The organism is Pseudoxanthobacter sp. M-2 (assembly GCF_046156265.1).
GTDB lineage: Bacteria > Pseudomonadota > Alphaproteobacteria > Rhizobiales > Segnochrobactraceae > CAMDHY01.
This window is the reverse complement of sequence record NZ_JAWDIR010000022.1, coordinates 454,339-510,952: the sequence shown is the minus strand read 5'-3', so window position 1 is coordinate 510,952 and position 56,614 is coordinate 454,339. Positions and strand designations below refer to the sequence as shown.

General features: G+C 71.6%; 47 protein-coding genes, 1 tRNA gene and 1 riboswitch (1 of these 49 cut by a window edge). Of the genes, 27 read left to right on the top strand and 21 right to left on the bottom strand.

Annotated elements, in window-relative coordinates:
* Positions 1-143: the 3' end of a dimethyl sulfoxide reductase anchor subunit family protein gene (locus RUR49_RS14010; RefSeq protein ID WP_409146994.1), read on the top strand. It extends 793 nt beyond the left edge of the window; the window shows 143 of its 936 coding nt (coding positions 794-936); its start codon lies off the left edge, out of view; the stop codon is at positions 141-143.
* 366 nt (positions 144-509) lie between these two features.
* Here RUR49_RS14010 and RUR49_RS14005 read toward each other — a convergent pair whose 3' ends face one another.
* On the bottom strand, positions 510-1,259 hold the full coding sequence (locus tag RUR49_RS14005) for a GntR family transcriptional regulator (protein WP_409146993.1): 750 nt from the start codon (positions 1,257-1,259) through the stop codon (positions 510-512).
* A 149-nt stretch (positions 1,260-1,408) separates the two neighbouring features.
* On the opposite strand from RUR49_RS14005, the gene RUR49_RS14000 reads away from it, so the two are divergent.
* The 9 genes from RUR49_RS14000 to zigA all read left to right on the top strand — a co-directional run bounded on the left by RUR49_RS14000 (position 1,409) and on the right by zigA (position 9,220).
* Positions 1,409-1,696, top strand: coding sequence for a UxaA family hydrolase (locus tag RUR49_RS14000; RefSeq protein WP_409146992.1), 288 nt, complete (start codon positions 1,409-1,411; stop codon positions 1,694-1,696).
* A gap of 11 nt (positions 1,697-1,707) precedes the next feature.
* On the top strand, positions 1,708-2,886 hold the full coding sequence (locus RUR49_RS13995; RefSeq protein WP_409146991.1) for a UxaA family hydrolase: 1,179 nt from the start codon (positions 1,708-1,710) through the stop codon (positions 2,884-2,886).
* Between the two features lie 165 nt (positions 2,887-3,051).
* A riboswitch (cobalamin riboswitch) is annotated at positions 3,052-3,238 on the top strand.
* A gap of 35 nt (positions 3,239-3,273) precedes the next feature.
* Positions 3,274-3,777: a copper chaperone PCu(A)C gene (locus RUR49_RS13990; protein ID WP_409146990.1), complete on the top strand. Its 504-nt coding sequence runs from the start codon at positions 3,274-3,276 to the stop codon at positions 3,775-3,777.
* A gap of 420 nt (positions 3,778-4,197) precedes the next feature.
* Positions 4,198-5,082, top strand: a complete 885-nt coding sequence (locus RUR49_RS13985) for a hypothetical protein (RefSeq protein WP_409146989.1) — start codon at positions 4,198-4,200, stop codon at positions 5,080-5,082.
* A gap of 65 nt (positions 5,083-5,147) precedes the next feature.
* Positions 5,148-5,273 carry a hypothetical protein gene (locus RUR49_RS13980; protein WP_409146988.1) on the top strand — a complete coding sequence of 42 codons (126 nt, stop codon included), beginning with the start codon at positions 5,148-5,150 and terminating at the stop codon, positions 5,271-5,273.
* On the top strand, positions 5,267-6,019 hold the full coding sequence (locus tag RUR49_RS13975; RefSeq protein ID WP_409146987.1) for a metal ABC transporter ATP-binding protein: 753 nt from the start codon (positions 5,267-5,269) through the stop codon (positions 6,017-6,019). Before RUR49_RS13980 ends, RUR49_RS13975 begins: the two co-directional genes overlap by 7 nt.
* Complete coding sequence (locus tag RUR49_RS13970) at positions 6,016-6,894, top strand: metal ABC transporter permease (protein WP_409146986.1); 879 nt, start codon at positions 6,016-6,018, stop codon at positions 6,892-6,894. The genes RUR49_RS13975 and RUR49_RS13970 overlap by 4 nt, the downstream gene beginning before the upstream one ends.
* Positions 6,895-6,907: 13 nt before the next feature.
* Complete coding sequence (locus RUR49_RS13965; RefSeq protein ID WP_409146985.1) at positions 6,908-7,900, top strand: metal ABC transporter substrate-binding protein; 993 nt, start codon at positions 6,908-6,910, stop codon at positions 7,898-7,900.
* A gap of 105 nt (positions 7,901-8,005) precedes the next feature.
* A complete protein-coding gene (gene zigA, locus RUR49_RS13960; RefSeq protein ID WP_409146984.1) occupies positions 8,006-9,220 on the top strand; it encodes a zinc metallochaperone GTPase ZigA in 1,215 nt (404 codons plus the stop codon).
* 57 nt (positions 9,221-9,277) lie between these two features.
* Here the strand turns inward: zigA and RUR49_RS13955 are convergent, their stop codons facing one another.
* From RUR49_RS13955 to RUR49_RS13930, 6 genes are all read right to left on the bottom strand, one after another.
* Entirely contained in the window at positions 9,278-10,909 is a 1,632-nt protein-coding gene (locus tag RUR49_RS13955) for a CopD family protein (RefSeq protein WP_409146983.1), read from the bottom strand.
* 161 nt (positions 10,910-11,070) lie between these two features.
* Positions 11,071-11,583, bottom strand: a complete 513-nt coding sequence (locus tag RUR49_RS13950) for a YcnI family protein (RefSeq protein WP_409146982.1) — start codon at positions 11,581-11,583, stop codon at positions 11,071-11,073.
* Between the two features lie 190 nt (positions 11,584-11,773).
* A complete protein-coding gene (locus RUR49_RS13945; RefSeq protein ID WP_409146981.1) occupies positions 11,774-12,334 on the bottom strand; it encodes a copper chaperone PCu(A)C in 561 nt (186 codons plus the stop codon).
* A gap of 116 nt (positions 12,335-12,450) precedes the next feature.
* The gene (locus RUR49_RS13940) at positions 12,451-12,834 is read right to left on the bottom strand and encodes a DUF2946 family protein (RefSeq protein WP_409146980.1); all 384 of its coding nucleotides are present in this window, start codon (positions 12,832-12,834) and stop codon (positions 12,451-12,453) included.
* A 121-nt stretch (positions 12,835-12,955) separates the two neighbouring features.
* Positions 12,956-13,891 carry a pyridoxamine 5'-phosphate oxidase family protein gene (locus RUR49_RS13935; RefSeq protein WP_409146979.1) on the bottom strand — a complete coding sequence of 312 codons (936 nt, stop codon included), beginning with the start codon at positions 13,889-13,891 and terminating at the stop codon, positions 12,956-12,958.
* A 7-nt stretch (positions 13,892-13,898) separates the two neighbouring features.
* On the bottom strand, positions 13,899-14,585 hold the full coding sequence (locus RUR49_RS13930) for a glutathione S-transferase family protein (RefSeq protein ID WP_409146978.1): 687 nt from the start codon (positions 14,583-14,585) through the stop codon (positions 13,899-13,901).
* A 109-nt stretch (positions 14,586-14,694) separates the two neighbouring features.
* Between RUR49_RS13930 and RUR49_RS13925 the strand changes: the two genes are divergently transcribed.
* Both RUR49_RS13925 and RUR49_RS13920 read left to right on the top strand, forming a co-directional pair.
* The gene (locus RUR49_RS13925) at positions 14,695-15,588 is read left to right on the top strand and encodes a LysR family transcriptional regulator (protein ID WP_409146977.1); all 894 of its coding nucleotides are present in this window, start codon (positions 14,695-14,697) and stop codon (positions 15,586-15,588) included.
* 125 nt (positions 15,589-15,713) lie between these two features.
* A complete protein-coding gene (locus RUR49_RS13920; RefSeq protein ID WP_409146976.1) occupies positions 15,714-17,381 on the top strand; it encodes a peroxidase family protein in 1,668 nt (555 codons plus the stop codon).
* 37 nt (positions 17,382-17,418) lie between these two features.
* Here RUR49_RS13920 and RUR49_RS13915 read toward each other — a convergent pair whose 3' ends face one another.
* From RUR49_RS13915 to RUR49_RS13900, 4 genes are all read right to left on the bottom strand, one after another.
* On the bottom strand, positions 17,419-19,098 hold the full coding sequence (locus tag RUR49_RS13915; RefSeq protein WP_409146975.1) for an ABC transporter substrate-binding protein: 1,680 nt from the start codon (positions 19,096-19,098) through the stop codon (positions 17,419-17,421).
* Positions 19,099-19,178: 80 nt separating this feature from the next.
* A complete protein-coding gene (msrP, locus tag RUR49_RS13910) occupies positions 19,179-20,189 on the bottom strand; it encodes a protein-methionine-sulfoxide reductase catalytic subunit MsrP (RefSeq protein ID WP_409146974.1) in 1,011 nt (336 codons plus the stop codon).
* 158 nt (positions 20,190-20,347) lie between these two features.
* Positions 20,348-22,462, bottom strand: a complete 2,115-nt coding sequence (locus RUR49_RS13905; protein WP_409146973.1) for an elongation factor G — start codon at positions 22,460-22,462, stop codon at positions 20,348-20,350.
* Positions 22,463-22,777: 315 nt separating this feature from the next.
* On the bottom strand, positions 22,778-27,436 hold the full coding sequence (locus tag RUR49_RS13900; protein ID WP_409146972.1) for a glycosyltransferase: 4,659 nt from the start codon (positions 27,434-27,436) through the stop codon (positions 22,778-22,780).
* Positions 27,437-27,634: 198 nt separating this feature from the next.
* On the opposite strand from RUR49_RS13900, the gene otsB reads away from it, so the two are divergent.
* The 3 genes from otsB (at position 27,635) to otsA (ending at position 31,803) form a co-directional block, all read left to right on the top strand.
* Positions 27,635-28,360, top strand: a complete 726-nt coding sequence (otsB, locus tag RUR49_RS13895; RefSeq protein WP_409146971.1) for a trehalose-phosphatase — start codon at positions 27,635-27,637, stop codon at positions 28,358-28,360.
* Between the two features lie 42 nt (positions 28,361-28,402).
* On the top strand, positions 28,403-30,250 hold the full coding sequence (locus tag RUR49_RS13890) for a glycoside hydrolase family 15 protein (protein WP_409146970.1): 1,848 nt from the start codon (positions 28,403-28,405) through the stop codon (positions 30,248-30,250).
* Positions 30,251-30,402: 152 nt separating this feature from the next.
* Positions 30,403-31,803: an alpha,alpha-trehalose-phosphate synthase (UDP-forming) gene (gene otsA, locus RUR49_RS13885; protein ID WP_409146969.1), complete on the top strand. Its 1,401-nt coding sequence runs from the start codon at positions 30,403-30,405 to the stop codon at positions 31,801-31,803.
* A gap of 39 nt (positions 31,804-31,842) precedes the next feature.
* Here the strand turns inward: otsA and RUR49_RS13880 are convergent, their stop codons facing one another.
* On the bottom strand, positions 31,843-32,574 hold the full coding sequence (locus tag RUR49_RS13880; RefSeq protein WP_409146968.1) for a carbonic anhydrase: 732 nt from the start codon (positions 32,572-32,574) through the stop codon (positions 31,843-31,845).
* Positions 32,575-32,825: 251 nt separating this feature from the next.
* Here RUR49_RS13880 and RUR49_RS13875 point away from each other — a divergent pair, with 251 nt between their 5' ends.
* Complete coding sequence (locus tag RUR49_RS13875) at positions 32,826-35,756, top strand: calcium-binding protein (protein WP_409146967.1); 2,931 nt, start codon at positions 32,826-32,828, stop codon at positions 35,754-35,756.
* Between the two features lie 399 nt (positions 35,757-36,155).
* The gene (locus RUR49_RS13870; protein WP_409146966.1) at positions 36,156-36,812 is read left to right on the top strand and encodes a hypothetical protein; all 657 of its coding nucleotides are present in this window, start codon (positions 36,156-36,158) and stop codon (positions 36,810-36,812) included.
* Between the two features lie 85 nt (positions 36,813-36,897).
* Here the strand turns inward: RUR49_RS13870 and RUR49_RS13865 are convergent, their stop codons facing one another.
* The gene (locus RUR49_RS13865; RefSeq protein ID WP_409146965.1) at positions 36,898-37,389 is read right to left on the bottom strand and encodes a TspO/MBR family protein; all 492 of its coding nucleotides are present in this window, start codon (positions 37,387-37,389) and stop codon (positions 36,898-36,900) included.
* Between the two features lie 176 nt (positions 37,390-37,565).
* Here RUR49_RS13865 and RUR49_RS13860 point away from each other — a divergent pair, with 176 nt between their 5' ends.
* Entirely contained in the window at positions 37,566-38,333 is a 768-nt protein-coding gene (locus tag RUR49_RS13860; RefSeq protein ID WP_409146964.1) for a DUF3750 domain-containing protein, read from the top strand.
* A gap of 24 nt (positions 38,334-38,357) precedes the next feature.
* On the opposite strand, the gene RUR49_RS13855 is transcribed toward RUR49_RS13860, so the two are convergent.
* The 3 genes from RUR49_RS13855 to RUR49_RS13845 all read right to left on the bottom strand — a co-directional run bounded on the left by RUR49_RS13855 (position 38,358) and on the right by RUR49_RS13845 (position 41,519).
* Entirely contained in the window at positions 38,358-39,710 is a 1,353-nt protein-coding gene (locus tag RUR49_RS13855) for an amidase (protein ID WP_409146963.1), read from the bottom strand.
* Positions 39,711-39,848: 138 nt separating this feature from the next.
* Entirely contained in the window at positions 39,849-40,634 is a 786-nt protein-coding gene (locus tag RUR49_RS13850) for a PRC-barrel domain-containing protein (protein ID WP_409146962.1), read from the bottom strand.
* A 435-nt stretch (positions 40,635-41,069) separates the two neighbouring features.
* A complete protein-coding gene (locus tag RUR49_RS13845; protein ID WP_409146961.1) occupies positions 41,070-41,519 on the bottom strand; it encodes a MarR family winged helix-turn-helix transcriptional regulator in 450 nt (149 codons plus the stop codon).
* A gap of 266 nt (positions 41,520-41,785) precedes the next feature.
* Between RUR49_RS13845 and RUR49_RS13840 the strand changes: the two genes are divergently transcribed.
* Positions 41,786-42,571, top strand: coding sequence for an alpha/beta fold hydrolase (locus tag RUR49_RS13840; RefSeq protein ID WP_409146960.1), 786 nt, complete (start codon positions 41,786-41,788; stop codon positions 42,569-42,571).
* A 256-nt stretch (positions 42,572-42,827) separates the two neighbouring features.
* On the top strand, positions 42,828-44,447 hold the full coding sequence (locus RUR49_RS13835; RefSeq protein ID WP_409146959.1) for a GMC family oxidoreductase: 1,620 nt from the start codon (positions 42,828-42,830) through the stop codon (positions 44,445-44,447).
* A gap of 98 nt (positions 44,448-44,545) precedes the next feature.
* On the opposite strand, the gene RUR49_RS13830 is transcribed toward RUR49_RS13835, so the two are convergent.
* The gene (locus RUR49_RS13830) at positions 44,546-45,451 is read right to left on the bottom strand and encodes a LysR substrate-binding domain-containing protein (RefSeq protein ID WP_409146958.1); all 906 of its coding nucleotides are present in this window, start codon (positions 45,449-45,451) and stop codon (positions 44,546-44,548) included.
* 109 nt (positions 45,452-45,560) lie between these two features.
* Here RUR49_RS13830 and RUR49_RS13825 point away from each other — a divergent pair, with 109 nt between their 5' ends.
* The 3 genes from RUR49_RS13825 to RUR49_RS13815 all read left to right on the top strand — a co-directional run bounded on the left by RUR49_RS13825 (position 45,561) and on the right by RUR49_RS13815 (position 48,508).
* A complete protein-coding gene (locus RUR49_RS13825) occupies positions 45,561-45,884 on the top strand; it encodes a nuclear transport factor 2 family protein (RefSeq protein ID WP_409146957.1) in 324 nt (107 codons plus the stop codon).
* The gene (locus RUR49_RS13820; RefSeq protein WP_409146956.1) at positions 45,881-46,660 is read left to right on the top strand and encodes an SDR family oxidoreductase; all 780 of its coding nucleotides are present in this window, start codon (positions 45,881-45,883) and stop codon (positions 46,658-46,660) included. Before RUR49_RS13825 ends, RUR49_RS13820 begins: the two co-directional genes overlap by 4 nt.
* A 249-nt stretch (positions 46,661-46,909) precedes the next feature.
* Positions 46,910-48,508 (top strand): putative bifunctional diguanylate cyclase/phosphodiesterase, encoded by a 1,599-nt coding sequence (locus RUR49_RS13815; protein WP_409146955.1) that lies wholly within the window; start codon positions 46,910-46,912, stop codon positions 48,506-48,508.
* Between the two features lie 339 nt (positions 48,509-48,847).
* Here RUR49_RS13815 and RUR49_RS13810 read toward each other — a convergent pair.
* Positions 48,848-48,932, bottom strand: a tRNA-Leu gene (locus RUR49_RS13810).
* A 201-nt stretch (positions 48,933-49,133) separates the two neighbouring features.
* On the opposite strand from RUR49_RS13810, the gene RUR49_RS13805 reads away from it, so the two are divergent.
* On the top strand, positions 49,134-50,597 hold the full coding sequence (locus RUR49_RS13805) for an ATP-binding protein (protein ID WP_409146954.1): 1,464 nt from the start codon (positions 49,134-49,136) through the stop codon (positions 50,595-50,597).
* Positions 50,598-50,710: 113 nt separating this feature from the next.
* Positions 50,711-52,354, top strand: coding sequence for a lysine--tRNA ligase (locus RUR49_RS13800; RefSeq protein WP_409146953.1), 1,644 nt, complete (start codon positions 50,711-50,713; stop codon positions 52,352-52,354).
* 25 nt (positions 52,355-52,379) lie between these two features.
* Here RUR49_RS13800 and RUR49_RS13795 read toward each other — a convergent pair whose 3' ends face one another.
* Positions 52,380-53,378, bottom strand: a complete 999-nt coding sequence (locus RUR49_RS13795) for a hypothetical protein (RefSeq protein ID WP_409146952.1) — start codon at positions 53,376-53,378, stop codon at positions 52,380-52,382.
* A 25-nt stretch (positions 53,379-53,403) separates the two neighbouring features.
* On the bottom strand, positions 53,404-54,042 hold the full coding sequence (locus RUR49_RS13790) for a S24 family peptidase (protein WP_409147148.1): 639 nt from the start codon (positions 54,040-54,042) through the stop codon (positions 53,404-53,406).
* A gap of 221 nt (positions 54,043-54,263) precedes the next feature.
* On the opposite strand from RUR49_RS13790, the gene RUR49_RS13785 reads away from it, so the two are divergent.
* Together RUR49_RS13785 and RUR49_RS13780 are read left to right on the top strand one after the other, a co-directional pair.
* A complete protein-coding gene (locus tag RUR49_RS13785; RefSeq protein WP_409146951.1) occupies positions 54,264-54,644 on the top strand; it encodes a DUF952 domain-containing protein in 381 nt (126 codons plus the stop codon).
* Positions 54,641-55,738: a quinone-dependent dihydroorotate dehydrogenase gene (locus RUR49_RS13780; protein ID WP_409146950.1), complete on the top strand. Its 1,098-nt coding sequence runs from the start codon at positions 54,641-54,643 to the stop codon at positions 55,736-55,738. The genes RUR49_RS13785 and RUR49_RS13780 overlap by 4 nt, the downstream gene beginning before the upstream one ends.
* Positions 55,739-55,741: 3 nt before the next feature.
* Here RUR49_RS13780 and RUR49_RS13775 read toward each other — a convergent pair whose 3' ends face one another.
* The gene (locus tag RUR49_RS13775; RefSeq protein WP_409146949.1) at positions 55,742-56,443 is read right to left on the bottom strand and encodes an HAD family hydrolase; all 702 of its coding nucleotides are present in this window, start codon (positions 56,441-56,443) and stop codon (positions 55,742-55,744) included.
* Positions 56,444-56,614 lie beyond the last annotated feature (171 nt).

The window sequence follows — 56,614 nt, the reverse complement described above, 5'->3', positions numbered from 1 at the left end:
CGCTGGCGGCGCTTGTCGGGGGTCCCGCGGCGATGGTGGCGGCGTTGGTGGCGGCCGTCGTGCAACTCGCCGGCATGCTCGTCGAGCGCTGGCTGTTCTTCGCCGAGGCGAAGCACACGGTGACGCTCTACTACGGGCGGTGAGGGGCGGAGCAATCCCTCTCGGTTTGGCACTACCAACCACCTGCCCCTTGAGGGGGCGGGTCGGCGACCGCAGGTCGCCGGGGCGGGGTGACGCCGCCGGCAGGCGGCGGCGAGAACACGCCCTCCAACCTTTCACTCCGTCATCGCCCGGCTTGACCGGGCGATCCATCGCGAGCGCAGACCTCCGCCGTCTCCGGGTGGATGGATGGCCCGGTCAAGCCGGGCCATGACGAGGTTGGGGGTTGGCTTGTGGTTTTGGCCGCTTCCGCGACGAGCATGGGGCTGGCTTGTGGGGTCGGGCAGCCTCCCCAACGCCTCTCACCGCCGTCGCTTTCCCCAAGGGCCCTCACCCCCGCAGACCAACCCTCACCGCAGATCGCTCAGATAGTGCACGTGCTCCGTCAGGCAGCGCGACAGGCGCCATTCGGCGCGGCGGTCGTCGAGGGCGATGGCGAGGCGGTCGATCTCCAGCGCCGGCGTGCCCGTCGCCACGCCGAGCAGCGCGGCATCCTCCGCCGTCAGCGCCACCGCCTTCAGCCGCTCCTGGGCGCGGCCGATGGTGACGCCGAAGCGGCCGGCATAGAGGCCGTAGAGGTTGTTAGGCGGCTCCATCGCCGCGAGGCCCTCGACCATCGCCTCCGGCACGACCACGTCCTCGACGATCACCGGCACCCCGGCGAGCCGGCGCAGGCGGCGGATGCGCACCACCGTCGCGCTCTCTTCGAGCGCCAGGCGCTCGCGCTCCGCGGGCTCGGCCATGGCGGACACCACCGACAGCACCTCGCTGTCGGGGAAGGAGCGGGCGCCGTCGTCCGGCACCAGCTTGAAGAACTGGAAGAGGATGCGCGTCTCGTCGTGCTCGGCGACGAAGGTGCCGCGGCCCTGGCGGCGCACCAGGAGGCGCTCCGCCGTCATCGCGTCGAGCGCCTTGCGGACGGTGCCCTGGCTGACGCCGAGCTCGGAGGCGAGCTGCATCTCGCTCGGCAGCATCTCGCCCGGCTGCAGGCGGCCGTCGGCGATGCGCTGCACCAGCACGTCGCGGATCTGCTGGTAGAGCGGGCGGAAGCCGATGCTCCCCGCCGTCCCCGCGCCGCCGCCGTCCCGCCCGTCCGCCATGCCCGACCTCGACCTCCGTGTCGCCCCGCGACGAAGCGGAGCACGCCCCACCGTTAGCAGTGGACACGCGTCATGTATCTTATATAAGACCTTTACGTCGAGCCCGTCGTTACGACCGGCCGGCCCGCACATCCGGGAGCGAACGGACCATGAGCATTCCCCAACTTCTCGTCCACGGCCCGCACGACAATGTCGGCGTGGTGGTGGTCGAGGGCCTGAAGGCCGGCACGGAAGCCTTCTGCGTCATCACCGAGAACGACACCTCCTTCACGATGACCGTCAACGCCGACATCCCGATCGGCCACAAGGTGGCGCTGAAGGACCTCGTCGCCGGCGATACGGCGGTGAAGTACGGCGAGGACGTCGGCAAGATCGTCGCGGATGTCGCCAAGGGCGGTCACGTCCACACCCACAATCTCAAGACCAAGCGCTGGTGAGGAGAACGGCCATGGCCGACTACGGCAATCTGACGTTCCAGGGCTGGCGCCGCGAGAACGGGCGCGTCGGCGTCCGCAACCACGTGATCCTGCTCCCCCTCGACGACCTGTCGAACGCCGCCTGCGAGGCGGTGGCCAACAACATCAAGGGGACGATGGCCCTGCCGCACGCCTACGGGCGTCTGCAGTTCGGCGCCGACCTCGATCTGCACTTCCGCACCCTCATCGGCACCGGCTCGAACCCGAACGTCGCCGCCGTCATCGTCATCGGCATCGAGCCGAACTGGACGAACCGCGTCGTCGAGGGCATCGCCAAGACCGGCAAGCCGGTGTCGGGCTTCTGGATCGAGCAGCACGGCGACATCGCCACCATCGCCTCGGCCTCCTACCGCGCGAAGGAATACGTGCAGTGGGCGTCCGAGCTGCAGCGCGAGGAGTGCCCGATCGCCGACCTGTGGGTGTCGACGAAGTGCGGCGAGTCCGACACGACGACCGGCCTCGCCTCGTGCCCGACGGTCGGCAACATGTACGACAAGCTGATCCCGCACGGCATCTACGGCGTCTTCGGCGAGACCTCCGAGATCACCGGTGCCGAGCATCTCTGCAAGAAGCGGGCGGCGTCGCCCGAGATCGCGGAGAAGTGGTACAAGATGTGGAAGTCCTACCAGGACGACGTCATCGAGGCCCATAAGACCGATGACCTGTCGGACTCGCAGCCGACCAAGGGCAACATCGAGGGTGGCCTGACCACCATCGAGGAGAAGGCGCTCGGCAACCTCGAGAAGATCGGCCGCACCTGCACCTATCTCGACGCCCTCGGCCCGGCGGAAGAGCCGGCGAAGGGCCCGGGCCTCTATTTCATGGACACGTCGTCGGCGGCTGCCGAATGCGTGACCCTGATGGGCGCCGCGGGCTACGTCGTCCACACCTTCCCGACCGGCCAGGGCAACGTCATCGGCAACCCGATCGTGCCGGTGGTGAAGATCACCGGCAACCCGCGCACGATCCGCACGATGCCCGAGCACATGGACGTCGACGTCTCCGGCATCCTGCGCCGGGAACTGACGATCGAGGCGGCCGGCGACAAGCTGATCGACATGGTCATCCGCACGGCGAATGGCCGCCTCACCGCCGCGGAGGCCCTCGGCCACCGCGAGTTCGTGATGACCAAGCTCTATCGCAGCGCCTGATCTGCGCAGCGCCTGATTTGCGGGGGCGGGGAGGGGACCGGCGGGAGCCGCCCCTCCCTTTCTCACGAGCTTCGAGACCGACGGCCGGCGGGGCGACCCGCCGGCCGTTTTTATGTCAGAGCAGGCAAAAGTGCCTGGCATTGTCGCCACCAGGCGAGCGGTTGTAGGCTCTGGGGGCGTGGCGGTCCCCGGATTCGGGGCCAAGAGGGAAGCCGGTGAGAGTCCGGCGCTGTTCCCGCAACTGTCAGCGGTGAGCCCGTCCAGAGCCACTGGGCCGCAAGGCCCGGGAAGGCTGGACACCGAGGGCGATGACCCGCGAGCCAGGAGACCTGCCGTCACGCACGTGCAACCCGAAAGGGGGCGGGAGTGCCCCCGCAAGGAGTGACCATGCGTGTCCTGAAGTCGGCGGCGCTCGCCGCTTTGCTGTTTGCCGTGCCCGCCCTCGCCCACCACGACGGCGAGATCTTCTCCGCCGGGGCGCTGCAGGTGAGCCACCTGTGGACCGAGGAAGTGGGCAAGACCGCCGACGCGGTGCCGGTCTACCTGACCATCCGCAACACCGGCACCGAAGCCGACCGCCTCGTCGGCGTGAAGACGACGTTCTCCGACGCCGGCAAGTTCGAGGCGCCGGTGCTTGGCGCCGATGGCGCGCTGTCGGTGCGCGAGATCCCGGCGGTGGAGATCGCCGCCGGCCAGACGCTGACCTTCCAGCGCGGCGGCATCACCCTCGTGCTCGACAACGTTCAGCGTCCTCTCGAGGGAGGCCAGCACTTCGACATGGTGCTGGAGTTCGCCAAGGCCGGGACGGTCGAAGTCGAGGTCGAGATCGAGGAGCCGCACGGCCACGAGGGCGACCACGATCATGCCGAAGAGGCCAAGCCGGCAACCTGACGACCCGCGGGCGACGCCCCGCGCCTGAAGGTCCGCGCCGTCGGCTCAGATCGGCGGGGCGCTCTCTCGCCGTGGCGGGAGCGCCCCGCCCGTCGTGATCATCGACTCGCCCCACCCAGCACGATGCGCCGGCCGCAGAACGGCGCATCGTCGCACTGCGACCAGGGCGGGAGCGGGACGACTGATCGCCCACCCGTGAGATGCCGCCGGAATCCCCGCCCGTCGGCGCGCGGAGTGGCCCCGGTCCCTGCCAGAAAACACCGGCACGCAGGGCCGCAGTCATCCCCCGGAACCGCGTCCGCCAATCTTGCGCCCCGCTCCTCCGCCTGCTACGCGATGTTATGTTATAACGTTGCAATCAGTGAGGCGGTGGTGGTCAGTTCGGTGTCGGTTCGGTGGTTCGCAGGCCTGGGGCCTTGCGTGCGGATGATGGCGGCGGCGGTCGCTCTGGCGGCGGTCGGGGGTCCCGCGGCGGCGGACGACCTTTCCGGCACCCTCGCCTTCGTCTCCGACCGCAGCGGCCAGGACGAGATCTACATCCGCGATCTCGCCAGCGGTGTCGAGCGCCGCGTCACCGAGAACGCAGGGCCGGACCGGGCGCCGTCATGGTCGCCGGACGGGCGCTGGATCGCCTTCAACAGCCGCCGGCCGCCGCACGAGGACCCGGAAATCTACATCATCCGGCCGGACAAGCTGAAGGTGCGCCGGCTGACCCGCAACCCGGCCGAGGACCAGCGGCCGGCCTTCACGGCCGACGGCAAGACCATCGTCTTCCAGCGCGGCGACTTCACCGCCGGCTTCGGCCTCTGGAGCGTCCGCGTCGACGACCGCACCGAGACGCAGCTGACCAAGCCGGACCGCGCCGGCTCCTTCGATGTGGCGCCTGATCCGTCGCCCATCAACGGCACCATCGTGCTGCAGACCAATCGCCGCGTCGGGTCGCTGTTCCCGTTCCGCCTCGCCCGCCTCGCCGAGGGCCGCAGGCAGCCCCACGACTTCGGCCCGGCGGCGCCGGCGAGCATCGACGGGCCGCGCTGGTCGCCGGACGGCCGGCAGATCGCCTTCGCCGCGGGCGGTGACCTCTACGTCTTCACGCCGTCCTCGAACCGCCTGAAGCGGGCGACGCGCGGCAAGGCCTCGGACCTGTCGCCCGACTGGTCGCCGGACGGCGCCATGCTGGTCTTCCAGTCCGACCGCCGCGTCGCCACCGGTGGCATCCACGTCGTCGATCTCGACAGCGGCGCAGTGCGCTTCGTCGGCGAGGGCCGCACCCCGGTGTGGACCGGGCGGATCCACGCCGAATGAGCAGCCGAGCAAGCGGCGCTTCCCGCCGCCGGGCGCCGGCCGGCCCCGTCGACCGGATCCTCGCCATGAGCACCTCCGCCCTGATCGCCTCCTCCGTCTGGAGCCGGCTCCTCCTCGCCGTCGGTCTCAATGCCGTCGTCTGGCTCGCCGTCGCCTGGGCGCTCGACTGGTTCGGAGTGGTGGCATGGTGACCCCCGCTTCCGTCCTCCTCGACGACGTCGGGGTCGCCTATCGCCAGGGCTTCGCCGTCGAGGGCGTCACCGGGCGCTTCGAGGCCGGCAGCTTCACCGCCCTCGTCGGCCCGAACGGCGGCGGCAAGTCGAGCCTCGTCAAGGCGATCGTCGGCGCCGTGCCGCTGGCCGCCGGCCGGATCACGGTCGAGGGGGCGGTTCGCCGCGACATCGCCTACCTGCCGCAGCGCGCCGACATCGACGTCGGTTTCCCGATCACCGTCGCCGACGTCGTCGCCCTCGGGCTGTGGCGGCGGAAGGGGCCGTTCCGGCGCATGGGCCACGAGAGCCAGGCGGCGATCGGCGCGGCAATCGCCGCCGTCGGGCTCACCGGTCTCGAGCAGCGACCGGTCGGTGCGCTCTCGGGGGGCCAGCTGCAGCGGGCGCTGTTCGCCCGGCTGATCCTGCAGGACGCGCCGATCCTGCTGCTCGACGAGCCGTTCACCGGCGTCGATGCCCGCACCATCGAGGACCTGCTCGCCCTGATGCGGACCTGGCACGCCGAAGGCCGCACCCTCGTCGTCGCCCTGCACGACCTCGCGCTGGTGCGGGCGGTGGCGCCACGCACGCTGGTGCTGTCCGGCCGGCCCATCGTCTGGGACGACACCGATACGGCGTTGCGGATCGCTGCCGAGCGCCCGCGGGCGGTGGCGGCGGCGCGACCGGCCGCGGCCCGCTGGCCACGATGGCGAGGCCGCGCGGCATGACCGTGATGGACGCCCTCGTCGGTCCGTTCGCGAGCTACGGCTTCATGCGCCGGGCCCTCGTCGGCTGCTTCGCGCTGTCGCTCGGCTCGGCACCGCTCGGCGTCTTCCTGATCCAGCGGCGGATGAGCCTGATGGGCGACGCGATGGCCCACGCCATCCTGCCCGGCGCCGCCGTCGGCTACCTCGTCGCCGGTCTTTCCCTCTTTGCGATGACGGTCGGCGGCCTCGTCGCCGGGCTGGCGGTGGCGCTGCTCGCCGGCCTCGTCTCCCGCACGACACCCTTGCGCGAGGACGCGAGCTTCGCTGCCTTCTATCTCGTCTCGCTCGGCCTCGGCGTGCTCCTCATCTCGCTGAAGGGCTCGAACATCGACCTCCTGCGCGTCCTCTTCGGCTCGGTGCTCGCCCTCGATGACGCGGCGATCCTGCTCGTCGCCGGCGTCGCCTCGACGACCCTGTTCGCCCTGGCGCTCGGCTACCGGATGCTCGTCGGCGAATGCTTCGACCGCGGCTTCATGGCCTCGGTCGGCGGCCGCGGCGGCCTCGCCCACATCGTCTTCCTCGCCCTCGTCGTCCTGAACCTCGTCGCCGGCTTCCAGGCGCTCGGCACCCTCATGGTGGTCGGGCTGATGATGCTGCCGGCGGCGGCCGCGAGCTTCTGGTCGCCGACCCTCGCCGGCCAGATCGGCGTGGCGGTGCTCATCGGCGCAATCTCGTCGGCGGCGGGGCTGCTCGCCTCCTACCACGCGCATCTCGCAGCCTCCCCGGCGATCGTGCTGTCGGCGGGGCTCCTCTACGTCGCCTCCCTCATCGTCGGCCCGCACGGCGGGCTCCTGCGTCGCCCGGCGCTGCGCCCGCGCCCGGCGCTCCTCCCCTAGAAGGACCTTTCCCATGCTGACCCGCAGGCATTTCCTCGCGGCCGCCGCCACCCTCGGTCTCCTCGCCGGCGCCGCGATGCCGAACGGTGCCTTCGCCCACGAGGATCTGAAGGTCGTCGCGAGCTTCTCGATCCTCGGCGACATGGTCCGCGAGGTCGCCGGCAACGACGTGGCGCTGACCACCCTCGTCGGCCCCGACGGTGACGCCCACGTCTACGAGCCGACGCCCGCCGACGTGAAGGCGGTCGCCGGCGCCGACATCGTCTTCGTCAACGGCCTCGCCTTCGAGGGCTGGATGCCGCGCCTGCTCGAGGCCTCAGGCTTCAAGGGCAAGATGGTCGTCGTCTCCGACGGCATCACCCCGCGCGAGTGGGACGGCGAGGACGAGGATCACGACCACGCTCACGGCACCGCCGAGCCCGCCGAGGCCGGGCACGATCACGCCCACGAGCACGCCGATGCCCACGACCATGGCGAGTTCGACCCGCACGCCTGGCAGAACCTCGGCAACGGCATCGTCTATGTCGGCAACATCGCCCGCGCCCTCGGCGAGGCAGATCCCGACCACGCCGCCGAGTACCAGGCCGCCGGCGAGGCCTATGCGGCGACGCTGAAGAGCCTCGACGAGCGCATCCGCGCCGAGATCGCCGCCATCCCCGAGGCGCGCCGCAAGGTCGTCACCTCGCACGATGCCTTCGGCTATTTCGGCGCCGCCTACGGCATCGAATTCATCGCGCCGCAGGGCGTCAGCACCGAGGCCGAGGCCTCGGCCGGCGACGTCGCCGCGATCATCGAGCAGATCCGCGCGGAGAAGATCCCGGCGGTGTTCGTCGAGAACATCACCGACCCGCGCCTCGTCGAGCAGATCGCGCGCGAGACCGGCGCGGTGGTGGGCGGCGAGCTCTATTCCGACGCGTTGTCCGGACCCGACGGCCCGGCGCCGACCTACGTCAAGATGTTCGAGTTCAACGCCGCCGCCCTGACGAAGGCGCTCGCCGGCAGCTGAGCGCAGACCCCCGCCGCTGCGCCGCATCCCCCTGCCGCAGCGGCAGCCCGCGACCGGTCCCCTCCCGGTCGCGGGCACCCCCTTTCCACTCCGGGACCAGCCGCCATGACCGATGCCCGATTGCCCGTGACCGTCCTCTCCGGCTTCCTCGGGGCCGGCAAGACGACGCTGCTCAACCACATCCTCGCCAACCGCGAGGGGCGGCGGATCGCCGTCATCGTCAACGACATGTCGGAGGTCAACATCGACGCGGAACTGGTGCGCAACGGCTCCGGCGACCTGTCGCGGACCGACGAGCGCCTCGTCGAGATGACCAACGGCTGCATCTGCTGCACGCTGCGCGAGGACCTCCTCACCGAGGTGCGCCGGCTGGCCGCCGAAGGGCGCTTCGACGCCCTCGTCATCGAGGGCACCGGCGTCGCCGAGCCGCTGCCGATCGCCGCAACCTTCGAGTTCCGCGACGAGGAGGGCCGCTCTCTCTCCGACGTCGCCCGCCTCGACGCGATGGTGACGGTGGTCGACGCGGCGAACCTGCTGAAGGACTATTCCAGCCAGGATTTCCTGCGCGATCGTGGCGAGACGGCCGGCGAGGGCGACGCGCGCACGCTCGTCGACCTCCTCGTCGAGCAGATCGAGTTCGCCGACGTCGTCGTCCTGAACAAGGTCTCGCTGGTCGGCGCGAGCGAGCGCGACATGGTGCGCGGCGTCGTGCGCGCCCTGAATCGCGACGCCAAGATCCTCGAGGCCGACTTCGCCCGCGTGCCGCTGTCCGCGGTAGTCGAAACCGGGCTGTTCGACTTCGAGCGCGCCCACGAGCACCCGATGTGGTTCAAGGAGCTCTACGAGCCCGGCGCCCACACGCCGGAAACCGAGGAGTACGGCATCGCGAGCTTCGTCTACCGCGCCCGCCGGCCGTTTCATCCCGCCCGCTTCCAGCAGTTCCTGGCGCGGACGTGGCCGGGCCTCGTGCGCGCCAAGGGCTTGTTCTGGCTGGCGACGCGGCCGTCGTGGGTCGGCGACATGAGCATCGCCGGCGCCATCGGCCGCACCAATGGCATGGGCTACTGGTGGGTGGCGGTGCCGCAGGAGCGCTGGCCGGACGACGCCGAGTGGCGGGCCCTCCTCGATCGCCGCTGGCAGCCCGGCTGGGGCGACCGCCGGCAGGAACTCGTCTTCATCGGCCGCGGCATGGACGAAAGGGCGATCCGCGCCGCCCTCGACGAGTGCCTGGTCGGGCCGGCAGACGGCGAGGCGTTCGATTCCACCCGCTGGCGCGAACTGCCCGACCCGTTTCCGCTCTGGAGCCGTTCGGCGGCGTGATCCATCGAGACGCTCGCCCTTCGAGGCAGGCGTTGGCCCAGGAACGCCACGCCCGCCTCACGGGGCGAGCGTCACCGCGCCGTCGAGGCGGAGCGTCTCGAAGTCGCTGACGAGCACGTCGAGCCGCACCGTCCAGACGCCCGCCACCGGCAGCGTCAGGCCATCGATCCGCCAGACGCCGTCCGCCTCGGTGGCCGGCCGCCGGATCGGCTCGATGCCGGCGGCCTCGTTGGCGAACGTCGCCCGCACCTCCTTCGCCGGCAGCGCGCCGAAATCGGCGGTGGCGAGCGCGATCTCGACGGCGAGCGGCCCGGCCCGGCCCGGCGTCAGCGTCAGCGTCGCCATGCCGGCGTCGGTGTGGATGTGCACCTCGACCGGCGCTGCGGCAGCGGCGGCGAGGGCCCGCGGTGGCGGCGTGAAGCGCCAGAGCGACAGCGTGCCGACGACGGCGACGGCGAGCACGGCCTCGACCGCGATCACCCGCACCAGCCGGCGGCGCGCGGCCACGTCGCCGGCGAGCGCCGGCTTCGTCAGCCGCCAGCGGTTGACGGCGGCGAGCGCCAGCATCGCCGCCACCAGCGCGAGCTTGGCGAGGAGCACGCGGCCGTAGGCGGTCTCCCACAGGGCGGCGGGGGTGCGCACCTGCACCGCAGCGAGGAAGCCGCCCGTCAGCGCCAGGGCCACCACCGCCCAGGGGACGATGCGGGAGAAGCTCGCGAGCGCCCGCGTCGCCGTCTCGCTCGCGCCGGCGGCGAGCAGCAGCGCCAGCGGCACCAGCGCGCCGATCCAGACGGCGGCCGCGGCGACGTGCACCGACACCGCCCGGTGGGTGATCGCCTCCGGTGGTGCCGTCGAGGCGTGGCCGCTGAGCGACACCGCGAAGGCGAGCACGGCGAGCGCGATCAGCCCGGTGAGCCGTCGCATCACCAGCGACGGTGCCGCCAGTGACACCGCGGCGAGGCCTGCCGCGAGCACCGCGCCGGCGACGGTGAGCGTGTAGGGCGAGGCGAGGCCGGCGGCGAGCGTCGCACCCTGCGGGAGCGCCGACAGGGGCAGGCCGAGCGCATCGAGCCCTTGCAGGGCGATCGCGAACGGCGCGGCGACGGCGGCGAGGCCAAGGGCGCCGCCGACGACACGGCGGGCGGGCGGCAGTGGCGGCCCGCCGGCGAAGGCGAGGAACAGCGCGCCGCCGACGCCGAACAGGATTCCCGCCGTCAGCGCCGCGCGGCTCGCCCACACGGCGGCCTCGCGGGCCGGGTCGGCGGCGGGCCGCAGCTGGGCGGCGGTAGGATCGGGCGGTGCGTCGCCGACGGCGTAGACCAGCGAGCCGCCGACGGGATGGCCGTCCTGCGAGACGACACGGTAGCTCAGCACATAGGTGCCCTCGGCAGCCATCGGCGGCAGCGGCACGACGAGGGTGTCGCCTTCGAGGCTCGCGCCGGAGAGCTCCTGCGTCGCCCCGTCGGGGCCGAGCAGCCGCAGCACCAGCGGCGCCACCGGCTCGCTGAAGGTCAGCCGCGCCGACGCGGGCGCGGTCGCGACCATGCCGCCGTCGGCGGGCTCGCTCCGCGACAACGCGGCGTGCGCCGCGGCCGGCGGCGCGGGAGACAGGGCGAGCCCGATCACGGCCAGGATGACGGTGAGGAGCAGGCTCACCAGCATGGCCGCCGGGATGCGGGCCGTGGTCATGCGTACCGGAGCTTCATCGGGATGGTCATCCGTGGACTTCATCGAGGGGATGCCGCCGGTCGCCGTCAGCGGTGGCTGGCGGGAAGCCTCGACAGGCCGGCACGAGATCGGACGGGGGCGGGGAGGCGCCGTGGCGCCTCCCCGGAGGGCGGGACGGTGGCTCAGCTCTTCGGCTTCAGCATAACGCCGGGCGCCGGCGACTCGTAGTCGTCGGCGCTCTTGCCGGCCTCGGGGATCTCGATCCAGCGGTCGGCCTTGGTGGCGCATTCCTGCACCGTCGGGAAGTAGAGGACCTGGTCGACGGGCAGGCCGTCGGTGAGGCGCGCGCGGAAGACGAACTCGTCATAGTGCTCGTCGAGGAGCTCGCCGGTCCAGACGATCTCGGTGACGCCCTCGCTCAGCGGCGTGCCGTAGTAGTCGTAGGTCTTGGCATAGGGTGCCTTCACCGTCTCCAGCGTCCAGCCGGCCTTCGGCATCGGCTTCACGGCGATGACGCCCTCGGGGATCTTGACGCGGACCTTCAGGGTCGCCTCGCCCTCGCAGCCGTGGCCGATGCGCATGACGGCCTTGTAGGTCGAGCCGACCTTGGCCTCCTGCACCTCGAGGGTGGCGTGGGCGAAGGCTGTGGCGGTGCCGGCAAACAGGAAGGCGGCGGCGAGCAGGGTCTTCGACATGGGGGTTCTCCAGACGTGACGAGCCGTCCGTCCAGCGGACGGCGAGTGGGAGTTCTGCCGCCCGGTGGACGGCGTCGTGCGGGGAGGACGGCCGTCCGGCGGACGGCCGCAAGGGTTCGGCCGAGGGCATCGCCGTCGGCCGGTTCGTTCACGACGAAAGCAGCGTCGGCGGCGCGAGGCCGCCGGCGGTTTACTGGGGTGTGTGAACCATCGGCGCCTTGGCACCGATCGGCGCGACGACGAACTCCACCGGCACGGTGCCCGCCTTCTCGAAGGTGAACGTGCCGGCGATGTGCTCGCCGTCCTTCAGCGGTCCGGCGAGGTCCATCAGCATCAGGTGATAGGACCCCGGCTTCAGCTCGACCGAGCCGTCCGCCGGTACGGGAAGCCCGTCCGGCAGCGGCCGCATCGTCATGACGCCGTCGGTCACCGCCATCTCGTGGATTTCGACCCGGCCGGCGATCTCGGCGGTGGCCGAGACGAGCCGGTCGGGCGTCGAGCCGTGGTTCTCGATGACGGCGAACGCACCGGCGACCCTCGCCCCCGGCGGCGTCGCCCGCGCCCAGGGCTGTTCGACATGCACCGCGCCCGCGCTTGCCGACGTGGTGTCGTGCGCGAACACCGGCTGCAGGGCGGCCAGCGTGAGGGCGACGGCGAGGGCGGTCATGGCGAGCTTCGCCTCGACGTCATGGAAGACAGAGGCGAGACGCGCCACGCGGGCGCCCCCCGCCGGGCGGTGGGTGATGGACATGGGATGCTGGCTCCGCTGGGACCCGCGCCGCGGCCTCTGCCGCTCGGACGGGATCCGGACCTTCGGGGATGCCGGTCCCGATGCGCGCGGCAACGGGAGGCAGCGTCAACGAACGGTCAGGCGGGTGGGCCGCGTGGCCCGAGCGGGCCGATGGCGGGCGCGCCGGGAGCGGCGGCGAATCGCGGTCGCTCCGGAGCGCTGAAGTGCCAGGTGAGGGGAGCGTGGACGCCCGGCGCGCTGGCCGCCGGCACCGCCGCGTGGAGCGACAGTGCGCAGTGGGCGAGGCAGTCGAGGTCGCGATGGTGCGCTGGCGACTGGTCGGACGTGCCGTGACCGGCGCCGTCGAAGGAGCAGATGACGCCGCCGAAGGCGTCGAGGAGAGGTGCCGGAGCGGCCGCGGCCGTGCCGGCGCCGAAGCCGGCGAGCAGCGCCTGCAGCACGAGCGCATAGGCGGCGAGGATCGCCACCCACCGTCGCCGCTCGCGCCGCCACTCGACCATCGCTGGAAATCCGCTCCCCGTTCGAGTTTCCCCTGTAGCACGCGTCGCTGCGCCGCGAAACGCGACGGGGCGTCCCGCCGCGACCGGGGTTGGGGCGGCGCACGCGCCGACCGTCGCGCCCTCAGTCCGCCATGGGCCACGCCCGCAGCGCCGTCGCGCCCGGCCGCAGCCGGCCGCGCTCGACGGTGAAGGCGAGGGTGCGGCCCGTACCACCGCCGCGGCTCGCGGCGCCCCAGCTGACCGTCGCTCGCCCCGTCAGCGACAGCGTGTCGCCCGTCGCGAAGTCGACGATCAGCAACCCGGCGCGCGGGTCCGTCACGAGGTTGCCGAACGAGTTGAAGAAGGCGTTGCCGGGATAGTCGGGCAGCGACAGCACGCTCTCGCCGCCGACATTGTCGACGGCAACGAAGCCGGCCGGCCCGCCGCGGTGCGAGACGTCGGCGCCGCCGATACCGGGCCTCGCCACGGTGGCGAGGAAGAGGGTGTCGGCCGCCGTCACCATCGACCGCGCCCGCGCCGACAGACGCGGCCCTTCCGACAGCACGGCATCGCCGCCGGCCGCGCTGCGGTCGGCCGGGGCGAGTTCGCGCGGCACGATGTATTTCGGGCAGTTGCCGAAGCTCTCCTCCACGGCGACCAGGAATCCGCCGTGGCCGACGGCCGCGACGCGCCCGTTCGCCCGATTGCGCCGCCGCGTCGCGAACTCGATCCCGAGCACGCCGATCGGCGCGTCGGCGGCGAGGGCCGCCGCGAACGGGTCGTCCGGCGAGGGGAGGGCACGCACCGCCAGCGTGCGGGCGTCCGGCGTGCGCACGAAGCCGGGCGGCCCGGTGACGACGCCGGCCCATGGCCGGCCCTCGGCGTCCCGCGCCCCGAGGAAGAGGAGCGGCAGGCGCTCGAACAGCTCCCGGTGCTCGTCGGGCATGGTGGCGCGGATGGCGCGCCGCCCGACGAGTTCCATGCGCTCGCGAACCCCGGCACGAGTCTGCAGCACCTGCTCGCCGGCGTGGAAGCGGAAGCCCTCGCGAGCCTCCAGCTCGGCCATGAAGTCGCTCATCGCCGCCTCACGCCGCCACGGCCGCGGGAGTGCGGCGCATCGGCACGAAGCGGGGCAGGTCCTCGATGCGGGCGAGCCAGGCGCACACCGCCGGATAGGGGTCGAGCGGCACGCCGCCCTCGGGCGCCAGCGCCACGTAGGCGTAGAGCGCCACGTCCGCGACGGTCGCGCCGCCGCCGACGAGGAACGTGCGGTCCTCGAGGTGACGGTCGAGATGGGCGAGCAGGTGCTCTGCCGTGGCCACCGCCCGCTCGTAGTCGCCCGGCCAGTCGAGCAGCCGGACGAGGCGCGCCGTCGAGGGGCCCTGCACCAGGGGGCCGGCGGCGAGCGACAGCCAGGCCTGCACGGCGGCGGCGCTCGCCGCATCCGCCGGCAGCCAGCGGCGGGCCGGGTCGTAGGTGAGGGCGAGGTAGACGAGGATGGCGTTGCTGTCGGCGAGCGTCAGCCCGCCGTCCTCGATGACGGGCACCTGTCCGAGCGGGTTGCGGGCGAGAAAGGACGGCGCGCGATTCTCGCCGGCGAGGACGTCGACCTCGACGAGTTCGCTCGGGCGGCCGAGCAGCGACAGCATCAGCTGGACGCGGTGGCAGTGGCCCGACAGCGGATGCCAGAACAGCCGGATGCGCTCGGCCGTCTCTAGAGGCAAGGGGGCGGCCGGGGACGGCGCGGGGGGAGGGGGAACGGCGGCGGTCATCGGACTCTCCTTCAGGTCGGCGTGTCGGTGCCGTCACCATCGCTCCAATGGATGTCCGCAAGAATATGGGATAGAGACACGGGATCATTCCAGTTCAAGGAATAATCCCGTGGATCGCATCGACGCCATGCGGGTGTTCGTGACAGTCGCCCAGGAGGGCAGCTTCGCGGCCGCGAGCCGGCGCCTGGCGCTGTCGCCGCCGGCCGTGACACGGGCCGTCGCCGGCCTCGAAGGCCGCCTCGGCGCCCGCCTGTTCGTGCGCACCACCCGGGCCGTCCGCCTCACCGAGGTGGGCACCCGCTACCTCGTTGACGCGAGGCGCATCCTCGCCGAACTCGAGGAAGCGGAGGCGACCGCCGCCGGCGCCGAGGCGGAGCCGCGCGGCACGCTGTCGATGACGGCACCGTCGATGTTCGGCCGCCGCCATGTCGCCCCGCACGTCATCGCCTTCGTCGGCCGCCACCCCGCGGCGAGCGTGCGGGCGCTGTTCGTCGACCGCATGGTCGACCTGGTCGAGGAGGGCGTCGACGTCGCCGTCCGCATCGCCCACCTGCCGGACTCGTCGCTGACCGCGGTGCGGGTCGGCGCGGTCCGCCGCGTCGTCTGCGCCTCGCCGTCCTATCTCGAAGCCCACGGCGTGCCGGAGACGCCCGCCGATCTCGCCGGCCACCTCGCTGTCGTCTTTTCGCCGTCCACGGCGGTCACGCCCTGGGGCTTCCGCGGCGGTGTGACGGTCGCGCCGCCGCCGGCCCGCCTCGTCGCCAGCACCTCCGACCTCGCCATCCAGGCGGCACTCGCCGGCGTTGGCCTGACGCGGATGCTGTCCTACCAGGTGCGCGGCGAGATCGGCGACGGCCGCCTCGTGCGGCTGCTCGCCGACCACGAGCCGGAGCCGCTGCCCGTCCACGTGGTGTTTCCGCAGGGCCGCACGGGAAGCGCCCGCGTCCGCGCCTTCGTCGACATCGTTGTCGCAGGCCTGCGCGCCGACCCGGCGCTGCAGTGAGGGCCACGGTCGAATTCGCGTAAAAGTTATATATTGCAGTTATTGCAACCTAAAAGAGATAGCGCCACCCTGATGCTGTTCGAGGGAACACGGTCGTGCGCCCGCGCGGCGCCGAGGGGGGGAAGATGGCGCATCATGGTTGGGTGACGGTGCTGGATCCGGCGACGCTCACGCCGGACAGTCTGAAATCGCCGTTCGGCCGGCTCTTCCCGGCGGCGGATCACACCTACGATAGCCTGGCGCTGTCGCTGCTCGGCGGCGCGCTCGGACCGCTGCAGAAGCCGCCGGCTTCGCCGTCTGTTGGCAAGCCGCCCAATCCGGCGGGCTTCACCTTCCTCGGCCAGTTCATCGACCACGACCTGACCGAGTTCCGCGTCGTCTCCGACGGACTCGCGCTGATCCCGCAGAACCCGCAGATCGGCCAGCGCCAGCGCGTCCTCGAGGACCTCCGGCATCCCGACCGGGAGACGCCGACGACAACCAACGGGCGCACCGGCGCGCTGGACCTCGACGCCGTCTACGGCCTGCTCGGCACCGCCCAGCCGGACCTCTTCACCGAGGACGGGCAGTTCCGCATCGAGGCCGACGGCGACATCCTGCGCGGCGACTTCTTCCGTGAACGCCGACTGATCGCCGATCCGCGCAACGATGAGAACAAGCTCATCGTGCAGGTCCACCTCCTGTTCGAGAAGCTGCACAACAAGATCCACGCCGCGAAGACGGGCTCCGTCGACGAGAAGGGGCCGACCGGGCGCATGTTCCTGGAGACCAAGCGGGCGGTGCAGGTGGCCTACCGGCGCATCGTCCTGCACGACTACCTGCCGCGTATCGTCGCGCCGAAACAGATCGACAAGGTGCTGCGCAAGCTTGGGCGCGGGAAGACGGCCTATCAGCAAATGAACCAGCGCAACGCGGCGATTCTGCAGCGACTCGCCATCTCGCCGGCGCCGGCGATGCCGGTGGAGTTCTCCCATGCCGCTTTCCGCCTCGGCCACACCCAGTTGCGCGACGGCTACCTGCTCCGCCGCGGAGGACCAGGCGCTCCGCTGTTCGATACCACTCGCACCGGCGTCGACCTGCGCGGTGGAAGTCCGCTGGTACAGACGGCCCCGGCGACACCGTTCGACTTCCGCGTCCACTGGGATCTGTTCTTCACGCTGCCGCCGGTGCCCGGGGCGGCGTTCCAGCCGCCGCAGCCCGGCGAGCCGATCGACGGCGAATTGCCGCCCTCGATCTTCCGCCTGCCGCCGCCCTCCGTCGGCGAGCCACCGATCGCGCTGGCCGAACGCAACCTGCGCCGCGGCGTCGACTTCGGCCTGCCGAGCGGCCAGCAGGCGGCTGCGGCGCTGGCGGAGATCTACGGCTACATCCGGCCGACGAGCCGCGACGAGCTGTTCCCAGGCACGGTCTTCGACAACTTCAAGGAAGTCCTCGTCCGGGAGCCCAAGCTGCAGTGGGCGACACCGCTCTGGTACTACATCATCCGCGAGGCCGAGCAGGTGACGAGCGCCCCGCACCTGGGCCCCGTCGGCGGCTACATCGTCGCCGAGACGATCCTTGGAGCGATGGTGGAGGGGCTGGTCGCACCGCGCGACGGCGGCACGCCTCTGAGCCTCACCGATGCGGTCATCCTGCTGCAGCGGGAGCGCAGCCCGATCGCTGGCGAGTTCGCTGCGGCCGGCGTCCCGCCGTGGGACGAGATCGAGACCGGGCTCCGCGGCTACGGGCGGATGCCGTCCGGCCCGGACGACATCTGGTCGATGAGCCAGCTCATCGCCTTCATCGGCTCCTGAGGCGTCCTTACCCCGGTGTCAGTGCCGGGGCCGGGTGTCATCGCGCGGCCGACTCTCCCACCGGCGGCGCCTCGATGCGGTCGCCGCCGGAGCGCTTGGCGACGTACATGGCGTGGTCGGCTCGCGACAGCAGCGTGTCGAGCGACGCCTCGCCGCCCTCGGCGAGGCCAAAGCTCGCGGTCACTCCGGCGACCTCGTCACCCTCGCCGACGGGGATCGCGACGCCCTTGACCGCATCCCGCAGCCGCTCCGCGACCTCCATCGGCGTGGCCGGTCCCGCCGTCGGCAGGGCAGCGGCGAACTCCTCGCCGCCGATGCGGGCGAGCACGACGTCGGGCGGCGCGGCGTCCCGGCTGGCGGCGGCCACCGCCACCAGCACCCGATCGCCGACGGCGTGGCCGTAGGTGTCGTTGATCGCCTTGAAGTGGTCGATGTCGAAGACGAGGACGGCAAGGCCCGCCCCCTCGGCGCGGCAGTGCTCGAGCTGCGCCGCCGCCACCGACAGGAAGTGCCGCCGGTTCGGCAGGCGGGTCAGCTCGTCGGTGCGGGCGAGCTGGGTCAGTTCCTCCTCGAGCCGCCGTCGCGCCTCGATCTGCGCCCGGAGCTCGTGGCTGATCCGGTAGAACCGGTGCGCCACGAGGGCGACGGCGGCAAGCAGGGTCACCGCCGCCGTCAGGGCGATGTAGGGCCACACCGGCTCGGCCGGTGCCCGCTCCTCGAAGACGAACCCGGCAAGCGACGCATCCCGCGGCATCATGCCGGTCTCGGCGAACACATCGGCGATGTGGCGCCAGCGGGCGCCGCTGCCGTAACCGATGTCGACGATGTCGGAGAGCATCAGCCGGCGGATGTCGTTCGCCTCGAACTCGAGCTTCTGGCGGGACATGCCCGGCGCGTACTGGCTCTGGATCAGCTCGATGATCTCGCCCGTGTGGCGGAGCGCGTAGTCCCAGCCGCGCAGCGTCGCCTCGCGGACCGCCCGAACCGTCTCGGGGTGCGCGGCGGCAAAGCGCGCGTCGACGAACAGCGTGTCGCCGTAGAAGTCGATGCCGATCTCGCGCGGGCTCCACATCTGGAACGGCACGCCGGCGACCAGGAGATCGAAGGGCTCGGTGGTGGTGTAGGCCGAGATCGCGTCGACGCCGGACGCGAACAGCCCGACGGCGTCACCGGTGTGCGGGACGACGTCGATCGATGCGAGCGGCACGCCGGACGTCTTGAGATAGGCCTCCACCTCGGCCGAGTGGGCCTCCAGCGCCAGCCGCCGGCCGGCGAGGTCGCGCGGCACGTTGAGGCCGGCCTCGGTGCGCGCCAGGATGACGAACGGCGAGTGCTGGAAGATCGGCGCCACCACCATGATCGGCGCGCCGGCGGTACGGTCGATGATCAGCGAGGAGTTGCCGATGCCGAACTCGGCGGCACCGCCCGTTACGACGCCGACCGGGTCGATCGCGGGCCCGCCCTCGAGGATCTGCAGGTCGATGCCGGCGTCGCGGTAGTAGCCCTGCGCCAGCGCGGCGTAGATGCCGGCGAACTGGAACTGGTGCGTCCACTTCAGCTGCAGGCGAACCACTGTTTCGGCCGATGCGGCCTGCTGAGCGGCCCACGCCGTCGTCACCATGCCGGTGACGCCGAACAGCAGGACGGCGAGCATGGCGAGGCCCGCGCCGGCAATGCCCACTCGCACGCTTCGCGTCAGAAACTGACCGATGGCCACGCCCGCGATCCTCCCCGCCCGGGACGATCGCTACAGCAGTTTCCGCGCCTGAGGAATTGCCGGCGAAGTCGCGGCGAGGATTAGCGGTAGAGCGTCTCGCTCTCGAGCCCGGTGTAGAGGCTCGCGACGCTGTCGCCGTAGCCGTTGTAGAGCTGCGTCGGCACGCGCGTGCCGGTGCCGATCAGTTCCTCGGTCGCCTGGCTCCAGCGCGGGTGCGCCACCTCCGGGTTGACGTTCGCCCAGAAGCCGTACTCGGAGGGCTGCAGGTCCTCCCAGAAGCTGCGCGGCCGCTCCTCGACGAAGGAGAAGCGGACGATCGACTTCACCGACTTGAAGCCGTACTTCCACGGCACCGCGAGCCTGAGCGGCGCGCCGTACTGCTTCAGGATCGGCTTGCCGTAGATGCCGGTGACCATGAAGGCGAGCTCGTTGGTCGCCTCGGCCATCGTCAGACCCTCCACATAGGGCCACGGCCAGCGGGTGTCCTTCTGCCCCGGAGCCACGTCGGGGTCGAGGAAGGTCTCCATGCGCACGTACTTGGCCGAGCCGAGCGGGCGGGCGTAGTCGACGAGCTTGCCCATCGGGAAGCCCGTCCACGGCACCGCCATCGCCCACGCCTCGACGCAGCGGTGGCGGTAGAGCCGCTCCTCCAGCGTCATGGCGCGGATCAGCGTGTCGATGTCGACCGTCTTCTCCTGTTCGACGAGGCCATCGAAGCGCACCTGCCACGGGCGGATCTTCAGGTTCTGGGCCGTCTGCCAGATGCCCTTGGTCCACCCGAACTCGTAGAAGTTGTTGTAGGTCGACGTGACGCTCTCGGGCGTGATCTCGCGGTCGAGGGTGAAGGCGGGGTTGCGCGTCGCCGGGTAGAGGTCGGCCGTCGGGTCCGGCTCCGGCGGGGCGGGGGGCGCCTTCTTCTCCGACGAGAACAGCCCCCCGAACAGGCCGTCCGCAGACGCCGGCGTCGCGCCTGCGACGAGGGCCGAGCCGGCGGCGAGGCCGGCCAGCACGCGGCGGCGGTCGAGGAACAGCGCCTCGGGGGTGACGGACGCCTCCGGCATGTCCCAGGGGCGGCGGCGGCGGATCAGCATGGGTGTCGTCCTCGCGGTGCGGTTCAGCGTGTCGCCCGGTCTCCCGGGAGGAGATGTAGCGTCTCGGACCGGGCCGTCCACTCGGGACGGCCGTGAGGCCGGCCCGGCGCCGGTGACGACCACGCCTCGTCTCTTCTTCGCCGCGAATCGCCCCGCCGTTACGCTGCGTCGCGCCGGTGGCGCTCGACGACATCGGTCGCAAGCCGCCCGGTGACCTCGGCGAGGTGGTCCGGCCGGCAGGTGAAGGTGCCGGCGCCGGCGGTCGCCGAGCGCACCTCGACGATGAGGTCGCCGATCTCGGCCGCCGGGATCAGCGTCGCCACGCAGTCCCAGCCGGGCCAGCCGGGGCGCGGCTCGAAGCCGGTGATCTGGCCGCGGCGGGCCGACACGATGGCGTTGATGCGCGCCGTCGCCTCGTTCGGGCAGACCACCTCGACGGCGAGGATCGGCTCGAGCAGCACCGGCCCGCCCTTCTCGAGCCCCTCGCGCATGGCGTGGTGCGTCGCCTGCTTGAAGGCCATCTCGGACGAGTCGACGCTGTGGTAGCTGCCGTCGGTCAGGGTCACCTCGATGTCGACGACGGGAAAGCCGAGCGGCCCGGCCGACAGCGTCTCGCGGGCGCCCGCCTCCACCGCCGGGATGTACTGGCGCGGCACGACGCCGCCGGTGATGCGGTCGACGAAGGAGAAGCCCGCCCCGCGCGGCCGCGGCGCGATCTCCAGCGTCACGTCGGCGAACTGGCCGTGACCGCCGGACTGCTTCTTGTGGCGACCCCGGACGGTCGCGGCCGTGCGGATCGTCTCCCTGTAGGCGATGCGCGGCGGCCGGCTCGTCACGGCGATGCCGTACTTGGCGGCGAGCCGCTCCAGCGCGACGCGCAGGTGCATCTCGCCCTGGCCGGCGAGGCGCGTCTCGCCGGTGTCGCGGTCGATCTCGAGGGCGAGCCCGAGGTCCTCATCGAGGAGCTTGGCGACGGCGGCGGCGAGCTTCACCTCGTCCTTGCGCTCGGTCGGCTGGATGGCGCGGGCGATCACCGGCGGCGGCGGCCGGATCTCGACGAGGTCGATGACCTCGCGCCCGCTCGTCAGGGTGGCCCCCGTCCGCGCCACCTCGAGGCGGGCGAGCGCCACCGTCTCGCCGGCGGTGGCCGGGCCGCGCTTGCCGAGTTCGGTCCCCATCATCTTCATGACGCCGGCGACGCGGCCGCTGTCGCCGGTCGAGCGGGTGAGCTGCGTGCCCTCCTGGATGCTGCCGGACAGCACGCGCGCCACCGCGATCTTGCCGCCGTGGGCGGTGTGCAGCGTCTTCACCACCTGCACCACCGTCTCGCCGCCGGCGGACAGGCCGAGGCGGTCGCGCGTCGCGGCGATCGTCGGGGCCTCGTGGCGGAGCGCCTTCAGGAGGCGGAGGATGCCGTTGCCGCGCTCGGCCGAGCCGAGGAAGACCGGGCAGATCAGGCCCTCGCGCATCTCGCGGGCGAGGTCGTCGAAGATGCGATCGCGCGGCGGCTCGATGTCGGAGAGGAGCTCCTCCATCAGCGCGTCGTCATAGTCGGCGATGCGCTCCAGCATCTGGAAGCGCGCCTCGACCTCCGCCGCCCGCTCGGCGTCGGGGATGTCGATCGTCTCGGAGGCCGCGTGCTCGCGGTAGACGAAGGCGCGCTCGAGCGCGAGGTCGATGAAGCCGGTGGCGATGCCATCGGCCCAGATTGGCACCTGGCGCAGCACCAGCGGCACCCGGCTCGCCCCCTGCAGGACGCCGAGGGCGCCGCGCACGCCGCCTTCCGCCTTGTCGATCTTGTTGAGGAAGAGGATGCGCGGGATGCCGCGCTCCTCGAGGTCCTTCAGGATGACTTGCAGCGCCGGCACCTTGCGCTCGTCGGCCTCGCAGACCACCACCGCCACGTCGGCGGCGGCCAGCGCCCCGGCCGCCTCGCACTGGAACTCAAGCGATCCCGGGCAGTCAAGGAAGGTGTAGCGGTCGCCGAGGAACTCGGTCTCGGCGACGTTGAGCTCGACGCTCATGCGGTGGGCGCGCGCCTCGGGGCTGGCGTCGCCGACGGTGGTGCCGTGCAGCACCGAGCCGGGACGCGGGATGGCGCCGGTGCGGGCGAGGATCGCCTCCATGAGCGAGGTCTTGCCGCTCGCGAGCGGCCCGACGAGGACGATGCAGCGGGCCGCCGCGGCATCGGTGCCGACCGGCCGCGGGCCGCTCACGCCCGCCGGGCGGTTGATCGTCGCCGTATCGCCGTCGCCTCTCCTGTCGCTCGCCATGGCGGCCGCCTCCCGTTGTTCCGGTTTTACCGTTCCCGTTTCGTTCGATGACGGCCATGCCCCGGTGTCGTCGTTGTCGCGACCGGAGCCGACCGCTCCTCCCGGTCCGCATGGTCGCAGCGGCGAGGCCGGGGCGCAAGCGGCGCGTCAGAGGCCGCGGGGCAGCGGAGTGGAGCGGTCGGGGGAGGGCGAAGGGGCGTCGCCGGCCATGGGCCCCCGGCCAGGTGTACAGACCGTGGAGATGGCGGACAGGCGTTCGGGGACATGGTGGACACTTCTGGCACGGGCGGGGGCCGCCCGATCCGCCGCCCGGGTTCAGCCGCCGGCCTTCACCCACAGGGTGACGGGGCTGTGGTGTGTCTGGAGGGCGTTGGAGGGGGCGTTCGGGGCGGCCTGGGGTGGGGCGTGGGGGGCGAGGCCGGCGGCGGTGGCTTCGGCGGGGTCGAGCGGCGGCTGCGTTGTGTCGTGGAGGAGGATGGGGGCGCCGGGGGCGGCGAGGCGGGCGAGTTCGGCGAGAACGGCGGCGTCGGCCCGCGAGGGGCCTCCGGCGTGGCCCGGCGCGGCACTGCGGGCGCCGTCGGCGGTGCGGGCGTCCAGGGCGAGGATGAGCTGTCGGCTGCCGTCGGCGAGCGGCAGGCGGCGGCCGGTGGCGAGCGCCTCGCGGAGCTCTTCGGCGGTCATCTGCGGGCCCTGGAAGGCGCGGGCGCAGATCTCGGCGAGCTTCGTGCCGGCGCCGACAACAAGCGCCGGCAGGCGCCGGTTCAGCCACGGCGAGGCGGCGAGCACGGCGTAGACCGCGCGATCGGCGGGCGAGGACCCGCAGCCCGGGCAGCGGGCTCGGAAGGGGGCGGCGTGACCGGTGGTGATGGCGGCGGCGCGGCCGCTCGCCTGCGCCTCACGGGTGCCTGCGGCGGGGGCGGTGCCGTGCCCGCGGCCGCCGTTGAGTTCGCCACCGTGCCCGTGTCCACTGTGCCCCGCCCCCTCGGCGAGGAACGCCGGTCCGGTCCAGCCGCAGAGGTTGCAGTGGCGGGCGTGGCCTTGCGCGATGGCGTCGAGCGCCGGCAGGTCGGCGAGCGTCGGCGGGTGGGCGGCGAGCACGCGCTCGTCGATGCGCTCCATCAGGCCGGGGCGCGTCTTGCGGTAGAGCGACAGGATGCCGGGCACCTCGGCGAGCTTCCACCCCTCACTCTCGGCGAAGTAGCTGAACTCGACGTCGGTGTAGTCGTGCGCGACGGCGTCGCTGAAGCCGCCGATGGCGTCGACCATCGCCCGCCGGATTGCGAACAGCCCGCCCTGCACGTGCTCGAACGGCCGGTCGGGGTTCTCAGCCGCGAAGGCCTGGTTGCGGAACTTGTCGAACAGCCGGACGCCGGTCGGATAGTCCTTGCCGGTCATGTAGGTCGGGGCATGGCAGAGCGTGCCGGCGAGGCCCACGCCTTCGTCCTCGGCGAGCGCGTGCACGAACGGCAGCTCCCAGCCCGGCGCGAGCGCAAAGCCCTCCTTGCCGCAGACGTAGATCACCACGTCCGACGACCCCTCGGCCATCGCCCGGTTGGTGCCGGGGCCGACGAAGGCGTTCTCGTCGTTCAGCACCAGCGTCATCGACGGCCGGCGCTGCTGCTCGGCCACCAGGATGCGCCGCGTCTCGTCGCCGCTGAGGTTGTCCACCACGATCAGGTGGAACGGGCTCGCGGTGAAGCGGTAGAGCCTGTCGATCACCTCGACGAGCTCGGCCGGGTTGTTCCAGGCGACGATGACGAGGTCGACGCCGCGGTTCTCCCAGGTGCGGGTCAAGACCCGCATCAGCCGGTCGATGCGGTAGCGCTCCGACACCGTGGCGATGCCCGCCCGCCCCATCGCCGCCACCTGCGTGGGGGCAAGGCCGAAGTACCCCAGGATGGCTTCTGCCAGCGCTTCGGGCTCGGCCGCCGGCACGGTGACGCCGGTGATGCCGTCGACGACGAGCTCGCCGAGGCCGCCGACGGTGGTGGCGAGCACGGGCAGCCCGGCGGCCATCGCCTCCAGCACGACTGTCGGGATGCCGTCCATGTCGCCGTCCGCCGCCCGCACCGACGGGCAGGCGAACAGGTCGGCGTCGCGTAAGACTTCCACCAGCGCGTCACGGCCCTTCACCGGGCCGGCGAGCCGGACGTTGGTGAGCGGCCCGTCCCCAGTCCCCTGGGCGATCAGCGCCGCGAAGCGCTCCTCGAGTTCGCCGTAGCCGTAGAGGTCGAGGGTGATGCCGGCCGCCGCCGCCTCGCCGGACGCGGCCCGCCGCTCGAGTAGCGCCATCGCCGCGATCAGCGGCTCGAGGCCCTTCTTCTCGGTGAAGCGATGCACCGCGACGATGCGCTTCGTCGCCACCGCCCGGCCTTCCCGCCGTGCGCCGGCATAGGCGTCGACGTCGACCCCGTTCGGGTTGATCGCGAGCTTGCCCTCCGGCACGCCGCGCTGGGCGAGGTACTCCCGGTGGAAGCGCGCCGGCACGAACACCTTGCGGCACAGGGCCGAGCGGCCGATCTCGCCGACCCGGTTCCGGGCGTCGTTCTCGTGGCGGAAGATGTCCTGGGAATGGGCGATGAAGGTGAACGGCACCTGCGCGATCTCGCAGGCCGGCCACACCATGTCGGTCACCGTCGGATAGGTGAAGTGGGCGTGCACGGCCGTCCGGCCCGTCGCCACCAGCCGCTCGGCGAAGGCGTCCGGCGTCGCCACCCGCTCCCATTCTACGGGGAAGTCCGGCACAAAATCCTTGTGCGGGCTCTGCCGGCACCAGACCTTCACGTCATAGCCGGCTTCCACAAGATACCGGAGCTCGTTCAGCACGAACGTCTCCGACGGCACCGGGAAGTGCCAGAGGAAGTAGGCGATCCGGGGGGGCTCGCTGCGCGAGCCGGCAGTCGGCAAAGGCGCGCCTTGCGCGCCGGCAGTCGGCAGTGGGCAGTCGGCAGTCGGGGACCCGGGCTCGGGGCTCGCGGCAGGGGCCGACCCGGCCGCAGGGGGGACGTCGGACGCGGGGGGGACGTCGGACGCGGGGGGGACGTCGGACCTTGCGCCACCGGTCGCCGGGACACCGCCGGGGCGGGTCCGCGCGGGCAGCACCACCGCGCCTTCGCCGGCCTGCGGCAGCGGCACGGCGAGCGCCTCCGCCGTGATCGCCGGCGCCACCGCCTGTGCGCCGAGGCGGGGCGAACGGCCGGAGCCGAAGCCACCGTCGGAGAGACCGTTGGCGAGGCCGCCGCTCGGGCCGCCGCCAGGCCCGCCGCTACCACCACCGCCGCCGTGCGGCGGTGTCGCCAGGATCTCCCGGTAGGCCGCCTCCATCGCCGCCCGGTAGGCCGGCTTGTCGTAGCGCGCCGTCACCGACGCCCGACCCGCCTCGCCCATCGCCGCGATCAGCGACCGGTCCGCCAGCAGCGCCTTGACCGCCGCGACCGCCGCCTCCGCCTCGCCATAGGGCACCAGGAAGCCCGTCACGCCGTCCTCGACCAGCTCCGGCAGCGCCCCCCAGCGGTAGGCGATCACCGGACGCCGCGCCGCCATCGCCTCCGCCACCGTGCGCCCGAAGCTCTCGGCGAAGCGCGACAGGTTGAGCACCACCTGCACGCCCGCAAGTGCCTCCGCCGGGCCCTCGGCATAGCCCGCGAACGTGATCGACGCCGGCACCTCGCCCGCCGCCTGGCCGGCCTTCAGCGCCTTCACCGTCTCCGTCTCCGGACCGACCACGACGAACGCCGCGTCCGAAAGCCCCGCCGCCGCGCAAGCCCGCGCCAGCCGGACGAGGTCCTCGAGACCCTTCTTGGCGACGTTCGACGAGATCAGCCCGAACCGCACCGGACCGGTCGCCGCGACCGGGTTCGCCATGTCCAGCGCCGAAGCGTCCACCGCGTTCGCCACCACCACAACACGACGACCGTCCGGACCAACCGCCGCAACAACCGCCGGGGCGGAGGACGTGCCGTCCGGGGAGGATGTGTCTGCCGCAGATGTGTCGGAGAAGGATGCGAGCGAGGCCGCCGCCACAGGGCCCTCGCCGCCGGCTGCGGCCACACCTTCGACCACCGCCCCCGGCCCGAGCGCCGCCGCGTAGGCCGACGCACACGCCGCCGAGTTCGCGATCACCACGTCCGACCGCGACCACACCGCCGCGACGATCTCCTCCGCCGACAGCCCGATCCGCTCGCAGAGCGCCGGGTCGTGCACGAGGATCTCGCGGGCGTGCACCACCCCCCGCACCCCCGCCCGCCGCGCCGCCACCAGAGGCTCCAGCAGCGTCACCGTGTTGACGTGCACGACCGATGCCCGGTAGCGCGCGATCAGGCCCGAAAACGCCTCGACGATGCGCTCCGACGGTGCCGCGCCGCCGCGCCACCACACATAGGGGAACACCACGACCTTCGACGATCGTTCCCGGACGGCGGCCGTGTACTCCGCCTCCTCGCGCGGAAGCACCGCGACGATGTTGAGGCCCACACCGGCCAGACCTTCCAGCATGTCGAGGAACGACCGCTCCCCGCCGAACCGCTCGCGACCGACGACGTGGGCGACGACGAGGACGGTGCCGGTGAGCGGATCGAAGGGCAGCGCGCCCGCGTGCTCGCGCACTGAGACGCCGAGGCTGCGGCTCGCGAGCCCCTCGACGGGAAAGGCGCGGCGCTCCTCCTGGCGGCCGTGCTGGAGGAAATGGATGAGCGGGTTGACCCCGACGTCGCCGACGTCGGGATAGGCGGCGAGGTAGCGGCGCGTCGAGAAGGCGGCGCTCGGATCGCGGCCCTCCCGCCAGCCGACCGCGAGGAAGTGCTCGATCGGGTCTAGGGCTGGGTCGACGTCCGGATTGGCCAGCCGGTAGTAGTCCGCGTCGAAATGGGCGGCGACGAGGAAATAGTGGCGCGGAAACAGCCGGCGCATCACCCACGCCCGCAGCCGCCGGCGCAGCGGGCCGGCGAGGCGGGGCGGGGTGGCGGTGTCGGTCATGGACGTCTCCGGTCGGCCGCCGTCGGCGGCACCGCCCCGGCCGGGAGGCCGCCGGTGACGGGCGGCGGCGACGACGGCGGCGCTCCGGGTTAAACGCCGCGACGGCGGCAGGCAAGGCCAGCCAACATCGCCCCCCGTTATAGCCTCACGGGCGCGCCGGGGTGGCCATCGCGGCCGAGGCGGTTATAACGGGCGGTGATGCAGGTTCCTCCCCTCGCTCCGACGGTGGCGCTGTTCCTCGATTTCGACGGCACGCTCGTCGACATCGCCGCCCGGCCGGAAGCCGTCCGGGTCGATGCCGCCCTGCCGGCCCGGCTCGCGGCGGCCCGCGACAGGCTGGGAGGCGCGCTGGCCGTCGTCAGCGGCCGGCCGATCGCCGACATCGACGCCATGCTGTCGCCGCTGAGGCTCACCGCCGCCGGCGTGCACGGCCTCGAGGTGCGCGCCGATCCGGCCGCACCGGTGATCGTCGCCGCTGCGGCGACAGGGGCGCTGGCGGCCGTTCGCGAGGCGCTCGCCGCGGCCGGCCTGCCGGGGGCGGGTGTGCGCATCGAGGATAAGCGGCTGGCGCTCGCCGTCCACTACCGCGACGCGCCGGGGCGGGGCGAGGAGGTCCGCGCGCTGATGGTGGCGGTGACCTCAGCCCACCCCGCCCTGCACCTCGTCACCGGCAAGATGGTGGTCGAGGTGAAGCCGCGCGGCACCGACAAGGGCACGGCGCTGGTGAACTTTCTCGCCCGTCCGCCGTTCCTGCACCGCGTGCCGGTGATGATCGGCGACGACGTGACCGACGAGGACGCCTTCCGCGCCGCGCTCGCGGCAGGGGGACGCGCAATCAAGGTCGGACCCGGCGACAGCCTCGCGCCGGAGCGTCTCGCCGACGTCGCCGCCGTGCACGCACTGGTCGCCACGCTGGCCGGCTGACGGCATGCGCCGTCGGCGGGCTTTCTTGCTTCGCGAGGGGGAATGACAGACATCATCCGATCCGCCGGCCCGGACACCGCTGGCCAGTCTCCCGCACGCCCGTCGCTGGCGCAGTCGTCGCTCGCCATGGGCCTCGTCGGCAACTGCTCCGTCGCGGCCCTGGTCGATCTCAACGGGCGCGTCGTCTGGTGGTGCCTGCCGCGTCTCGACGGCGACCCCGTCTTCCACGCCCTGCTCGGGTCGCCCGAGGACGATCCGCACGACGGCGCCTTCGCCATCGAGCTCGAGGGCCAGGTCTCCGCCGAACAGACCTATCTGGAAAACACCGCCATCCTGCGCACCCGGCTGACCGCGGCCGATGGTGCGTCGATCGAGATCGTCGATCACGCGCCGCGCTACGAGCGGCTCGGCCGCATGTTCCGGCCGGCGATGCTGGTGCGGCAGGTCCGCCCGCTCTCTGGCGCCCCCCGCATCCGCGTGCGCCTGCGCCCGCGCTTCGAGTGGGGGCAGACACGGCCGCAGATCACCACCGGCTCGAACCACGTCCGCTACACCGCCGACGCCATCACGGTGCGCCTGTCGACGGACGCGCCGATCCCCTACGTGATGGCCGAGACACCCTTCCATCTCGAGAAGACGCTGTCCTTCATCCTCGGCCCCGACGAGACGCTCTCCGACCGGCCGTTCGTGGTGGCGCGGACGCTGATCGAGGAGACGCAGCATTACTGGCGCCAGTGGTCGCGCCGTCTCGCGGTTCCGCTCGACTATCAGGACGCCGTGATCCGCGCGGCGATCACCCTGAAGCTCTGCACGGTGGAGGAGACTGGTGCGATCGTCGCCGCCGTCACCACCTCGCTGCCGGAGGCGGCCGGCTCGGGCCGCAACTGGGACTACCGCTACTGCTGGCTGCGCGACGCCTTCTTCGTCGTGCGGGCACTGAACGCGCTGTCGTCGGTCGAGACGATGGAGCTCTATCTCGGCTACCTGAACGAGATCGTCACGCTGACGGCCGGTGGCCACGTGCAGCCGGTGTGGGGCGTGTCGCTCGAGCGCGACCTCGTCGAGCGCACGGCCTCTCTGCCCGGCTATCGCGGCATGGGGCCGGTGCGCGTCGGCAACCAGGCCTACGAGCACTTCCAGCACGACGTCTACGGCAACATCATCCTGGGCGCCGCCCAGGCCTTCTTCGACCGCCGGCTGCTCCGGCCACTCGGCGTCGAGGACTTCCCGCGCTTCGCGGCGATCGGCGAACGCGCCTTCGCCGTCCACGCCGAGCCGGACGCCGGCATGTGGGAGCTCAGGACCCGCTCCCGGGTGCACACCTCGTCGAGCCTGATGTCGTGGGCCGCCCTCGATCGGCTGGCCAAGATCGCCCGCCACGTCGGTCTCGACGCGACGAAGTGGCAGACGCGCGCCGACCAGGTGCGCGCCACCATCCTCGAGCGCTCGTGGAACGACAAGATCGGCGCCTTCGCCGAGAGCTTCGAGGGCAAGGACCTCGACGCCAGCCTGCTTCTGATGGCGGAGATCGGCATCATCGATCCGCGCGACCCGCGTTTCGTCTCGACCGTCGACGCGATCGCCCGCGAGCTGAAGCGCGGCCATCACATGTACCGCTACGCCGCCGCCGACGATTTCGGCGTGCCGCACACCGCCTTCACCGTCTGCACCTTCTGGTACATCGATGCGCTCGCCCGCATGGGGCGCACCGACGAGGCGCGCGAGCACTACGACACGCTGATCGCCTGTCGCAACCACGTCGGCCTTTTGTCGGAGGACGTCGATCCAACGTCCGGCGAACTCTGGGGAAACTTCCCGCAGACCTACTCGATGGTCGGCATCATCAACGGCGCCATGCGCCTCAGCCGCGGCTGGGAGCAGGCGATATGACCGTGGCCGACGGGTCGGTCGGGCCGGCGAAGAGCGCGGGGAAGCCGCGAGCGAAGCCCCCCGCGACCACGAAGCCCCCCGCGACCGCCGAGGCTCCCTCGGTGTCGGTCGCCAGGGTCCCTTCGAACACGAAGGCTCCCGCAGGCACGAAGATGGCCGCAACGGCCAAGGCCCATGGCGGGCGGCTGATCGTCGTCTCGAACCGCGTCGGCCCTCTGAAGGACACCGGCCGCGCCGGAGGCCTTGCCGTCGCCCTCGTCGACACGCTGAGGCGCACCGGCGGGCTGTGGTTCGGCTGGTCTGGCGATGTCTCCGAGCAGGGCACGTTCGGGCCGCTGAAGTCCGAGCACAGCCGCAACGTCCGCCTCGCCACCCTCGACCTCTCGCAGAACGACCATGACGAGTACTACGCCGGCTTCGCCAACCGAATGCTCTGGCCGCTTCTGCACTACCGGCTCGACATTGCCGACTTCGACCGCCGCTCGGAGGACGGCTACCGCCGCGTCAACGAGCGCTTCGCCGCCCGCCTCGCGCCGATGGTGGAGCCGGGTGACACGCTGTGGGTGCACGACTACCACTTCTTCCGCCTGGCCGAGGGACTGCGCGCCGCCGGGCTGCAGAATCCGATCGGCTTCTTCCTGCACGTGCCGTTCCCCGGCCCGGACATTCTGGCGGCGCTGCCGCATCACAACGACCTGCTGAGAGCGATGCTCGCCTACGACCTCCTCGGCTTCCAGACCGAGCGCGACCGCGACAACTTCGTGCGCTGCGCCGTCGAGGAGGTGGGCGCCCGCAACCTCGGCGACGGCGTTCTGGAGCTCGAGGGCCGGCGGACGCGGGTCGGCGCCTTCCCGATCGGCATCGATGCCGATTCGTTCGCCGAATATGCCGTGTCGCCGGAGGCGCGCATCAACCGCAAGCGCATGGAGAAGGCTCTGGTCGGCCGCCGCCAGATCATCGGCGTCGACCGCATCGACTATTCGAAGGGACTGAACGAGCGCTTCCGTGCCTTCGAGCGCCTGCTCGTCGATTTCCCCGAGCACCGCTCGACGGTGAGCCTCCTGCAGATCGCGCCGCCGTCGCGCGGCGAGCTCGAGGCCTACAGCGACATGCGCCGCCAGCTCGAGCGCGTCGCCGGCCACGTCAACGGCCGCTTCGCCGATATCGACTGGACGCCGATTCGCTTTCTCACGCGGGGGATGCCGCGGCGGGCGCTGGCCGGCCTCTACCGATCGAGCCGCGTCGGGCTGGTGACGCCGCTGCGCGACGGCATGAACCTCGTCGCCAAGGAGTACATCGCCGCCCAGGACCCGGAGGATCCCGGCGTGCTGGTGCTGTCGCGCTTCGCCGGTGCGGCCGAGCAGCTGAAGGAAGCGCTGATCGTCAACCCCTACTCGACGGTCGGGGTCGCCGAGACGCTGCACAAGGCTCTCGCGATGCCGCTCGATGAGCGCCAGCACCGCTGGCGCGTCCTGTTCGAGCGCATCCGGGAACACGATGCGCATGCCTTCGCCAGCAGCTTCCTGGACGCACTGGCGAAGGCTCAAGACTGAGGCTGCCCCTGCGGGGGGCGGCCGCGAGCGTCGCCAGGATCAGGCGAGCAGCGAAATCTTGCCGGTGGCGAGCTCGTACATGCCGCCCACGACCTTCAGCTTGCCCTCGCTGATCCGCTCGGCGAGCATGTCCGACGTCGTCAGACGGGCGACGCCATCGCGGACGTTCTGCAACGTCGCGGCGGCCATCAGGTCGCTCGGGTTGTCCTTCATCGCCGTCTCGACCGCCGGGGTGATCTGGCCGATCAGGCCCGGCAGACTGCCCGGCAGTTCCGTGTTGTCCTTCACGACGCCGATTGCAGCGGAGATGGCGCCGCAGGCGGTGTGGCCGAGGACCATGATCAGCCGGGAGCCGAGCACAGCCGAACCGAACTGCAGGCTCGCGACGGCGTCGTCGTTGGCGACGTTGCCGGCGACGCGCACGACGAACAGCTCACCCGGGCCCTGGTCGAAGGCGAGTTCCGGAGCGACGCGTGAATCGGCGCAGCTCAGGATGCTGGCGAACGGGAACTGTGCCTCGGCGCGGGCCGCGCGCCCGGCTGCGAAGTCCTCCATCTTGCTGGAGCCGGCGACATAGCGGCCATTGCCGTCGACCAGACGCTGCAGGGCCTCGTCCGGGGGGATCTCGTTCGGCGCCTGTGCATAGGCGGCCGGCGCGAAAGGCAGGTTGGCCGTGAGGAGGCCTCCGGCAGCGACGGCGGCTGCGGTTCCGGTGAGGAAGCCGCGGCGGGACGGTGCGTGGTGAAGCCAGGATCCACAAACATTGCACATGGGGGTGATTTCCCTTTCGCATTTTCGCCGGTCCCGTCGTCCGACGCGCCGGCGACTGCCGCAACGGCGATGAAAGACTAACGGCTTTTCGAACTAACGGGCTCAAGAATTTGTGTGATTCGAGTGCAGGGGTTGCGCGACGCCTGCGCCGGCGCTTCACCTCTGCGTGCGTGACGCGCGCGGTACTAGCGACTAGTGTCGCAGTTCGGTAGACGATCCCCGGGGCCGTCGCTCGGGCGAGGAGACGTCGCATGGCCGATTGGATCGGGACGGACCGGGACGACAAGCGTTCGGGCACCAAGTTCGACGACCGCATGAAGGGGCTGAAGGGCGACGACACGCTTCGCGGCCTCGACGGCGACGACCTGCTGATCGGCAACGAAGGCAACGACATCCTCGACGGCGGCGACGGCGAGGACACGCTGTGCGGCAACGAGGGCGCGGACACGCTCTACGGCGGCGGCGATGACGATCAGGTACTCGGTTTCGAGGGCAACGACGTCCTCGACGGCGGCTATGGCGACGACACCGTCGACGGCGGCGACGGCAACGATTCCCTCTCCGGCGGCGAAGGCGACGATCTGCTCGACGGTGGCAAGGGGCGCGACCGACTGGACGGCGGCGCCGGCCGCGACACTCTCGACGGTGGCGCCGGCCGGGACTCGCTGTCGGGTGGCGACGGCAACGACAGCCTCGACGGCGGCAAGGGAGACGATGTCCTCGACGGCGGCAGTGGCAAGGACACGCTCGACGGCGGCGACGGCCGGGACTCCCTGTCGGGCGGCGACGGCAACGACAGCCTCGACGGCGGCAAGGGAGACGATGTCCTCGACGGCGGCAGTGGCAAGGACACGCTCGACGGCGGCGACGGCAACGACCGTCTCAGCGGCTATACCGGCAACGACGTCCTCGAGGGGGGCAAGGGCGACGACACCCTCGATGGTGGCGAGGGCGACGACACGCTGACCGGCGGCCAGGGTCGCGACCTGTTCGTCGCCTCCGGCGGTACCGACATCATTCGCGACTTCACCACGTCGGGCAAGAACGCCGACATCATCGACGTCTCCGCCTTCTTCTCCTCGCTGCAGGAGATGGAGAGCCAGTCCGTCACCTGGCTCGTCGACGGCCAGACGATCACCTGGGTGATCATCGAGGCAAACGACAGCGGCCGGCCGACGCAGTCGCTGCGTATCCTCGACTACGACCTCTTCGAGGACGAGAACGCCGCCGATCATTTCCTGTTCGGCGACGCACCCAGCGGCGGGCGTGCGGCGCACGACCTCGGCCGGGCGGGCGATCTGATGCCGCCGGCGGCCCTGCCGTTCCCGATCCGCATCGATCTGTCCGAGCGCGACGACGTGTTTGTCGGCACCGAGTTCGCCGACCGCGTGCGCGGGCTCGGCGGCGACGACCAGCTGAGCGGCCGCGGCGGCGACGACCAGCTCTCCGGCGGCAGTGGCCACGACACTCTGCGCGGGCTCGGTGGCGACGATCGTCTGACGGGCGACGCCGGTGACGACCGCCTCGAGGGGGGCGACGGCAACGACCGCATGGATGGCGGCAGTGGCAACGACCGCGCTTCGGGCGATGCCGGTGACGATCGCCTAGAGGGCGGGTCCGGCGACGACACCCTCAATGGCGGACTGGACGACGACAGCCTCGACGGCGGCGCCGGCAACGACGACCTGCACGGCGACGACGGCAACGATCGCCTCGTCGGCGGCGATGGCGACGACAGCCTTTCGGGTGGCGGCGGCGACGATCACCTGCGCGGCGGCAACGGCAACGACGAGCTTGCCGGCGGCGGCGGGGCCGACAAGGTCTTCGGCTTCCTCGGCGACGACACGCTGAACGGCGGCGGTGGCGATGACACGCTTCAGGGCGATGCCGGCAACGATCTGATCGACGGCGGCAAGGGCAACGACAGGCTCGATGGCGGGGTCTGCAGCGATACGCTGTCGGGCGGCGACGGCATCGACATCCTCATCGGAGGCATCGGCAACGACGTCCTCGATGGTGGTGCCGACGACGACCTCCTCGACGGCGGTGCCGACAAGGACCGCCTCTCAGGCGGTGACGGCGACGACGCAGTGTTCGGCGGCGACGGCCGCGACCGCCTTTCGGGTGACGCCGGTGACGACGTCCTCGTGGGTGGGGGCGGCAACGATACCATCTTCGGCGGCGACGGCGACGACCTCATCGACGGCGATTCCGACACATCGTCGAATGGCGGACGCGGCCGGGGTCGCGCCGCGAGCGAGCCCGGTGACGACCGCCTTTCGGGGGGCGCGGGCAACGACATCATCGAGGGTCGCGGCGGCGACGATACGCTGGCCGGCGGCGCCGGCGACGACGACCTCTTCGGCGGTGACGGCAACGATGTGATCGCCGGGGGTAGTGGCGCGGACTTTCTGTGTGGCGAGGACGGCGACGATTTGCTGTCGGGTGGTGCCGGTGCGGACATCATCTGCGGCGATCTCGGCAACGACACGCTGCTCGGCAATGCCGGTGCCGACGTGCTCGAGGGCGACGACGGCAACGATCTGCTGGAGGGCGGCGGTGGAGCCGATACGCTCGCCGGCGACGGCGGTGACGACACCATCAAAGGTGGCGACGGCGATGACTACATCGACGGCGATTCGGACGATCCGCCATCGGGCGGCGACGCCCTCTACGCCGGCCGGCGGGGCGACGGCCCGGTCGAGTACGTGCCAGGCGACGACAAGCTCTCAGGTGGCGACGGCAACGACACGCTCGCCGGCGGCGAGGGCATGGATACCCTGTCGGGCGGCACCGGTGCGGACTACCTCATCGGCGGCGCCGACGACGACGTCCTCAGCGGCAATGCCGGGGACGACGTCATCGACGGCGGGGCCGGCGACGACGTGATCACCGGTGGCAACGGGGTCGACGATCTCTACGGCGGTATCGGCGACGACATCTTCGTCATTAAGGGAACGGGTCCGGATTACATCAACGATTTCCTGAGTAGCGACGATTCCGACCAGATCGACATGGGTGCCTACTTCAAGTCGTTCGAGCAGATGGTCGAGATTGCGGAGATCGTCGTTGTCGGAGAAAGCTACACGACGGAAATCTACCTGGATGACGAACTGCTCGTCAGCATCTTTGCCTATGATTTCTACGAGGACAGCAACGTCGAGAGTCGCTTCCTGTTCTGACGGGGAAACGGTGCGCCGCGGGTGGCGGCTCGGTCCCGCCGCGGCACCGTCACACCGTGGTCGTGATCGTGCGGGACCATCTCGTCGATAGACCGAATCGCGCGCAAGCAGCGGCGGCGATCAACTGCTGAGTGGGCGCTGCAGCAGGAACATCCGCGGGCCGATGCGGAATTTGTGCTTGGCTCTGCTTTCCGGAACCGCTATGCCCTGTCGTGTGTTTCCCCGGAAGGCGTGCTTCGCCATCGGTCGCACCGCGGGTGCGGGCGTTCCGACGCCGATGCGCCGATGCCGGTGTGCGGCGCCGGCGTCCAGGCCTGGCGGGGAACGCCGCCGATCCGGAACATTCGATCCCGCACACTTCGACCCCAACACACATAGAAGAGCCTTTCGAGAGGACTCATGAAGCGACAAGCGCGGCCGTTCGTGGTCGAGACAAAGCGGAGCCGCAAGGCACCGACAAACCTGTGGGCCTCGACCCCGTTGCTGCAGCAGGAACTGGCCGCCGCCTCGGAGCCTGAGCCGCAAGCCGATGCGATCTTCACCGAGCGGCTGAAGGAGCGTGTCGCGGAACCCGTGCGCCGCATCCTGCAAAGCCTGCTCGTCGAGGCGCCGTCGCCGGTGATCGAGGCGCTCGAGAGCGAGGAGGCCCGGGAGGCCGAGGCGCAGCAGCGCCGCGCCGAGCGCACCGACGACGCGGGGGGCGGCGCAGCCCCCTCTCGCCGCGGTCGTCCGCGCCGCGCTGCCGCGCCGGTGGAGGCCGAGCCCGCCGGGGCCGTCTCCCCGCCGGCGGCCAAGGCGCCCCGGGAGGTGGAGGCCCGGTCCCGCAAGCAGGCCGGACTGCGGGCGCCGAAAGCCGAAGCAGCGGTGGTCCGTGTGACGCCCCCAGCGTCGCAGACCCCGTCGGAGCCGGTCGTGCCGTCCACGAAGGTGGCCGGTGAGACGGACGGAACGGCCGGCCAGCGCACGGGTCGCGCCCGCGTCGCGCGCAATCCGGTGGCGGCCGCACTGCTGCCCGGAGAGCGCTGGAAGCGTCGCCTGCCGCAGCGGCTCTGGTAGAAGCGCCCGCGCCGCTTGATGGCCGCCCGCAGCCGCGGGCGGCGAACCGAGCGCCGTCTGCGGGACCGCCGGGTGGTCCCTCCGCTTAGGCCCGAACGTCGACGCCGCGCGCCGGATTGCGGCGCAGGATGGCGAGGTTGAGCAAGCCGGCGAACGTCACCCAGCAGAGATAGGGGACGAGCAGCCAGGCCGCGCCCGCGTGGATCGGGTGGAAGGCGGCGATGGTCGCGGCGATCGACAGCCACAAAAGCACGAGTTCGCCGAGCGCAAGGTCGATGCGCCGCAGGCCGAAGAAGATCGCCGACCAGGCCGCATTGAGCAGCAGCTGCACGCCGTAGATGGCGAGCGCCAGCCCGGCGCCCGCGAAGCCGGCCTCGCGCCAGACGAGCCAGCCCGAGACCGCGATCGTCACGTAGAGCACCGCCCACGCCGGCCCGAAGAGCCAGTTCGGCGGCCGCCACGGCGGCTTCGCCAGGCGCTCGTACCAGTCGCCCGGGCGGAAGAAGCCGCCGCTCGTCGCCACCACGAAGTTGGCGAGGACGAAACCCGCGAGCCCGAGACCAGTCTGCCAGTCCATGCGTCCTCCGTGGGCCGCCGCCGCGGCACCTGCCGCCCCTACCTTAGCCCCGATCCGCTGCGCTGCAACGCGAAGCGGTCGCCGGTGGTTTCGACGATCACCCAAGGCATGAGCCGACAGCGGGCGGCGGCGACGCGATTTCGCCGCGATCACCGGCTTTCTGCACGGCGATGTCGATGATCCTGAAGGCCCTCGCGGGCGCCCTCGTCCTGCTCGTCGCCGCGCCCGTTGCGGTGTCCGCGGCGCTCTACGCCTTCGGTGACGGGCCGGCCGACTGGCGTGCCGCCGATCGCTCGAGCGCCGGGCTGCTGCCGCCGGCGGAGGCCAAGCCCGAGGCGGTGGTGCGGGTGTTCGCCGCCCGCACCGTGCGCTGGCGCGGCATCTTCGCCGTCCACAGCTGGATCGTCGTCAAGGACGCCGGGGCGGACGCCTACGAGCGCTGGGACTACACCGCCTGGGGCGAGCCGATCCGCCGCAACGGCTTCGTCGCCGACGGTCGCTGGTTCGGCCAGACGCCGGAGCTCGTCTTCGCCGCCGACGGGCCGGCGGCCGAGCGGTTGATCCCACAGATCCGCGCCGCCATCGACGGCTATGCCCACCGCACGCTCGGCGACTACCGCGCCTGGCCGGGGCCGAACTCCAACACCTTCGTCGCCGCGGTTCTCGACGCCGTGCCCGAGATCGAGGCGACGCTGCCGCCGACGGCGATCGGCAAGGACTTCCCCCACGACGGCCGCTGGCTAGTGCCGGCGGCGGGCGGCACCGGGGCGAAGCTCCGCCTCGGCGGCTATGCCGGCCTCAATGTCGGCTGGCTGGAGGGCATCGAGATCGTCGTGCTCGGCAGCGTCGTCGGCCTCGACCTGCGCCGGCCCGCCCTGAAGCTGCCCGGCCTCGGCCGCATCGGCCTCAGCGCCACCGCCTTCGCCGCCGACGCTCGAAACTGAGGCCCGGGTTCGGCCGGACTGCCGCTACCGCGTCGCTGCGAGCGCCGCTTCCACCGCCATGCCGATCGACAGGATGCGCCGGTCGCTGCCGCCGGCGCCGGCGATCATCAGTCCGACCGGCGCCGTTCCGGGCGCGTGGCAGGGCACCGACAGGGCGCAGCCGTCGAGGAAGTTGATCAGGGTCGGGTTGCGCAGGATCAGGACATTCGCCGCGCCATAGAGGGCATCGTCGGCGACGAGCGGCGCGATCAGCGGCGCCACCACCGGCACCGTCGGCAGCACCAGTGCGTCGAACGGCGCGATCCGCGCCTCCACGGCGGCGATCCAGGCCGTGCGCGCATGCAGTACGTCGACATAGTCGGCCGCCGACATCGCCATGCCGCGCTCGATGCGCAGGCGCACGCGAGGGTCGTAGCGGTCGCCGTCGCGGGCGATCAGCGCCCGGTGATACGCCCACGCCTCCGCCCCCGGAAGGCCACCCTTGGCGTTGATCGCGGCGAGGGCGGCGAACTCCGGTACGGCGATCTCGGTCACCACCGCCCCCGCCGCCGACAGTGCCGACAAGGCCGCCTGGAAGGCGCTCGCCACCGTCTCGTCGACCCCCTCCAGCACCAGGGTCGTCGGCACGGCGAGCCTGAGGCCGCGCAGCTCCGCCGGCACCGGCACGTCGGCGTCCTCGCCGGCGAGCACGGCGTCGAGCAGCGCGCAGCACGCCACGCTCGGCGCCAGCGGGCCGATCGAATCGAGGCTGGTCGACAGCGGCAGCGTGCCGCGCGCCGGCACCCGCCGCGCCGTCGGCTTGAAGCCGGCGAGACCGCAGAGCGCCGCCGGGATGCGCACGGAGCCGCCGGTGTCGGTGCCGATGGCGGCGGCCGCCATGCCGTCGGTGACCGAGATGGCCGCTCCGGACGAGGACCCGCCGGGAATGCGGCCGGTAGCGCGGTCGTAGGGGTTCCGCGGTGTGCCGTAGTGCGGGTTGAGGCCAAGGCCGGAGTAGGCAAACTCGGTCATGTTGGTGCGCCCGACCAGCACCGCGCCGGCGGCCAGCAGGCGGGTGACGATAGTGGCGTGCCGCTGCGCCGGCGGCGCCTCGGCCAGCACGACGCTGCCCGCCCGCGTCGTCTCGCCGGCGATGTCGAACAGATCCTTCACCGAGATGGGCAGCCCTTCCAGCGGCGAGCGCGCCGCCCCGGCGGCCCGGAGCGCGTCGGAGGCGCGAGCGGCGGCGATCGCCCTGTCGCCGGCGTGGGCGATGAAGACGCGGGCGCCTTCGCCGTCGGGATCGCGGGCGCGGGCCACCGCCGCCTCGCTGAGCGCCTGGGCGGTGGTGCGGCCGGCCGCGAGGGCTGCGGAAAGGGCGCTGAGCGTCTCGGTCATGGCGGGGGTATCCGGTGAGATGAGCAGAGGCGGCACGCGCCTCCCTCTGTCTCATCGCATCCCGGCGCCCTGCCGTCACCCCGCCGCGTTCGCGATTGCTCGGCGCAACAGCGACCGGCAAGCAATCCGCGACGATCTCTACTGGGCCGCCGGGGTGGCAGTAGCCGGTGCCGTCGGGACGGGGTCGGGAATGAGGCTCTGGAAGATGGCGTCGTTGGTCGCCCGCCACGTCTCGTCCGCCAGCCACAGATAGTCCTGGTCCGGCATCAGCGGCACGGTCTTCACCTCGGCGCTCGGGATGCGCAGGAAGAAGCTGTTGCGCTCCTCGTTGACCTGCAGGTAGCGCAGCGGCACGACGATGCTGTCCTTGCCCGGAATGAAGAACCCGCCCGAGGCGATGATGACGTAGTCCCAGCGGTCCCGGGTGCCGATGATGACGTTGCGGACTTCGCCGACGATCTTGTCGTCGGCGCTGCGGACCTCCGAGCCGACGATCTCGTCGACACGAAGGCCGGGGCCGAGCTCGTTGATGTCGATCAGCGGACGGGCGCCGGGCGCGTCGCGGTTGCCGAGGATCTCGCCCCCCTGTCGCGTCTGGGGTTCGCCGGCGGCGAGCTGTTCGTTCGCCTCGTCCTCATCGTTGCCGCCGAGCTGTCCCATGGCCGGGGCGGCGATGAGCTGCCGGATGTTGCCGAGCACCCGCTCGCAGTCGTCGTGCAGGCCGTAGGACCAGAGCAGGAAGGCGGCGTCGCGCAGGGTCCGCAGATCGCGGACGAGGTGGCGGTTCTGCGGGTCGCGCAGCACAGGGTTCTCGAGGACCGCCTCTTCGAGCTGTGCATCCGAAATGTTGCACGTGGCAAAGGCCGGAGTGGCTCCGAGTGCGAACACGAACGCCAGAGCCACTGATATCCTGAGACTATTCATGAATTGTTCCGATCGGCGAGCCGGGATGCGCTGTAATAATATTCGAACCCGCATCGACAAACGCGCGTGGAACACCAGCCAACGTTGTATAACAACGATCAGGAGACAAAAAGGTTCCGATATATTGGTGAATACCTTGCCTGACGCGAACGAAGATCGGTCACAAAGTGACTCCTGATAACCAGGCATCGGGGGCTGAGCCCGACGCCGGGCTGAAGTCGACGAACGTCCACTGGAGCGCGATTAGTGTCCTGCAAGCGTCCGATCGGGAAAGGTCCCGATCAACGGCATGATCGCGTCGTCGTTGTTCTTCAAGGTGAAGTGGCCGCGGTCAATGCGATCAAACTGGAAGGCGGGGGAGGTCCTGCTGGCCGGGATAAGCACCGTTGTCCGGAAATAGCTCGCCGTGCCATCTGGCCTGCCGCGGACTTTTTATCATCCTGCCTGAAGGGCGAGAGCGTCTCGGAGCCGCTTCAGCCGCCGGTTGATCTCGCCAAGCTCCGCGGCGGACATGCCGGACGCCGCCAGCAGCGCGTCGGCGAGGCAGCCGCCCCTGGCCCGCAGCGCGCGGCCCTCGGTGGTGAGGGCAATGATCACCTGGCGCTCATCGTCGGGGTTGCGCGTCCGCCGCACCAGCCCGGCCGTCTCGAGGCGCTTCAGGAGAGGCGTCAGCGTGCTCGATTCGAGCGCTAGTTCCTCGGCGATGCCGCCGACGGTCTGCTTGTCCTCCCGCCACAGCACGTTGAGCACGAGGTACTGCGGGTAGGTGACGCCGAGCTCGTCGAGCAGCGGCTTGTAGGTGCGCTGGATCGCCATGCCGGCCGAGTAGACGGCGTAGCAGAGCTGGTCATCGAGGGGCAGCGGCCCCGTCCGTTCATCGTCCATCGCAGGTCCCAGGGCCCGGAGCCCAAAAGCCGGAGCTCGCCGGCATGGCGCCGCCCGTCGCGGCGACGAAATACATATCGCGATAACTTTCCTCTCGACAAGCCTCGCGTGGTCCGCTAGTTCATATATCGCGATAATAAATATCGCGCTATCGAACTACCGGCGACCCGTCACCAGGCGAGCGCTTCAGACGCCCGCTCCGGTCGCCGATCGTCCCACCCCCGCGGAACGCCACCGGCGTTCCCATCGACCGAGGAGCCATGACGATGTCCAAGAGCCTTCGCACCCTCGCCGCCGCCGCCCTCGCCGCGACGGCTTTCGCCACCGCCGCCTCCGCGCAGGACACCGGTGCCACCGGACAGCCCGGGCGCGCCAACAATGTCGTGCTGGTGCACGGCGCCTTCGCCGACGGCTCGGGATGGCGCGGCGTCTACGACGTCCTCACCGCGAAGGGTTACCGGGTGAGCGTCGTCCAGAACCCGCTCACCTCCTTCGCCGACGACGTCGCCGCGACGCGGCGGGTGCTCGAGCGCCAGGACGGCCCGACCATCCTCGTCGGCCACTCCTACGGCGGCACCGTGATCACGGAGACAGGCACCCACCCGAAGGTTGCCGGCCTCGTCTATGTCGCGGCGTTCGCGCCCGACGTCGGCCAGTCGACCGGCGACCAGCTCGCCGAGATCCCGCCGCCGCCGGAGTTCATCATCGAGCCGCAGGCCGACGGCTTCGGCTTCATCAACGGGCCGATGTTCAAGGCGGGCTTTGCGGGTGACACCAGCGACGCCGACGCCGCCTTCCTGCGCGACTCGCAGGTGCCGATCGCCATGGAGAGCTTCGGCGCCAAGGTCACCCAGGCGGCGTGGCGGACGAAGCCGAGCTGGTTCGTGGTGGCGACGGAGGACGGCGCCATCGACCCGAAGCTCCTGCGCGCCACGGCGGAGCGCATCGGCGCCGCGACCTACGAGATCGAGGGCAGCCACGTCGTCTTCCTGACCCAGCCGGAAGCCGTGGCCGACGTGATCGACCGCGCCGCCCGCAGCGCCGGCCAGTGATGGTCCGGCTCTAGCCGAACACCGAGCCACCGAAGGTCCGGCTCCGGCCTGACACCGAGCTGCTGAGGGTCCGGCTCCTGCCGGACTTGGCAACACCGGCGGGCAGCCCCGCCGGCAGCACGACCGCCGACCCGCTCGCCGGGCCGGCAACCCGCGCTCCCGCAACCCGATCGTCGGACCCACCCGACCCGCTCTGCACAGGCAGGCCGGGACCGACCCGGTGCGGCCGGAGCCGATTGCGAGAAGGACGTTTCAGATGACCCGTGAGTTCACATCCCCCGATGAGGCCGACGCCCGTCGGCGCGCCGGCGAAGGCCAGCAGCGGCCCGCCGCCGGCCTTCAGGCCCAGTACGACTTCATCGTCTGCGGCGCCGGCGCGGCCGGCTCGGTGGTCGCCGCGCGGCTGTCGGAGAACCCGGCCGTCCAGGTGCTGCTGATCGAAGCCGGTGGCAGCGACGAGGCCGAGAGCGTGCTCGATCCGACGCAGTGGCCGGCCAATCTCGGCAGCAGCCGCGACTGGGGCTTCCACGCCCAGCCGAACCCGCATCTCAACGGCCGCGCGCTGCCGATGTCGATGGGCAAGGGTCTCGGCGGCGGCTCCAGCATCAACGTCATGGTGTGGGCGCGCGGCCACCGCCGCGACTGGGACTTCTACGCCGCGGAAGCCGGCGACGCGGCCTGGGGCTACGATGCCGTCCTCGACATCTACCGCCGCATCGAGAACTGGCAGGGCGCACCCGATCCGCATTATCGCGGCATCAATGGCCCGGTCTGGGTGCAGCCGGCGGCCGATCCGAGCCCGGTCGCGCATGCGATGCTCGACGCCGCCCGCGAGCTCGGCATCCCGACCTTCGACCATCCGAACGGCCGGATGATGGAAGGACCGGGCGGGGCGGCGATCACCGACATGCTGGTCCGCGACGGCCGTCGCCACTCGCTCTACCGCGCCTATGTCCGGCCCGTGCTCGACCGGCCGAACCTGACGGTGCTGACCGACACGCTGGTGCGCCGCGTCGTCTTCGAGGGTCACCGGGCGACCGGTGTCGAGGTCGTCCGCAAGGGTGAGGTGCTGGCGATCGGCGCGCGCTGCGAGGTCGTGCTGTCGATGGGCGCGATGCAGACCCCGAAGGTGCTGATGCATTCCGGCATCGGCGACGAGGCCGAGCTCGGCCGCGTCGGCATCCCCGTCCTGCAGCACCTGCCCGGCGTCGGGCGGAACCTGCAGGACCACGTCTCCTTCGGCTGCATCTGGGAGTATGCGGAGCCGCTGGCGCCGCGCAACTCGGGCAGCGAGGCGACGCTCTACTGGAAGAGCCGGGCCGACCTCGAGGCGCCCGACCTGCTGTTCTGCCAGGTCGAGTTCCCCGTCCCGAGCGACCGCACGGCGGCGCGCGGCGTGCCGGAGCACGGCTGGACGATGTTTGCGGGTCTCGCCCAGCCCGCGAGCCGCGGCCGGCTGCGCCTGACGGGCACCGACCCGCTGGCGCCGCTCGCCATCGACGCCAACATGTTGTCGGAGCCCGTCGACATGCGGACCGCCATCGCCTGCGTCGAGCTCTGCCGCGAGCTCGGCAACGCCCAGGCGTTCCGGCCGCTCGTCCGCGGCGAGGCGATGCCGGGCAACCTCAAGGGCGCGACGCTCGAGTGGTTCATCCGCGACGCCGCGGTGACCTACTGGCACCAGTGCGGCACCGCCAAGATGGGGCGGGACGAGATGTCGGTCGTCGACGGGGCGCTGCGCGTCTACGGCATCGAGGGCCTGCGCATCGCCGACGGCTCGATCATGCCGCGCGTCGCCACGGGCAACACCCAGGCACCGTGCGCGATCATCGGCGAGCGGGCGGCGGCGATGGTCCGCAGCACGCACGGCCTCTGACAGGGCCGCCGACCGTGCGCCTCCGCCACTGGCGGGGGCGCGCCTCCCGCGGGGGGACGTTCCCCCCGCGGACCCACCTATCAGTCCCGCCCCGGCCGTCAGGACTTCGCCTTCCGGCCGAGCTCGCGGGCAAGCCCGATGAAGGCCTTCAGGGCGGCCGACGGATTGCGGCGGCCGGGGTAGTAAAGGCAGAGGTCCGCGAACGGCGGCGTCCAGTCATCGAGGACGCGGACGAGCCGTCCCTCGGCGATGTCGTCCCGGACGTTCTGCTCGAGGAAGAGCCCGATGCAGAGGCCGTCGAGAACGACGGCACGCGCCAGGCTAGCCTCGTCCAGCGTGATGGGGCCGGTCACGTCGACCTGCACCGTCTCCCCGCTCTTCTCGAAATGCCACCGGAGCAGCGCCCCGTTCGGCAGCCGGACGCGAATGCACGGATGGGCCATGAGATCGGCGGGCGTGACCGGTGCGCCCTGTCGTCGGAGATAGTCCGGAGAGGCGACGACGGCGTAGCGCTGCGGCCGCCCGAGCGGCACGGCGATCATGTCGGCGGGCACGAGGTCCGCCCGGCGCACGCCGAGATCGAAGCCATCGGCGACGATGTCAACCAGGCGGCCTTCGGTCACGAGGTCGACATGCACGGTCGGATGCCGGCGCAGGAACGTGACGACGAGCGGCGAGATGATCTCCCGCCCGCCGGCGGCAAACGCGTTGATGCGCAGCGTGCCCGACGGCGTCGCCTGGTGGGAGCGGACGGCGTCCATGGCGCCATGGATGTCCTGAAGGGCCGGCGCCACCTGCTCGACGAAGGCACGGCCAGCGTCGGTCAGGGCGACGCTGCGGGTCGTCCGGTTGAACAGCCGCACGCCGAGCTTCGCTTCGAGCTTCGCCACGGCGTTGCTGAGCGCCGTCGTCGACATGCCGAGCGTGAGCGCCGCGCCGCGGAACGAGCCTGCGCGGGCGATGGCGACGACGGCATCCAGCTCGGCGAGGCCGGGCCGGTACATTCGGGATTATCCCTCTATACGCAATGATACATCCCGCTTTGTCGCGCTTATCGTGATGGATGTCGAAGGCTAAATCGGGGGAGCGAGAGACTGAGCCAGGAGAAACGCCATGATTTTGCCAGCCCCCATTCGAGCCTTCTTCGACGCCGATGCCGACAGCACTGGTGCCGCCCCCCTCGGCGCCTTCGCGCCGCAGGCCGTCGTCCGCGACGAGGGCAGGACCCACGTCGGCCACGACGCCATCGCGGCGTGGTGGCGGGCCGCCAAGGCCGAGTACCGGCACACCGCAGAGCCGCTCGAAGCCACCGAGGACCACGGCCGCGCCCTCGTCCGCGCCCGCGTCACCGGCGACTTTCCCGGCAGCCCCGCCGATCTCACCTTCGCCTTCCGGGTCGAGGACGGCCTGATCACCGGCCTGGAGATCGGCGCATGACCGGCTTCCTCCAACTCGACGGCAAGACCGCGCTCGTCACCTCGGGCACCCGCGGTGCTGGTGCTGCGACCGTCGCGCTCCTGCGCGACCTCGGCGCGCGCGTGCTGACGTCGGCCCGGTCGCGGCCGGCCGATGTGGCCGACGACCTCTTCGTCGCCGCCGACCTCACCACCGCCGAGGGCTGCGAAAGTCTCGCCGCCGCCGCGCGCGAGCGGCTCGGCGACCTCGACATCCTCGTCCACATCCTGGGCGGCTCGTCGGCCCCGGCCGGCGGCTTCGCCGCGCTGGGCGATGCCGAATGGGCGCGGGAGCTCGATCTCAATCTCATGCCCGCGGTGCGGCTCGACCGTGCGCTGCTGCCGGCCATGGTGTCGCGCGGCAGCGGCGTCGTCGTCCACGTCACCTCGATCCAGGCCACCCTGCCGCTGCCGGAGGCGACGACGGCCTACGCGGCGGCGAAGGCGGCGCTCTCCACCTACAGCAAGAGCCTCTCGAAGGAGGTCTCGCCGAACGGGGTGCGGGTGGTGCGCGTGTCGCCGGGCTGGATCGCCACCGAGGCGGCCGACCGGCTGGTCGAACGGGTCGCGGCCGACGCCGGGGTCAGCCTCGATGCAGGCCGGGAGGTCATCATGCGCTCGCTCGGTGGCATCCCGCTCGGCCGGCCCTCGACGCCCGCCGAGGTCGCGAACCTCATCGCCTTCCTCGCCTCCGACCGGGCGGCGAGCATCACCGGCGCCGAGTTCGTCATCGACGGCGGCACGATCCCGACGGTTTGAGGGGCTGAAGCCGGTCGCCGCGCCTGGCGCCAAGCCGCCGCCGGGCCCGCGGCCCCTGCCTGCCGTCCACGGCCGGGCGTCATGCGGGTGCGATTGCGCGGCAGCGCCATATCAGGTCGATGGATCCCACCGGCCTTGCGGCCCGGCGTCGCCCGTTCCCGGCTCCAGGCTTGGCTACGTGCCCGGCGGAATCTGGTGATATGAACAGGATGCGGATCCGACAGGCCAGATCGAAGGAGGGAGGACGCCGTGAGCAGTAACCGTCCACGTCCTCTCGTCACGCCGTTGTCGGCGCTGCTCTCCTTCGCCGCCATGCTGGCGATCATGGGCCTCATGTCCACGTGGTGGGAGTTCTCGCTCCGGGACGAGGTGCTCCCGCAGCTCGGCATCGCCACCAGTGCCGGTTTCGACGATCCCGGGCGCTGGCGCTTCATCATCACCGCCGTGGCGTTCGCCGCCTTGAGCCAGCTGGGGCCGGCCCTGCTGCTGTTCCGCGCCATGCGCCGCCTGGACCGGGCGCGGATCGACGTCATCAAGGCCCGCGAGGAGGCCGACGCACTCGCCCGTTACGACCCGCTGACCGGGCTTCCCAGCCGCCGCATGCTGCGCGACCATATGCGCAACCGCCTCGCCGTGGCGACGGGGACGGGCGGCTACGCCGTGCTGCTCATCGATATCGAGCGGTTCAAGGCCGTAACCGATCTGCACGGTCTCCATATGGGCGACAGGCTGCTGCTCGAGATTGCCAGCCGCATCAAGCGCCCGCTGCCGCCCGACGCCATCGCGTCGCGCGTTGGCGGGGAGGAGTTCGCGGTCTTCCTGCCGCGCCCGAACGCGCTGGCGGCACTTGGAAAACTGGCCCAGCAGATCATCTCCCAGCTCTCCGCGCACTATCAGGTCGACGACCTGGACCTGCGCCTTGGCGCCGCCATCGGCATCGCCGTGACGCCGGAGAACGGCACCGATGAGGGCGAGGTGATGCGCTCGGCGGAAGCCGCGCTCTACCGTGCCAAGCGCAGTGGCGGCAGCTTTCGTTTCTTCGAGCCGGCGATGGACGTGGAGCAGAGGCAGTCGCGGCGGCTGCAGCGCGACCTGCAGAGTGCCATTGCCGCGAATGCGATCGTTCCGCACTACCAGCCGCTGATACGCCTCAAGGACGGCACGGTGGCGGGCTTCGAGGTGCTGGCCCGCTGGAACCATCCCTCCCGGGGCTTCATCTCCCCGGAGGTCTTCATCTCCCTCGCCGAGGAGACCGGCCTCATCGGTCAGCTGACCCAGTCCATCCTGAGACAGGCCTGCCGTGATGCGGCCCAATGGCCCGACAAGATCAAGATCTCCGTCAATCTGTCCCCGGTTCAGCTCAAGGATGTCGCGCTGCCCGATCAGCTTCTGAGCATGCTGAGGACCCTCGATTTCCTGCCCAAGCGGCTGGAGATCGAGATCACGGAGACCGCGCTGGTGGATGACGACAAGGCCGCCAGCGCGATCCTGACGCGCCTGCGGGCCGCGGGCATCGACATCGCGCTCGACGATTTCGGCACCGGCTACTCCAGCCTTCACAATTTGCGCATGTTCCCGGTAACCAAGCTGAAGATCGACAAGTCCTTCGTTCGGTCCATGACCACCGACGAGAACTCGACGAAGCTGATCTCCGGGATCCTGGCGCTGAGCCGCAGCCTTGGGATCGCCACCACTGCCGAGGGCATAGAGGAGCCCTCCGAGGCCGACTTTCTCCTCTCGAGCGGCTGCGATTTCGGCCAAGGCTACTTCTACGCCAAACCCATGAAAGCGGACGACGTGCCGGGCTTCCTGAAGGACCGCGCTCCCGCCTTGAGAATCGTCCGCTGACATGCGGAACGGACCGGGCCGCTGACCTGCGCTTTCTGGAAGCGCCAAAGACAGATCGCTTGCCGACGCGGCGGGATCACCCGACGCGGAGCTGAAGTCCGCCGCCGTCGGAAATCGTCACCGGTTTGCTCGTGGCTTTGGCAGAGCGGATCGTGAGATCGGCATGGGCAACCCGTGTTGGGATCACCGCCGCGTGGCGGCACGGATGCAAACATGCGTGCCAACGCAGTTGGGAGCTTCAAGGGGGCAAGCCGGGACGGGCAGAGCCAGCGTCGCCGGGGAACAACCCTCAAATATCAGCTGCTTGCGGCTCCCACCGAGCCCCCCGAGAGGGGTCGATGGTGCCCAGGAGAGGACTCGAACCTCCACGGCTTGCACCACTGGTACCTGAAACCAGCGCGTCTACCAATTCCGCCACCTGGGCAACGGCGGTTGAGATACGGGGGCACCGGGCGGTTGTCAATCGCGGCCTTGTCGGTGACCGCGCCGGGATGAAAAGCGGCGTCGCAAATTGCGCCGTGTCGCAGTGCGGCAACATCTCAATCCTCTGGCTTCGTGCTATGGTCGGACCACGGCACGCGGGGATCGGCGTGGAAAGGTGCCGCGCGCTGGCGGGGACGGAGTGATGACGGGGGACGGCGGGGCGGCATCGGGAGCTGGCGATGGACGCCCGCGCCTGAACGTCGGCCTTTCCGGCAAGCTCGTCGTTCTCACCGCGCTGTTCGTGATGATCGCGCAGGTGCTCGTCTACGTCCCCTCGATCGCCAACTACCGGATCACCTGGCTGCGCGACATCCACGCCACCGCCGGCGTCGCCGCGCTGGCGCTCGCCTCCACCGAGCGGCTTCCGGCTGCGCTCGAGGAGCGGCTGCTCACCTCCACCGGCGCCATCGCCATCGCCCTCAAGGACGGCCGCCGGCGGCTGATGCTGACGCGCGACGCCGTCCCGCGGCCCGTCGACGTCCACGCCGACCTCGACCACATCACCGCCACCGGCGCCGTGCTCGACGCCTTCGACAGCCTGCTGTTCGGCAGTGGCCGCATCCTGCGCGTCACCGGCCGCCTCGCCGGCTCCGCCGATCTCATCGAGGTGGTGGCGCCGGAGGACGAGCTCGTCGAAGCGATGCTCGCCTACTCGCGCTCCGTGCTGGTGATCTCGCTGGTGATCTCGCTGGTGACGGCCTGCTTCGTCTACTGGAGCCTCCGCCGCCTCACCGTGCGGCCGCTGCAGCGGCTCGCCTTCGCCATGAACCGCTTCGCCGAGGACCCCTCCGACGCCGACCGGCTGATCGTGCCCTCGGACCGCCGCGACGAGGTGGGCGACGCCGAGCGGCACCTGCGCTGCATGCAGGACGAGATGCGCCGCACCCTGCATCAGCAGCGCCACCTCGCGCAGCTCGGCCTCGCGGTCTCGAAGATCAACCACGACCTGCGCAACCTGCTCGCCTCGGCGCAGCTGTTCTCCGACCGCCTCGCCGGCCTGCCCGACCCGACTGTGCAGCGCCTCGCGCCGAAGATCGTCCGCGCCCTCGACCGGGCGGTCGGCTACACCCAGACGGTGCTCTCCTACGGCGCCGTCAAGGAGGCGCCGCCCGAGCGCCGGCTGATCCGCCTGCGCGGCCTCGTCGAGGACGTCGCCGAGGTGACCGGCCTCGCGCAGCATTCCAACATCGAGTTCTCGCTCCTGGTGCCGCGCGACCTCGAGGTCGACGCCGATCCCGACCAGCTCTTCCGGGTGCTGCTCAACCTCGTCCGCAACGCCATCGACGCGCTCGAGCGCGACAGCGAGCCGAGCCTGGTGCGGCGGCTCACCATCTCGGCGGAGCGCGTCGGAACGGTCAGCGTCGTCACCGTCGTCGATACCGGTCCGGGCGTGCCGGCGCGGGCGCGGGAGCACATGTTCCAGCCCTTCCAGGGCTCGACCCGGGCCGGCGGCACCGGCCTCGGCCTCTGCATCGCCGCCGAGCTCGTGCGCGCCCACGGCGGCACCATCGCCCTCGTCGGCGGTCCGCCCGGCGCCGTTTTCGAGATCACCCTGCCGGACCGCCCGGTCGACCTCGCCGCCGTGCGCCGCGCCGCCGGCCGCTGAGCCGGCCCGCCGTCGGCCCGCGCCACGCCGTCCACCCTCGCCATCCCCCGCTTTCCCGGCTACACGTCGCCCGCGCCCACGGGCGCCTACCCGCAACCGGAGCCCTTCATCCGATGTCGTCCTCCGTGCCGACCACCGCCGCCGCAGCCCTTTCCGACCTCGCCACAACGGCCCGCGCCTGGCCGTTCGAGGAGGCGAAGAAGCTCGTCGCGCGGGTGGAGAAACGCGGTGGCGGCGGCACGGTGCTGTTCGAGACCGGCTACGGCCCCTCGGGCCTGCCGCACATCGGCACCTTCGGCGAGGTGGCGCGCACGACGATGGTGCGCCACGCCTTCCGCGTGCTCACGCAAGACCGCATCCCGACGCGGCTGCTTTGCTTCTCCGACGACATGGACGGCCTGCGCAAGGTGCCGGACAACGTGCCGAACCGGGAGATGCTGGCGGGCTTCCTCGGCAAGCCGCTCACCGAGGTGCCGGACCCGTTCGGCGAGCACGCGAGCTTCGGCGCCCACAACAACGCGCGCCTGCGCTCGTTCCTCGACGCCTTCGGCTTCGAATACGAGTTCGCCAGCGCGACCGATTACTATCGCTCCGGCCGCTTCGACGCGACGCTGCTCAAGGTGCTCGCCGCCTACGACGAGGTGATGGCGATCATGCTGCCGTCGCTCAGGGCGGAACGGCAGGCGAGCTACTCGCCCTTCCTGCCGATCTCGCCGACGACGGGCGCGGTGCTGCAGGTGCCGCTGGTCGAGCGCAAGGTGGAGGCGGGGACGATCGTCTACCGCGATCCCGATACCGGCGCGCTCGTTGAGGTGCCGGTCACCGGCGGCCACTGCAAGCTGCAGTGGAAGCCCGACTGGGCGATGCGCTGGGCGGCGCTCGGCGTCGACTACGAGATGGCCGGCAAGGACCTGATCGATTCGGTGAAGCTGTCGGCGCGGATCTGCGCGGCGCTCGGCGCCCCGCCGCCCGAGGGCTTCAACTACGAGCTCTTCCTCGACGAGAACGGCGAGAAGATCTCGAAGTCGAAGGGCAACGGGCTCACCATCGACGACTGGCTGGCCTATGCCTCTCCGGAGAGCCTGTCGCTGTTCATGTTCCAGAAGCCGCGGTCGGGCAAGAAGCTGTTCTTCGACGTCATCCCGCGCAATGTCGACGACTACTACACGTTCCTGGCCAAGTACCATCAGGAGAGCCCGGCGCAGCAGCTCGAGAACCCGGTCTGGCACATCCATACCGGCACGCCGCCGACCCTCGACCTGCCGGTGTCGTTCTCGTTGCTGCTGAACCTCGCCAGCGCCTCGAACGCCGACGACCGCGCCGTGCTGTGGGGCTTCCTGAAGCGCCAGGACGCGAGCCTGTCGCCGGAGAACCACCCGGAGCTCGACCGCCTGGTCGGCTACGCCATCCGCTACTTCCACGACCGCGTCGCGCCGACGAAGCGCTTCCGCGTGCCGGACGAAACGGAGCGGCAGGCACTGACCGCGCTCGATGCGGCCCTCGCCGCCCTGCCGGCGGGCGCCGACGCGGAGGCGATCCAGGCGGCGGTCTACGAGGTCGGCCGCGCCGTCTTCCCGGATACGGCGAAGCCCGGGCCGGACGGACGGCCGGGGGTCTCGCTCGCCTGGTTCGCGACGCTCTACCAGCTGCTGCTCGGCCAGGAACGCGGGCCGAGGTTCGGCTCGTTCGCGGCGATCTACGGCGTGCCGGAGACGTGCGCCCTGATCGCCACGGCGCTCGCCCGCACCGACGGCTGATCGCGAGCGGGCGACGGCGTCCGGCCTACTGGCCGGGCGTCGCCTCGGCGGGATCGTCGGCGGGGAGGGTGCCCTCGGTCGGGGCGGCGTCCGTCGCCGCGCCATCGATCGCCCCGTCATCGTCCGGCTCGTCGAGGCCCTTCGGTTCGGTCTGCCAGAGGCCGCGGTTCTCGTCGCGCGCCGTCTCGCCGAGGGCGGCGAGCGTCGGGGCGGCGGCATCCGCCGGCGCTGCCCAGCCGTTCTCCACGAGCCAGGTGGCGATGTCGGTGCGGCCGACCCGGCAGCGCACCACGCTGACCTCCGCTTCGGCGCTGCCGAACCCCACCTCGCCGAGCGGCAGGCATTCCACCGCGCGGTGGCGGACGAAGCGGCGCAGCGCCGTGCGCGCCCGCGTGCCGCAGGACCAGCGATTGCCGGCCGCGTCGCCGCACTCGGCATCCGCGGCGGGCACGTCGACGTCGGCGAGGCGCAGCGTGCGATCACCGGCAATGAGGGTGCCCGCATCGGTGACGACGACGCGGAAGAAGCGGCGCGGCTCGACCGGTGCCGGCTCGGGGATCACCGGCACCACTTCCGGCGCCTTCTGCAGCCGCACGATCGGGCCGACGCGCACGGGCGCAGCGCCGCTGACGACGCCACCGCCGACGTCACGCGCCGGCGCCAGCTGATCCTCGACGGCGATGTAGCCCTCGGGCGCCTCGAGCGGCGGGGCCGCGCCTGGTGCGGCGAGGGTCCGCGAGGGGGCGTTCGCCGGGGGCGTCGCCGATCCGGCCGGCGCAGCGGCGGGATCGGCGGGCACCAGAACGCGTGAAGGGCTCGGCGACGACGGCACTGTTGCGGGCGCGCCGGTCGAAGGCGAGGTGGCAGACGGCGGCGCCCGGCCGGCCTCCGGCGCGCCGGGACCGAGTGGCACGATGGTCTCGCCACCTGGCGGCGGAGCGTCGCCGAGGAAGAAGTAGCCGGCGACGGCGAGGATGGCGACGCCCGCGAGGATCGTCGCGAGGATCTCGATCAGCCCCCGCATCACACCGGCCCCGGCCCGGGCACCGTCACTGGCTCGCCCAGAGGATGCGGGCCATCCAGTCGACCTGGCGCATCGGTACGGAGCGCGGCGGGTGGTCGGGGTTGAAGGAGTGCAGCTCGACCGCTTTCAGCGTCTGGCGGTGCAGGATCTTCACCATCACCTCGCCGTCGGTGGTGCGCACGACGACACGGTCGTCCCGGCGTACGGCGGCGGAGCGCGAGACGATCAGCACGTCGCCGTCGCGATAGGCCGGCAGCATCGATTCACCACTGACCTCGAGGGCGAAGATCATCTCGCCCTCGCCGCTCGGAAACGCGATGGCGTCCCAGCCGGTGCCGACGGGAAAGCCGCCCTCGTCGAAGAAGCCGCCGGCGCCAGCCTGGGCGAGGCCGAGCAGCGGCACCGCCGGCCGCTGCACCGGCAGGGCATCCTGGGCGGGTCGGCCGAGGGAGAAGAACCCGCCGAGGTCCTCGCCGGTGGCGTCGAGCACCTTGGCGATCGATTCGGTCGAGGGCCAGCGGGGGCGCCCGTCGCCGCCGACACGCTTCGAGCGGTTGAAGGTGGTCGGGTCCAGCCCGGCGCGCTTGGCGAGCCCGGAGGGCGACATGCCGTGGCGGACGGCGAGAGCGTCGATCGCCGACCAGACACGGTCGTGGGTGAGCATCGGCTGGCCGAGCATCGGCGTGTCTCCGGCCGTCGCGGGCGGGCGCCTTGGCGCGTGGCGACGGCTCGAGCCTCACAATGCGAGGAATTTATGCCTCACGCCCTTTCAGTTAATGCCCCCGGCGCCACTTGTCCAGCAATCCGGCGTCGATCCGCCGGCGGATCGCTTGTCGCCGGCCGCCGCCGCCGATAGGACGGGCGCACGAAAGCAGGACCCGACCGATGACCGACACGCCGCCGCCCACCGTCTACAAGATCGTGCCGGCGGGCCTTTGGGCAGAGGCCGAGGCGGCCGGCCGCCTCGACGGCGCGCCAGTGGATACCGCCGACGGCTTCATCCATTTCTCCACCGCCGCCCAGGTCGCTGAGACCGCCGCCCGCCACTTCGCCGGCCAGGCCGACCTGCTCCTCGTCTCCGTCGATGCGGCCGCCCTGGGCGCAGCGCTGATCTACGAGCCGTCGCGCGGCGGCGCTCTGTTCCCGCACCTCTACGCACCGCTGGGGCTCACCGCCGTCACCGCCGTGCGGCCGCTGCCGCTCGGCTCCGACGGGCGGCATATCTTCCCGGCGGACGTGATTGCGGCAGCTGGAGGCGCCGCATGATCGGCCTCGGCTACAAGCTGGCGCGGCCGGCGTTGTTCTCGCTCACCGAGCCGGAGGCCGCCCACCGGATGACGATCCGCGCGCTCGCCGGTGGCCTCGTGCCACCCTGCGGCGTGCCGGCCGACCCGCGGCTCACGGTGGACGCCTTCGGGCTGCGCTTCCCCAACCCGCTCGGCATGGCCGCCGGCTTCGACAAGGACGCCGAGGTGCCGGACGCGCTGCTGCGCCTCGGCTTCGGCTTCACCGAGGTCGGCACGCTGACGCCGAAGGCGCAGGAGGGCAACCCGAAGCCGCGGGTGTTTCGCCTCGCCGACGACCACGCCCTGATCAACCGCCTCGGCTTCAACAATGGCGGCCACGCCGGCCGCGCCCGCCTGGTCGCCCGGCAGGGACGCGGCGGCATCGTCGGCGTCAACGTCGGGGCCAACAAGGACAGCGCCGACCGCGTCGCGGACTACGTGGCCGGCATCGAGCGCTTCGCCGACCTCGCCTCCTACTTCACCATCAACGTCTCGTCGCCGAACACGCCGGGCCTGCGCGGCCTGCAGGAGCGCGGTGCGCTGGAGGAACTCCTCGCCCGCGTCGCCACCGCCCGCGACGCCGCGGCCGCGCGCCACGGCCGGCGCGTGCCGCTGCTCCTCAAGGTGGCGCCGGATCTCGACGAGGCCGCCGTCGACGACATCGTGGCCGTGGTGGAGGCGAGCGCCCTCGACGGGCTGATCGTCTCCAACACCACGCTGGCGCGGCCGCCGAAGCTCGCCTCCGCGGCGGCCGGCGAGGCGGGCGGGCTATCGGGGCGGCCGCTGTTCCGGCGCTCGACCGTCATGCTCGCCCGCTTCCGGCTGAAGTTCGGCGACCGGATGCCGCTCGTCGGCGTCGGCGGGGTCGATTCGGGACCGGCCGCGTTCGCCAAGATCCTCGCCGGAGCGAGCCTCGTGCAGCTCTATACCGGCCTCGTCTACGAGGGGCCGGCGCTCGTCGGCGACATCCTGCGCCATCTCGGCCGCGAGCTCGACCGCCGGCGGCTGCCGTCGATCGCCGCCGCCGTCGGTCTCGAGGCCGAGGCGTGGGCGGCGATCGACCCGGAGAGCTGAGGCTCAGCCGATCTCGCGCACCAGCGGCAGCACCTGGCCGAGGTGCTCGACCTCGCGGAAGCGCGGCGACTCAACCGGCACCTCGGCGTGCTCCAGCACCCACGTCAAGGCGTGCGGGACGAAGACGCCCCACCCACCCGCCTCGATTGCCGGCACGACGTCGGATTTCAGCGAGTTGCCCACCATCATCGCCCGCTCCGCCCCGTCACCGTGGCGGGAGAAGACGCGGGCATAGGTCGCGGCCGTCTTGTCGCTGACGATCTCCACCGCGTCGAACAGCTCGCCGAGGCCCGACTGGGCGAGCTTGCGCTCCTGGTCGAACAGGTCGCCCTTGGTAACGAGCACCAGCCGGTAGTCGCCGGAAAGCGCCTGAAGCGTCTCGGTGACGTGCGGCAGCGTCTCGATCGGGTGGCGCAGCATCTCGCGGCCGGCGGCGAGGATCTCGCCGATGACGGCCGCCGGCACGCGGCCCTCCGTCACCTCGATCGCGGTTTCGATCATCGACAGCGTGAAGCCCTTGATGCCGAAGCCGTAGTGGCCGACGTTGCGGCGCTCGGCGGCGATCAGGCGCTCCGTCAGGTGGTCGCGCTCGGCGTGCTCGGCCAGAAGGGCGGCGAAGCGATCCTCCGTCAGGCGGAAGAACTGCTCGTTCTGCCAGAGCGTGTCGTCGGCATCGAAGCCGATGGTGGTGAGGGTGCGGGTCATCACGTCAATCCATACGGACCGCTAGCCGGCTCCCAAGCGCCTTCCGTCCAGTCGATGTCGTAGGGCGCTAGATTGGCTCGAAGGTCAGCTTCGGTTTCGCACCAAGTGTTGAATCCCTGCCTCTCCGGTCCGATGAGGTAGAGATAGAAGCCTCCGGTGTCCGCCCGGTCG

Excerpts from the sequence above, each read along its gene's own strand:
- RUR49_RS13825 (WP_409146957.1), top strand. The coding sequence starts at position 45,561 with ATGATTTTGCCAGCCCCCATTCGAGCCTTCTTCGACGCCGATGCCGAC.
- RUR49_RS13995 (WP_409146991.1), top strand. The coding sequence starts at position 1,708 with ATGGCCGACTACGGCAATCTGACGTTCCAGGGCTGGCGCCGCGAGAAC.
- otsA (WP_409146969.1), top strand. The coding sequence starts at position 30,403 with ATGGCCGCAACGGCCAAGGCCCATGGCGGGCGGCTGATCGTCGTCTCG.
- RUR49_RS13945 (WP_409146981.1), bottom strand. The coding sequence starts at position 12,334 with ATGTCCATCACCCACCGCCCGGCGGGGGGCGCCCGCGTGGCGCGTCTC.
- RUR49_RS13955 (WP_409146983.1), bottom strand. The coding sequence starts at position 10,909 with ATGACCACGGCCCGCATCCCGGCGGCCATGCTGGTGAGCCTGCTCCTC.
- RUR49_RS13805 (WP_409146954.1), top strand. The coding sequence starts at position 49,134 with ATGACGGGGGACGGCGGGGCGGCATCGGGAGCTGGCGATGGACGCCCG.
- RUR49_RS14005 (WP_409146993.1), bottom strand. The coding sequence starts at position 1,259 with ATGGCGGACGGGCGGGACGGCGGCGGCGCGGGGACGGCGGGGAGCATC.
- RUR49_RS14000 (WP_409146992.1), top strand. The coding sequence starts at position 1,409 with ATGAGCATTCCCCAACTTCTCGTCCACGGCCCGCACGACAATGTCGGC.
- RUR49_RS13845 (WP_409146961.1), bottom strand. The coding sequence starts at position 41,519 with ATGGACGATGAACGGACGGGGCCGCTGCCCCTCGATGACCAGCTCTGC.
- RUR49_RS13800 (WP_409146953.1), top strand. The coding sequence starts at position 50,711 with ATGTCGTCCTCCGTGCCGACCACCGCCGCCGCAGCCCTTTCCGACCTC.
- RUR49_RS13835 (WP_409146959.1), top strand. The coding sequence starts at position 42,828 with ATGACCCGTGAGTTCACATCCCCCGATGAGGCCGACGCCCGTCGGCGC.
- RUR49_RS13850 (WP_409146962.1), bottom strand. The coding sequence starts at position 40,634 with ATGAATAGTCTCAGGATATCAGTGGCTCTGGCGTTCGTGTTCGCACTC.
- RUR49_RS13875 (WP_409146967.1), top strand. The coding sequence starts at position 32,826 with ATGGCCGATTGGATCGGGACGGACCGGGACGACAAGCGTTCGGGCACC.
- RUR49_RS13780 (WP_409146950.1), top strand. The coding sequence starts at position 54,641 with ATGATCGGCCTCGGCTACAAGCTGGCGCGGCCGGCGTTGTTCTCGCTC.
- RUR49_RS13980 (WP_409146988.1), top strand. The coding sequence starts at position 5,148 with ATGAGCACCTCCGCCCTGATCGCCTCCTCCGTCTGGAGCCGGCTCCTC.
- RUR49_RS13785 (WP_409146951.1), top strand. The coding sequence starts at position 54,264 with ATGACCGACACGCCGCCGCCCACCGTCTACAAGATCGTGCCGGCGGGC.
- RUR49_RS13975 (WP_409146987.1), top strand. The coding sequence starts at position 5,267 with ATGGTGACCCCCGCTTCCGTCCTCCTCGACGACGTCGGGGTCGCCTAT.
- RUR49_RS13840 (WP_409146960.1), top strand. The coding sequence starts at position 41,786 with ATGTCCAAGAGCCTTCGCACCCTCGCCGCCGCCGCCCTCGCCGCGACG.
- RUR49_RS13900 (WP_409146972.1), bottom strand. The coding sequence starts at position 27,436 with ATGACCGACACCGCCACCCCGCCCCGCCTCGCCGGCCCGCTGCGCCGG.
- RUR49_RS13965 (WP_409146985.1), top strand. The coding sequence starts at position 6,908 with ATGCTGACCCGCAGGCATTTCCTCGCGGCCGCCGCCACCCTCGGTCTC.
- msrP (WP_409146974.1), bottom strand. The coding sequence starts at position 20,189 with ATGCTGATCCGCCGCCGCCGCCCCTGGGACATGCCGGAGGCGTCCGTC.
- RUR49_RS13905 (WP_409146973.1), bottom strand. The coding sequence starts at position 22,462 with ATGGCGAGCGACAGGAGAGGCGACGGCGATACGGCGACGATCAACCGC.
- RUR49_RS13870 (WP_409146966.1), top strand. The coding sequence starts at position 36,156 with ATGAAGCGACAAGCGCGGCCGTTCGTGGTCGAGACAAAGCGGAGCCGC.
- RUR49_RS13935 (WP_409146979.1), bottom strand. The coding sequence starts at position 13,891 with ATGAGCGACTTCATGGCCGAGCTGGAGGCTCGCGAGGGCTTCCGCTTC.
- RUR49_RS13880 (WP_409146968.1), bottom strand. The coding sequence starts at position 32,574 with ATGTGCAATGTTTGTGGATCCTGGCTTCACCACGCACCGTCCCGCCGC.
- RUR49_RS13860 (WP_409146964.1), top strand. The coding sequence starts at position 37,566 with ATGATCCTGAAGGCCCTCGCGGGCGCCCTCGTCCTGCTCGTCGCCGCG.
- RUR49_RS13775 (WP_409146949.1), bottom strand. The coding sequence starts at position 56,443 with ATGACCCGCACCCTCACCACCATCGGCTTCGATGCCGACGACACGCTC.
- RUR49_RS13830 (WP_409146958.1), bottom strand. The coding sequence starts at position 45,451 with ATGTACCGGCCCGGCCTCGCCGAGCTGGATGCCGTCGTCGCCATCGCC.
- RUR49_RS13790 (WP_409147148.1), bottom strand. The coding sequence starts at position 54,042 with ATGCTCACCCACGACCGTGTCTGGTCGGCGATCGACGCTCTCGCCGTC.
- RUR49_RS13890 (WP_409146970.1), top strand. The coding sequence starts at position 28,403 with ATGACAGACATCATCCGATCCGCCGGCCCGGACACCGCTGGCCAGTCT.
- RUR49_RS13865 (WP_409146965.1), bottom strand. The coding sequence starts at position 37,389 with ATGGACTGGCAGACTGGTCTCGGGCTCGCGGGTTTCGTCCTCGCCAAC.
- RUR49_RS13920 (WP_409146976.1), top strand. The coding sequence starts at position 15,714 with ATGGCGCATCATGGTTGGGTGACGGTGCTGGATCCGGCGACGCTCACG.
- RUR49_RS13855 (WP_409146963.1), bottom strand. The coding sequence starts at position 39,710 with ATGACCGAGACGCTCAGCGCCCTTTCCGCAGCCCTCGCGGCCGGCCGC.
- zigA (WP_409146984.1), top strand. The coding sequence starts at position 8,006 with ATGACCGATGCCCGATTGCCCGTGACCGTCCTCTCCGGCTTCCTCGGG.
- RUR49_RS13950 (WP_409146982.1), bottom strand. The coding sequence starts at position 11,583 with ATGTCGAAGACCCTGCTCGCCGCCGCCTTCCTGTTTGCCGGCACCGCC.
- RUR49_RS13970 (WP_409146986.1), top strand. The coding sequence starts at position 6,016 with ATGACCGTGATGGACGCCCTCGTCGGTCCGTTCGCGAGCTACGGCTTC.
- RUR49_RS13940 (WP_409146980.1), bottom strand. The coding sequence starts at position 12,834 with ATGGTCGAGTGGCGGCGCGAGCGGCGACGGTGGGTGGCGATCCTCGCC.
- RUR49_RS13930 (WP_409146978.1), bottom strand. The coding sequence starts at position 14,585 with ATGACCGCCGCCGTTCCCCCTCCCCCCGCGCCGTCCCCGGCCGCCCCC.
- otsB (WP_409146971.1), top strand. The coding sequence starts at position 27,635 with ATGCAGGTTCCTCCCCTCGCTCCGACGGTGGCGCTGTTCCTCGATTTC.
- RUR49_RS13795 (WP_409146952.1), bottom strand. The coding sequence starts at position 53,378 with ATGCGGGGGCTGATCGAGATCCTCGCGACGATCCTCGCGGGCGTCGCC.
- RUR49_RS13820 (WP_409146956.1), top strand. The coding sequence starts at position 45,881 with ATGACCGGCTTCCTCCAACTCGACGGCAAGACCGCGCTCGTCACCTCG.
- RUR49_RS13990 (WP_409146990.1), top strand. The coding sequence starts at position 3,274 with ATGCGTGTCCTGAAGTCGGCGGCGCTCGCCGCTTTGCTGTTTGCCGTG.